Annotated in this window: 48 protein-coding genes (2 of these 48 only partly in view); 26 read left to right on the forward strand and 22 right to left on the reverse strand. The window is 73.1% G+C overall.

The window, feature by feature from the left end:
* Nucleotides 1–445: the 3' portion of a hypothetical protein gene (locus AB0M43_RS03415; protein ID WP_363720718.1), read on the forward strand. Its footprint begins 56 nt before the window's first position; the window shows 445 of its 501 coding nt (coding positions 57–501); its start codon lies off the left edge, out of view; its stop codon occupies nt 443–445.
* Here AB0M43_RS03415 and AB0M43_RS03420 read toward each other — a convergent pair.
* From AB0M43_RS03420 to AB0M43_RS03430, 3 genes are all read right to left on the reverse strand, one after another.
* On the reverse strand, nt 393–1,715 hold the full coding sequence (locus tag AB0M43_RS03420; protein WP_363720720.1) for a HAMP domain-containing sensor histidine kinase: 1,323 nt from the start codon (nt 1,713–1,715) through the stop codon (nt 393–395). The genes AB0M43_RS03415 and AB0M43_RS03420 overlap by 53 nt on opposite strands.
* Entirely contained in the window at nt 1,712–2,380 is a 669-nt protein-coding gene (locus tag AB0M43_RS03425; protein ID WP_363720722.1) for a response regulator transcription factor, read from the reverse strand. The genes AB0M43_RS03420 and AB0M43_RS03425 overlap by 4 nt, the downstream gene beginning before the upstream one ends.
* 82 nt (nt 2,381–2,462) lie before the next feature.
* A complete protein-coding gene (locus AB0M43_RS03430) occupies nt 2,463–3,509 on the reverse strand; it encodes an NAD(P)-dependent alcohol dehydrogenase (protein WP_363720723.1) in 1,047 nt (348 codons plus the stop codon).
* 130 nt (nt 3,510–3,639) lie between these two features.
* On the opposite strand from AB0M43_RS03430, the gene AB0M43_RS03435 reads away from it, so the two are divergent.
* Complete coding sequence (locus AB0M43_RS03435) at nt 3,640–4,521, forward strand: helix-turn-helix transcriptional regulator (protein WP_363720725.1); 882 nt, start codon at nt 3,640–3,642, stop codon at nt 4,519–4,521.
* Here AB0M43_RS03435 and AB0M43_RS03440 read toward each other — a convergent pair.
* A complete protein-coding gene (locus AB0M43_RS03440) occupies nt 4,502–6,412 on the reverse strand; it encodes a carbohydrate binding domain-containing protein (protein ID WP_363720726.1) in 1,911 nt (636 codons plus the stop codon). The genes AB0M43_RS03435 and AB0M43_RS03440 overlap by 20 nt on opposite strands.
* A gap of 105 nt (nt 6,413–6,517) precedes the next feature.
* Nucleotides 6,518–8,431 carry a DUF2264 domain-containing protein gene (locus tag AB0M43_RS03445; RefSeq protein ID WP_363720728.1) on the reverse strand — a complete coding sequence of 638 codons (1,914 nt, stop codon included), beginning with the start codon at nt 8,429–8,431 and terminating at the stop codon, nt 6,518–6,520.
* A 107-nt stretch (nt 8,432–8,538) separates the two neighbouring features.
* Here AB0M43_RS03445 and AB0M43_RS03450 point away from each other — a divergent pair, with 107 nt between their 5' ends.
* Entirely contained in the window at nt 8,539–9,591 is a 1,053-nt protein-coding gene (locus AB0M43_RS03450) for a LacI family DNA-binding transcriptional regulator (RefSeq protein WP_363720730.1), read from the forward strand.
* 168 nt (nt 9,592–9,759) lie between these two features.
* On the opposite strand, the gene AB0M43_RS03455 is transcribed toward AB0M43_RS03450, so the two are convergent.
* The 3 genes from AB0M43_RS03455 to AB0M43_RS03465 are packed head-to-tail and all read right to left on the reverse strand — an operon-like array spanning nt 9,760 to nt 13,233.
* A complete protein-coding gene (locus AB0M43_RS03455) occupies nt 9,760–11,376 on the reverse strand; it encodes an extracellular solute-binding protein (RefSeq protein WP_363720732.1) in 1,617 nt (538 codons plus the stop codon).
* Nucleotides 11,377–11,413: 37 nt separating this feature from the next.
* On the reverse strand, nt 11,414–12,295 hold the full coding sequence (locus AB0M43_RS03460) for a carbohydrate ABC transporter permease (protein ID WP_363720733.1): 882 nt from the start codon (nt 12,293–12,295) through the stop codon (nt 11,414–11,416).
* Nucleotides 12,292–13,233 (reverse strand): ABC transporter permease subunit, encoded by a 942-nt coding sequence (locus tag AB0M43_RS03465; RefSeq protein ID WP_363720735.1) that lies wholly within the window; start codon nt 13,231–13,233, stop codon nt 12,292–12,294. Before AB0M43_RS03465 ends, AB0M43_RS03460 begins: the two co-directional genes overlap by 4 nt.
* Nucleotides 13,234–13,474: 241 nt before the next feature.
* Between AB0M43_RS03465 and AB0M43_RS03470 the strand changes: the two genes are divergently transcribed.
* Nucleotides 13,475–14,602 (forward strand): hydroxyacid dehydrogenase, encoded by a 1,128-nt coding sequence (locus tag AB0M43_RS03470; protein ID WP_363720737.1) that lies wholly within the window; start codon nt 13,475–13,477, stop codon nt 14,600–14,602.
* Nucleotides 14,603–14,807: 205 nt separating this feature from the next.
* Nucleotides 14,808–15,443: a DUF4241 domain-containing protein gene (locus AB0M43_RS03475; RefSeq protein WP_363720738.1), complete on the forward strand. Its 636-nt coding sequence runs from the start codon at nt 14,808–14,810 to the stop codon at nt 15,441–15,443.
* 151 nt (nt 15,444–15,594) lie between these two features.
* Here the strand turns inward: AB0M43_RS03475 and AB0M43_RS03480 are convergent, their stop codons facing one another.
* The 3 genes from AB0M43_RS03480 to AB0M43_RS03490 all read right to left on the reverse strand — a co-directional run bounded on the left by AB0M43_RS03480 (nt 15,595) and on the right by AB0M43_RS03490 (nt 18,343).
* Complete coding sequence (locus AB0M43_RS03480) at nt 15,595–16,494, reverse strand: hypothetical protein (RefSeq protein ID WP_363720739.1); 900 nt, start codon at nt 16,492–16,494, stop codon at nt 15,595–15,597.
* Nucleotides 16,495–16,818 (reverse strand): PadR family transcriptional regulator, encoded by a 324-nt coding sequence (locus AB0M43_RS03485; protein ID WP_363720740.1) that lies wholly within the window; start codon nt 16,816–16,818, stop codon nt 16,495–16,497. It abuts the gene before it with no gap.
* 538 nt (nt 16,819–17,356) lie between these two features.
* Nucleotides 17,357–18,343: a LacI family DNA-binding transcriptional regulator gene (locus AB0M43_RS03490; protein ID WP_363720741.1), complete on the reverse strand. Its 987-nt coding sequence runs from the start codon at nt 18,341–18,343 to the stop codon at nt 17,357–17,359.
* A 22-nt stretch (nt 18,344–18,365) separates the two neighbouring features.
* Between AB0M43_RS03490 and AB0M43_RS03495 the strand changes: the two genes are divergently transcribed.
* From AB0M43_RS03495 to AB0M43_RS03555, 13 genes are all read left to right on the forward strand, one after another.
* Complete coding sequence (locus AB0M43_RS03495) at nt 18,366–19,109, forward strand: TIM barrel protein (RefSeq protein WP_363720742.1); 744 nt, start codon at nt 18,366–18,368, stop codon at nt 19,107–19,109.
* Nucleotides 19,110–19,179: 70 nt separating this feature from the next.
* Nucleotides 19,180–20,319 (forward strand): Gfo/Idh/MocA family oxidoreductase, encoded by a 1,140-nt coding sequence (locus AB0M43_RS03500; RefSeq protein WP_363720743.1) that lies wholly within the window; start codon nt 19,180–19,182, stop codon nt 20,317–20,319.
* 113 nt (nt 20,320–20,432) lie between these two features.
* Entirely contained in the window at nt 20,433–21,590 is a 1,158-nt protein-coding gene (locus AB0M43_RS03505) for a dihydrodipicolinate synthase family protein (RefSeq protein ID WP_363720956.1), read from the forward strand.
* A complete protein-coding gene (locus AB0M43_RS03510) occupies nt 21,578–22,405 on the forward strand; it encodes a sugar phosphate isomerase/epimerase family protein (RefSeq protein ID WP_363720744.1) in 828 nt (275 codons plus the stop codon). Before AB0M43_RS03505 ends, AB0M43_RS03510 begins: the two co-directional genes overlap by 13 nt.
* A 35-nt stretch (nt 22,406–22,440) precedes the next feature.
* Nucleotides 22,441–25,242: a polysaccharide lyase family 8 super-sandwich domain-containing protein gene (locus tag AB0M43_RS03515; RefSeq protein WP_363720745.1), complete on the forward strand. Its 2,802-nt coding sequence runs from the start codon at nt 22,441–22,443 to the stop codon at nt 25,240–25,242.
* A 233-nt stretch (nt 25,243–25,475) separates the two neighbouring features.
* Nucleotides 25,476–29,816 (forward strand): amino acid adenylation domain-containing protein, encoded by a 4,341-nt coding sequence (locus AB0M43_RS03520; protein WP_363720746.1) that lies wholly within the window; start codon nt 25,476–25,478, stop codon nt 29,814–29,816.
* Nucleotides 29,813–30,058, forward strand: coding sequence for an acyl carrier protein (locus tag AB0M43_RS03525; RefSeq protein WP_363720747.1), 246 nt, complete (start codon nt 29,813–29,815; stop codon nt 30,056–30,058). The genes AB0M43_RS03520 and AB0M43_RS03525 overlap by 4 nt, the downstream gene beginning before the upstream one ends.
* Nucleotides 30,059–30,069: 11 nt before the next feature.
* Nucleotides 30,070–30,819: an alpha/beta fold hydrolase gene (locus tag AB0M43_RS03530; protein WP_363720748.1), complete on the forward strand. Its 750-nt coding sequence runs from the start codon at nt 30,070–30,072 to the stop codon at nt 30,817–30,819.
* Complete coding sequence (locus tag AB0M43_RS03535) at nt 30,820–31,437, forward strand: LysE family translocator (RefSeq protein ID WP_363720750.1); 618 nt, start codon at nt 30,820–30,822, stop codon at nt 31,435–31,437.
* Between the two features lie 164 nt (nt 31,438–31,601).
* Nucleotides 31,602–31,958, forward strand: coding sequence for a hypothetical protein (locus AB0M43_RS03540; RefSeq protein ID WP_363720752.1), 357 nt, complete (start codon nt 31,602–31,604; stop codon nt 31,956–31,958).
* A gap of 157 nt (nt 31,959–32,115) precedes the next feature.
* Nucleotides 32,116–32,949 (forward strand): serine protease, encoded by an 834-nt coding sequence (locus tag AB0M43_RS03545; protein ID WP_363720753.1) that lies wholly within the window; start codon nt 32,116–32,118, stop codon nt 32,947–32,949.
* 392 nt (nt 32,950–33,341) lie between these two features.
* Nucleotides 33,342–33,923, forward strand: coding sequence for a TIGR03086 family metal-binding protein (locus AB0M43_RS03550; RefSeq protein ID WP_363720754.1), 582 nt, complete (start codon nt 33,342–33,344; stop codon nt 33,921–33,923).
* Between the two features lie 145 nt (nt 33,924–34,068).
* Complete coding sequence (locus tag AB0M43_RS03555) at nt 34,069–35,010, forward strand: hypothetical protein (RefSeq protein ID WP_363720756.1); 942 nt, start codon at nt 34,069–34,071, stop codon at nt 35,008–35,010.
* A gap of 40 nt (nt 35,011–35,050) precedes the next feature.
* Here AB0M43_RS03555 and AB0M43_RS03560 read toward each other — a convergent pair whose 3' ends face one another.
* Nucleotides 35,051–37,342: a S8 family serine peptidase gene (locus tag AB0M43_RS03560; RefSeq protein ID WP_363720758.1), complete on the reverse strand. Its 2,292-nt coding sequence runs from the start codon at nt 37,340–37,342 to the stop codon at nt 35,051–35,053.
* Nucleotides 37,343–37,491: 149 nt separating this feature from the next.
* Nucleotides 37,492–38,454: a helix-turn-helix domain-containing protein gene (locus AB0M43_RS03565; protein WP_363720760.1), complete on the reverse strand. Its 963-nt coding sequence runs from the start codon at nt 38,452–38,454 to the stop codon at nt 37,492–37,494.
* Nucleotides 38,455–38,595: 141 nt separating this feature from the next.
* Between AB0M43_RS03565 and AB0M43_RS03570 the strand changes: the two genes are divergently transcribed.
* A complete protein-coding gene (locus AB0M43_RS03570) occupies nt 38,596–40,620 on the forward strand; it encodes a M4 family metallopeptidase (protein ID WP_363720762.1) in 2,025 nt (674 codons plus the stop codon).
* 145 nt (nt 40,621–40,765) lie between these two features.
* Here the strand turns inward: AB0M43_RS03570 and AB0M43_RS03575 are convergent, their stop codons facing one another.
* The gene (locus AB0M43_RS03575) at nt 40,766–41,410 is read right to left on the reverse strand and encodes an NAD(P)-binding domain-containing protein (protein ID WP_363720763.1); all 645 of its coding nucleotides are present in this window, start codon (nt 41,408–41,410) and stop codon (nt 40,766–40,768) included.
* 119 nt (nt 41,411–41,529) lie between these two features.
* Nucleotides 41,530–42,354 carry an inositol monophosphatase gene (locus AB0M43_RS03580; protein WP_363720765.1) on the reverse strand — a complete coding sequence of 275 codons (825 nt, stop codon included), beginning with the start codon at nt 42,352–42,354 and terminating at the stop codon, nt 41,530–41,532.
* A 171-nt stretch (nt 42,355–42,525) separates the two neighbouring features.
* On the opposite strand from AB0M43_RS03580, the gene AB0M43_RS03585 reads away from it, so the two are divergent.
* On the forward strand, nt 42,526–43,548 hold the full coding sequence (locus AB0M43_RS03585) for an Lrp/AsnC family transcriptional regulator (RefSeq protein WP_363720767.1): 1,023 nt from the start codon (nt 42,526–42,528) through the stop codon (nt 43,546–43,548).
* A gap of 53 nt (nt 43,549–43,601) precedes the next feature.
* Here AB0M43_RS03585 and AB0M43_RS03590 read toward each other — a convergent pair whose 3' ends face one another.
* On the reverse strand, nt 43,602–44,882 hold the full coding sequence (locus AB0M43_RS03590; RefSeq protein ID WP_363720769.1) for a hypothetical protein: 1,281 nt from the start codon (nt 44,880–44,882) through the stop codon (nt 43,602–43,604).
* The gene (locus AB0M43_RS03595) at nt 44,879–46,402 is read right to left on the reverse strand and encodes an alkaline phosphatase D family protein (protein WP_363720771.1); all 1,524 of its coding nucleotides are present in this window, start codon (nt 46,400–46,402) and stop codon (nt 44,879–44,881) included. Before AB0M43_RS03595 ends, AB0M43_RS03590 begins: the two co-directional genes overlap by 4 nt.
* Before the next feature lie 251 nt (nt 46,403–46,653).
* Between AB0M43_RS03595 and AB0M43_RS03600 the strand changes: the two genes are divergently transcribed.
* Together AB0M43_RS03600 and AB0M43_RS03605 are read left to right on the forward strand one after the other, a co-directional pair.
* Nucleotides 46,654–46,947 carry a hypothetical protein gene (locus AB0M43_RS03600; protein ID WP_363720772.1) on the forward strand — a complete coding sequence of 98 codons (294 nt, stop codon included), beginning with the start codon at nt 46,654–46,656 and terminating at the stop codon, nt 46,945–46,947.
* A 30-nt stretch (nt 46,948–46,977) separates the two neighbouring features.
* Complete coding sequence (locus AB0M43_RS03605; protein ID WP_363720774.1) at nt 46,978–47,412, forward strand: hypothetical protein; 435 nt, start codon at nt 46,978–46,980, stop codon at nt 47,410–47,412.
* 176 nt (nt 47,413–47,588) lie between these two features.
* Here the strand turns inward: AB0M43_RS03605 and AB0M43_RS03610 are convergent, their stop codons facing one another.
* Nucleotides 47,589–48,458 carry an alpha/beta fold hydrolase gene (locus tag AB0M43_RS03610; protein ID WP_363720776.1) on the reverse strand — a complete coding sequence of 290 codons (870 nt, stop codon included), beginning with the start codon at nt 48,456–48,458 and terminating at the stop codon, nt 47,589–47,591.
* Between the two features lie 35 nt (nt 48,459–48,493).
* Here AB0M43_RS03610 and AB0M43_RS03615 point away from each other — a divergent pair, with 35 nt between their 5' ends.
* The gene (locus tag AB0M43_RS03615) at nt 48,494–49,093 is read left to right on the forward strand and encodes a TetR/AcrR family transcriptional regulator (protein ID WP_363720778.1); all 600 of its coding nucleotides are present in this window, start codon (nt 48,494–48,496) and stop codon (nt 49,091–49,093) included.
* Nucleotides 49,094–49,145: 52 nt separating this feature from the next.
* Here the strand turns inward: AB0M43_RS03615 and AB0M43_RS03620 are convergent, their stop codons facing one another.
* Nucleotides 49,146–49,913: an antibiotic biosynthesis monooxygenase gene (locus tag AB0M43_RS03620; RefSeq protein WP_363720780.1), complete on the reverse strand. Its 768-nt coding sequence runs from the start codon at nt 49,911–49,913 to the stop codon at nt 49,146–49,148.
* Nucleotides 49,914–50,314: 401 nt separating this feature from the next.
* On the opposite strand from AB0M43_RS03620, the gene AB0M43_RS03625 reads away from it, so the two are divergent.
* The gene (locus tag AB0M43_RS03625; protein ID WP_363720782.1) at nt 50,315–52,210 is read left to right on the forward strand and encodes a M4 family metallopeptidase; all 1,896 of its coding nucleotides are present in this window, start codon (nt 50,315–50,317) and stop codon (nt 52,208–52,210) included.
* 116 nt (nt 52,211–52,326) lie between these two features.
* On the opposite strand, the gene AB0M43_RS03630 is transcribed toward AB0M43_RS03625, so the two are convergent.
* Nucleotides 52,327–53,553, reverse strand: a complete 1,227-nt coding sequence (locus AB0M43_RS03630) for an MFS transporter (protein WP_363720784.1) — start codon at nt 53,551–53,553, stop codon at nt 52,327–52,329.
* 361 nt (nt 53,554–53,914) lie between these two features.
* Between AB0M43_RS03630 and AB0M43_RS03635 the strand changes: the two genes are divergently transcribed.
* Entirely contained in the window at nt 53,915–54,682 is a 768-nt protein-coding gene (locus AB0M43_RS03635) for a papain-like cysteine protease family protein (protein WP_363720786.1), read from the forward strand.
* Nucleotides 54,682–55,353 carry a hypothetical protein gene (locus AB0M43_RS03640; RefSeq protein ID WP_363720788.1) on the forward strand — a complete coding sequence of 224 codons (672 nt, stop codon included), beginning with the start codon at nt 54,682–54,684 and terminating at the stop codon, nt 55,351–55,353. The genes AB0M43_RS03635 and AB0M43_RS03640 overlap by 1 nt, the downstream gene beginning before the upstream one ends.
* Before the next feature lie 116 nt (nt 55,354–55,469).
* Here AB0M43_RS03640 and AB0M43_RS03645 read toward each other — a convergent pair whose 3' ends face one another.
* Together AB0M43_RS03645 and AB0M43_RS03650 are read right to left on the reverse strand one after the other, a co-directional pair.
* Entirely contained in the window at nt 55,470–56,276 is an 807-nt protein-coding gene (locus AB0M43_RS03645) for a helix-turn-helix domain-containing protein (protein WP_363720790.1), read from the reverse strand.
* A 135-nt stretch (nt 56,277–56,411) separates the two neighbouring features.
* Nucleotides 56,412–57,671: the 3' portion of a M4 family metallopeptidase gene (locus AB0M43_RS03650; protein ID WP_363720791.1), read on the reverse strand. It continues 972 nt past the right edge of the window; only the last 1,260 of its 2,232 coding nucleotides appear in the window; its start codon lies off the right edge, out of view; the stop codon is at nt 56,412–56,414.

The following is a 57,671-nucleotide window of genomic DNA, read 5'->3' on the forward strand; positions in this document are numbered from 1 at the left end:
GTCCGGCTGCACCGGGACGGCCGAGCCCCCGGTGACCCCGTCGGCGGGGCCCACCCACGGCCGGCTGCCCGACGCCGGCCTGTTCGCGGTCGACTCGCGGATCCTCGGGCCGATGGTGATCGACGGCCAGGGGTACGTGCTGTACCGGTTCGAGCACGACAGCTCGGCCCCGTCCCGCTCGACCTGCGTCAACGAGTGCTCGGCCCGGTTCACCCCCGTCCTCGTGCACGGCGAGCTGCGGGTGGTCGGGATCGACCGCCAGCTGGTCGGCAACGTGGCCCGCGAGGACGGCTCCGTCCAGCTCACCCTCGGCGGCTGGCCGCTGTACGGCTACAGCGGCGACCGGATGCCGGGCGACACCAACGGCCAGGACCACGCCGCCGGGTGGTGGGTCATCGCCCCCAACGGCGGGCGGGCCGCACGGCCGGGCGGTCAGGGAGGCTGAGCACCGCGCTGGTGCCGCCGCCGGGGCGCGCCTTGAGCCGCAGGCTGCCGCCGTGCAGTTCGGCCACCCACTGCGCGATGGCCAGGCCCAGCCCGATGCCGTCGGTCGAGCCGGTCCGGAACCGCCGGGTCCGGGCGTCCAGCGCCCAGTCGGGTACCCCGGTGCCACTGTCCTCGACGGTCACGGTCGCCTCCGTGACGAGCAGGCGGATCCGGGCCGGTTCGGCGCCGCGCCGGCCGTGCCGCACCGCGTTGCGGGCCAGGTTCTGGATGGCGATCCGGACCAGGGTCGGGTCGCCGTAGAGCACCGTGGGCTCGACCTCCACGGTCAGGACGTGCGGGGCCGGCACCGCCTCGGCGACGGCCTCCTCCGCGAGCTGGTCGAGCCGGAACGGCTGGCGTTCCAGGGCGCGCAGGCCGGCGACCACCCGGGCCCGGGTGAGCAGCGCCTCCACGGAGTCGGTGAGCCGTTCGGTGGACCGCAGCACCTGGCGGAGCGCGTCGGACTGCTGTTCGGGGTTCTTCAGCGCGGCCTCGGACAGGGCGCGCATCACCGTGAGCGGGGTCCGCAGCTCGTGGGCCGCGTCGGCCAGGAAGTGCTCCTGCTGCCCGACGGCCTCGGCGGCCGGCCGGGTGCCGCGCCGGGCCAGCAGGTAGCCCCCGCCGCCGGCCAGGGTCATGAAGATCGCGCCCCCGGCGACGAGGGCGAGGGCGAGCCGCTGGTGGGCGAGCTGGCCGGGGCGCGGGTCGGCGATCGCGACCACGGTCCCGGCGACCGCGCCCGTCACCCCGTGCGCGAACGGCACGGCCAGCAGCTGCACGTGGTGGCCGGTGGCGTCGGTGGCCGTCGCGGCGAGCTGGTTGCCGGTCCGCCACACGTCGCGGGCCGGTTGCAGCAGCGCCGGGGTGGGCATGGTCAGCCGGCCCGACGGGTGCGCGAAGACGAGGTTCACGTCGGTGCGGCTGGCCTCGAACACGTACACGGCGGTGGGGCCCTGGGCCGTGGGGTCGGTGAACAGGCTGTCCAGGCGGAGCGCGCCGGAGTCGTAGGACAGCAGGGCCACGGCGGTGCCGGCGACCCGGCGCAGTTCGGCGGTGGCGACCTCGCTGCGCTGTTCGGAGTCCACGACCAGGGCGACCGCGCCCATGCCGGCGAGCCCGGCGACGTTGAGGACGAGCAGCAGGACGGTCAGCCGGACCCGGAGCGAGACGAGCCGGGCCGCGGTCTGCAGGTGCACCTGCGGCCGGGCGGCGCGCGGACGGCGCTTCACATCGACGGGTGCCGCAGACCGTAGCCCGCGCCCCGGACGGTGGCGATCGCCAGCGGTTCGCCGAGCTTGCGGCGCAGCTGGGCGATGATGACGTCGACGACGTTGGAGGCCGGGTCGGCCACCTCGTCCCAGCAGTGCTCGATGAGCTCGGCCCTGCTGACCACGGACGGGTGCCGGGCGAGCAGGGTCTCCAGGACCGCGAACTCCTTCGGCGTCAGGATGAGCAGGATGCCGGCCCTGCGGACCTCGCGCCGGGCGGCGTCGACCTCGATGTCGCCGACCCGCATCACGGGCGGGAGCATGCTGCCCTGCCGGCGGCACAGCGCGCGGACCCGCAGCACGAGTTCGGCGGAGGAGAACGGCTTGGCCACGTAGTCGTCGGCCCCGGACTCGAAGCCGGCCACCCGGTCGTGCACGTCGGCCAGGGCGGTGAGCATCAGGGCGGGCACGGTCAGGCCGGCCTGGCGGCGGCGGTAGAGCTGGTCGGCCGAGTCGCCCTCGGGGAGCATCCGGTCGAGAACCAGGCAGTCGTACTCGTTCACGGACAGGCTGAGGTCGGCCTGGCTCCAGTCCGCCGCCTGGTCGACGGCGAAACCGGCCGATCTCAGGGCGGCGACGACCACGCCCCGAACGTCCGAGTCGTCCTCGACGACGAGCACCCGCATGCACGGCAGGGTACAACGTCGGGCCGGATCGTGGCGGGGGAACGGTGCGGCGGCGGGGGCCCGGGCGGCCCCCGCCGGCTCCCTAGCGGGCGAGCGTGGAGATGTCGATCACGAACCGGTAGCGCACGTCGCTGGCCTGCACCCGGGCGTAGGCCTCGTTGATCTGGTCGGCCGCGATGACCTCGATCTCGGCCCCGAGCCCGTGCGCGGCGCAGAAGTCGAGCATCTCCTGGGTCTCGGCGATCCCCCCGATCATCGAACCGGCGAGGGTCTTGCGCCCGCCGATCAGCGCGAACATCTGCACCGGGCTCGGGTCCTCGGGCGCGCCCACGTTGACGAGGGTGCCGTCGGTGGCGAGCAGGCCGAGGTAGGAGTTGAGGTCGATGTTCGCCGACACGGTGTTCACGATCAGGTCGAACGTGCCGGCCAGCTCCACGAACGTCGAAGGGTCGCCGGTGGCGTGGAAGTGGTCCGCGCCGAGCTTGAGCCCGTCGGCCTGCTTGGCGAGCGACTGGCTGAGCACGGTGACCTCCGCGCCGAGGGCGTGCGCGATCTTGACGCCCATGTGCCCGAGCCCGCCGAGGCCGACGATCGCGACCCGCTTGCCGGGGCCGGCGTTCCAGTGCTTCAGCGGGGAGTACAGGGTGATGCCGGCGCACAGCAGCGGGGCCGCCTCGTCGAGCCCGACGCCCTCGGGGATGCCGAGCACGTAGTTCTCGTCGACGACGATGTGCGTGCTGTACCCGCCGTAGGTGACGTCCCCGTCGCGGTCGTGGCCGTTGTACGTGCCGGTCATGCCGGCCGTGCAGTACTGCTCCAGGCCCGCCTCGCAGTTGGCGCATTCCCGGCACGAGTCGACGAAGCAGCCGACGCCGACCCGGTCGCCGACCGCGTACCGGGTGACCCCGGGGCCGACCTCGGTGACGATGCCGGCGATCTCGTGACCGGGCACAATCGGGAAGATCGCGGTGCCCCAGTCCTCGTTGACCTGGTGGATGTCGGAGTGGCAGATGCCGGCGTAGGCGATCTCGATCAGCACGTCGTGCTCACGGACCGCGCGGCGCGGGATCGTGGTGAGCTCCAGCGGGGCCTTGGCCGAGGGCGCGGCGTAGGCAGAGACGTTCGCCATGTGAGGCTCTCCTTGTCACGTGTTTGTCCTGACCAGTGTCGCCGGGTCCGCGCCGGTTACCCAGACCACCCGTTTTGGTACCACTGGCAGGGACAGGATCCGGGCCCCGTCGGCCTTGCATACTGGGACGATGGGCCTGCACACCGAACTCAGCGACTTCCTCCGCTCCCGCCGCGCCCGATTGAGCCCGGAAGAGGCTGGTCTGCACCAGTACGGTGGCCGGCGTCGGGTTCCGGGGCTGCGCCGCGAGGAACTGGCCCAGCTCGCCGGCGTCAGCGTCGCGTACTACACCCGACTGGAGCAGGGCAACGGCCAGAACGTGTCCGTGGAGATCCTCGACGCCGTGGCCCGGGCGTTGCGGCTCGACGAGGCGGAGCGGGCGCACCTGCTGCACCTGGCCCGGCCCGACCGGCGGGCGGCGGCGCGCCCGGTCCGGCCGCAGCGGGTCCGGCCCCAGTTGCAGCAGCTCATCGACGCGATGGACGGGGTGCCCGCCTACATCACGGGCCGGCGCACCGACGTGCTCGGCTGGAACCGGCTGGCCCGGGCGCTGCTGGTCGACTTCCCGGCCCTGCCGCCGGCCGAGCGGAACATGGCCCGGTTCGTGTTCCTGGACCCGAACGCCCGGGAGCTGTTCGTCGACTGGGCCGGCAAGGCGCGCGACACGGTCAACTACCTGCGGTTCGACGCGGGGCGGTACCCGTGCGACGAGCGGTTGTGCACGCTGGTCGGCGAGCTGTCGGTGCGCAGCGAGGACTTCCGGCAACTGTGGGCCGCGTACGGGGTGCAGGACAAGACGTTCGGGACGAAGGAGTTCCAGCACCCGGTCGTGGGGCCGATGACGCTGGCGTACGAGATCTTCCCGGTGCCCGGCGAGCAGTACCTGATCACGTTCCACGCGGAGCCGGGTACGGCGTCGGCGGAGGCGTTGCGGCTGCTCGCCAGCTGGGGCCCCGCCGAGGCGGAGCCGGTCGGCGAGCAGCCGCGCGCGGTCAGGTCGCCACGAGGGTGAGGTCGTCGCAGTAGCCGTAGCCGGTGCCGACCCGGGCGTAGCAGTAGACGACCGCCGTGGTGTTCGTCGCGCCGGTGGAGAACGCGACACCGCCGGACGCCCAGGACGTGGTGGTGAAGGCGGGCGCGCGGGTCTCGGTACCCCCGTAGGACTTCACGCCGATCACGACCTGGGTGCCGGTCGCCGACACCTTGCCCCACCCTGCGAGGGTGTAGGTCCGGTTGGGTTGCACCGTGACCACCTGCTCGACGGAGCCGGGGTAGGCGCCGACCCGCGCGCCGGAGGTGCCCGAGTGCGCGGCCGGGTCGAGCTGGCCCCGGTTGTAGACCGTCCAGGGGGCCAGGGTGCCGGCCTCGAAGCCGCCGTTGGCGAGCAGGTTCGCGCAGGTCGTCGGCGAGGCTTGATGCGCGCCGATGTCGGGCCGGCAGTCGGTCGGGACCGCGCCGCCGAAGTAGTCCCGGCCGCCGTTGCCCGCGACGACCGTGCCCGCGCCCCGGGCCGGTGAGCCGGTGCCGAGCTTCAGGCCGTCCGGCCCGGTGCCGGGTGCGACCAGCTTCGGGTCCGCCGTGATCTTCGTGGCGTCGGCCGGTTCGCTCGCCGGGTGGTTGCCGGAGAACACAGTGCTCTTCCACGTGTACGCCGACGACGCCGAACTCCCGTAACCGCCCGAGCCGAGGTTGGACACGATGTTGTTGGTGAACGCGACCTTCGTGTTCCCGGAGTCCTGCACGATCGCGGTGCTCGACCCGGCCGGCAGGAGGAACGTGTTGTTGTGGATCTGGGCGTTCTTCTCCCCCACCGCGTACAGGATCCGCGACTTGTCGGCCACGCTCAGGTTGTACCGGACCACGGTGCCCGTCGAGCTCGACCCGGCCCCGCACGCCCCGCAGAACAGCATGAAGCCGCCCTCGTTGTCGTGGCTGTAGTTGTACTGGAAGAGCGCGTTCAGGTTGCCGTAGTCCGAGTCGAAGGCCGTGCCGTCGTTGGTGCCCGGCTGGCGGCGCACGTGGTGCACCTCGTTGAACTGGAACGTCGGGTAGTCGCTGTTGATGGTCCACAGGCCGGCGTTGTTGCCGGGCGAGCGCATCGCGATGTCGTAGGCCAGGTTGCGCTGCACCAGTCCGTGGTCGGAGACCCGGAGCACGACCCCGTCGCCGCCGATGTCGTGCAGCACGTTGTCCTGGAACACGACCCGGGTGTTGGCCACCCAGTTCTGCTTCGTGCCGCAGCCGTCCCCGGTGCCGTACGTCGGCCGGCACATCCAGGTCGACCGGGTGGTCAGGCCCTCGCGGTCGACGTGGAAGATCTCGGAGTTCTGGACGAGTACGTCGTCGAAGTTCGTCGGCGTGGTCGTGCCCGTGACCCGGAACTGGATCCCGTTGCTCGCCTTGTCGTCGTTGCCGCGCACGTGGTGCACGTACACGTCGTCGACCACGTAGTGGTGCCCGGTGCCGTAGTCGGTCAGCTCGACGAGGAGGCCGTTGCGCTCGGCGGCGGTCGGGGCGTCGTTGGTGAGTTCCAGATCCCTGATCTCCCAGTACTGCTGGTTGCGCAGGTAGAACGCGGCGTACGCGGTGCCGGCCGCCGCGACGACCGGGCGGGCCGTGCCGGTGCCGTACGCGGCCACGGTGATCGGCGCGGCGGCCGTACCGGAGCCGAGCGGGTGCAGCTGCCCGGTACACGTCACGCCCCGGCGGAGCACGAGGGTGTCGCCGGGGGCGAAGGTGCGGGCGTTGACCGTGGCCAGGTCGCGCCAGGGGCTCGCGGCGCTGCCGTCGCCGGCGGCGGTGGCCGAGCAGTCGAGGTGGTAGGTCGCGGGGGCCGCCGCCTGGGCGGCCGCCGGGGTGAGCAGGGTGGTGGTGAGGGCCAGCACGGCGAGGAGGGGTCTCATGTGCGCTCCTTCGGGGTCGGGGGAACGGGGTCGGCCGGGCACGACGTCGGACCCGGCGGGTCGCGCGGTCCAGGTACGCCACCGGGCCTGGTCCCGGGCGGACGGCTATGCCGTGGCCGGCAGGTCGAACAGGGCCGCCAGGTCGACGGTCCGGGTGCGGCCCGACGGGAACGCCACGGTCACGACCGTGCCGGTCACCGTGGCGGTCGCCGGCGCGGTGGGCGCGAACCCGAGCTGGTGGTCCGCGACGAACACGCCCCCGCCGACCACCTCGCCGGTCAGGTACGGCGCGGCGGCCTCCGGACCGAGCGCGCTGTCCCCGTCCTGCCGGACCGTGCCGGCCCGGGTCCAGCCGTGCAGGGGCGCCACGGCGCTGACCAGGCCGTCGGCGGCGCGGACCGCCCCGTCGCCGGCCGTCACGTCGTCCCCGGCGACGGCATGCCCGCCCTCGCGGACCCCGAACGTGCCGCGCGCGGTCACCCAGTGGCAGCGCACCTCGTGGCCGGCGTCGACCACGGAGGCGGTCACGACCCGGGCGTCCCACGGCGTGCCGTCCCGGGTCGGGACGTGCCAGGAGGCGGCCAGGTCGCCGTCGACCAGGTGGCCCAGGATCGGGCCGCGCCGGCTCGCCCGGCCGTCCCGGAGCAGCGCGAGGTGCCCGTCGACCGCGTCGTCGAAGGCGGCCCCGGTGCCGGGGGCGGTGTGGGTGGAGTAGCCGAACTTGGCGTAGTGCGGGTCGTCGGGGTCTCCGCCGCCGGGGTTCCAGGCGTCGGAGGCGTGGTCGCTGCCGTGGTTGACGAGGCGGACCACCCCGTCGCCGGCCCCGTGCAGCAGCCAGCCGGCGGCCGGCAGCGGGTGGGTGAACGACGCTTCGTCCGGGGCGGGCTCCACAGCCGTCCACACAGGATGGTCCTCCGGGAGTCCGAGCCCGGCGAAGCCCATGGCGGCGAAGTACGGCGAACCGGGGCCGCTGTACGGCTGGGTCAGGGGCAGGTGGTCGGCCGCGCCCCAGCCGAGCGACACCGGCCGGTCGACGCCGACGCCCCGGGTGACGAAGTACCGCAGCAGGCCGCTGGCGATCCGGCGGGTCTCCCCCGGCGCGAGCGGGGACACCCCCTCGGACTCCGCGAGCCACAGGGCGGCCAGGGACGCCGTGCGGTAGGTGAGCGAGCGGCCCTGGTGCAGCATGCGGCCGTCGGGGGCGAAGGTGCGGGCGTAGTCGGCGACGAAGGAGCGCAGCCGCTCCCGCCACGCGCGTAGCTCGTCCGGGGTGCCGCGTTCGGCGTACCACGCGCCGAGGAACGGGTGGATCGCCCAGCCGAGGTAGTGGTCGAAGTTGCGGCCGGGGCCGTCTCGGTACCAGCCGTCGCCCAGGTGGTAGCCCTCGATCACGGCGACGCCCTCGGCGCCCCGGCAGCCGGTGACGTCCGCGCCCACCGAGCTGAGGAACGCCTCGCAGGCGGCGGGGAACAACTGCCAGTTGTTGGGCCACACCGGCAGCCGGGCGTGGTGGCCGAGCCAGTCGACCAGGCGTTCGCGGGTCGCGGCGTCGAGGAGGTCCCAGATCCGGCCCCGGCCGGCCCGCAGCGCCAGCGCCAGGTTCGCGGCCTCCACGGTGGGCTGGCCGGAGCCGACCATCGGGGTACGGCACGGGTCCGCGCGCGGCCAGGCGCCGGCGACCCCGGCGGTGACGCCCTCGGCGTACCAGCCGGCGAGGTCGTGCGGGTCGTCGCCCCCGGCGATCCGGTGCGCGGCGAGCAGCATGCTGCGGGCGAACCCCTCCAGGCCGTCGCTGCGCGCCCCGGAGCCGCTGGTCCGGCCGGGGATGTCGAAGAGGGCCCGGTCGGGGCTGGCGTACCGGCGCAGGTGCAGCAGCCAGTGGTCGGCGACGGCCTCCCAGTGCCCGCGCCCCCACCCGGTGTGCGGGGACAGCCGGAGGTCCCGGGCGGGCAACCGGAGCCCGGGGGCGGCCGGTCCGGGGGCTGGGGAGTGGCGTCCCGGTGACAGTGGCGAGTGCATGCGGAAAGCGTTTACCAATCGACGGGTACCTGTCAAGAGGGTGTTCTCGACCGTGACCGGGGATGTACTACTCTGCAGGGAAAACGTTTACAGAAACAGAGGGCCCGATGACCCGCAAGCGCAACGCCCCCGGCGGCCGGGCCACGATCCGCGACGTCGCCGAGCGAGCCGGGGTCTCCGTCGCCACCGTCTCCCGGGTCCTCGCCGGCACCTACCCGGTCGCGCCCGCCACCCGGGCCAAGGTCACCAGGGCCGTCGCCGCCCTGGACTACGTGGTCAACGCGCACGCCCGCGCCCTGTCCGGCCAGAGCGCCAAGACGGTCGCGATCCTGATCAGCACCGTCGACGCGGCGTTCTACGCGAAGATCGCCCAGGGCGTGGAGGACCAGGCCGCCGCCGAGGGCCGGCTGTGCCTGGTGTGCACGACGGGCGGCGACCCGGACCGGGAGATGGCCGTCCTGAAGCTGCTCCGCGAACAGCACGCCGACGCGGTGATCCTGGTCGGCGCGGTCGTCGAGAACGAGGAGTACCGGCGGCGGATGGCGCAGGTCGCGCAGTCCCTGCACGCGTCCGGCTCCCGCCTCGTCCTCGTCGGCCGGCCGTCCCTGGGCCCCGACGTGCCGGCCGTGACCGTGGAGTACGACAACACCGCCGGGGCGTACGCGCTGACCAGCCACCTCCTGTCCCAGGGCCACGAACGCATCCTCTACCTGGGCGGCGCGCCCGGGCACAGCACCGCCGAGGAACGGATCGCCGGCTACCGCCGGGCCCTCGCCGAGCACGGGGTCCCGGCCGACCCGGAGTTGCAGGTGCTCGGCATGTTCGGCCGCCCGTTCGGGTACGACGCGATGCGCCGCCTCCTCGCCGCCGGCCCGCCCGCGTTCACGGCGGTGTTCGGCTCCGACGACCTGGTGGCGGCCGGCGCGGTGCAGGCCCTGCGCGAGGCGGGGCTGTCGGTGCCCGGGGACATGTCGGTGGTCGGCTACAACGACATCTCCCCCGCACTGGACCTCCAGCTGACCACCGTGCACATCCCCAGCGAGGAACTGGGCCGCACCGCCGTCCGGCTCGCGCTGCACTCCCGCGACCTGACCCCGCACGTCGTGCTCGGCACGCACGTCGTGATCCGCGAGTCGGTCCGGTCCCGCCGCCGCGCCTGACCGACGACGGGCCGGGCGGGCCGGCGCGCCACGCGGCGACGGGACCGGACCGGCCGCGCGCCCGGGCGGCCACCCGGGCGTCGGGACCGGCCGGACGGCCACCATGAACCGGCGGGACCGGGCCGCGACCGGCCCCGGGGGTCCCGGGTACCGGCCGTCGGGGACCTGTCAGGCGGCGGCGTGCTCCGTCGAGTACTCCTCGGCGGCCTTCGCTCCGCCCTTGCCCTTCCAGTCCTTCAGGATCGCGTCCCACTCCGACAGGGACTTGCGGCCGAACAGCACCGCCGCGAGCCCGTCGCCGATCACCTTGTCGAGCTGCGCGCCGCTGGCCGACCACGTCCCGGACCGCAGCCCGTTGGACGGGTCCGCGACGCTGCGCGGCAGGGTGTCGCTCTCCCACTGGTGCAGCCGGCGGGTCGCGTCGGGCATACCCGGGAAGTAGATGACCTGCGGGGCGGCGGCGACGTACTTGAACGGCAGCGTCGTGTTGTTCTCCACCTTGGCCAGGTCCGTGAGCGCGATCCCGCCGTCGGCGCCCCGGGTGAAGTGCGCGCCCTCGACCCCGAAGTTCGCCAGCTCGTACTCCTTCGAGCCGAACGGCGAGGCCAGGTAGTCGCACACCCGCAGCAGCAGCTTGAGCCGGTCGGCGGACGCCTTCTTGAACACGGTGTACCCGAACCGGCCGTTGCCCTGCCACGGGGTGGCGTTCTTCGCGTACGGCAGCGCGAAGTCGAACGTGAAGTCCTTCACCTTGGTCGTGGTCGCCTGGTACGCGCCGAACCCGTCGGTCATCGAGGCGACCGTCTGGTTGTAGAACAGCGACTTCATGTCCACGGCGCTGGTGGTCAGCGAGTCCGGGTAGTACGGCAGCTTGGTCATGAACTCGAGGGCCTTGCGGAACTGCTCCGTCTCGTACGTGGAGACGAACTGGCCGTTCTCCACCTTCCACAGGTTGGGCGCGCCGAACGAACCGGCGTGGTAGGCGGCCGTGTTCGGTCCGGTGAAGTTGCTGGCCGACGCCCCGATCCCCCACTTCTTGTTGCCGGTGTAGCCCTTCATGGCGGCGAGGAAACCGTCGGCGTCCCAGTCGCGGGGCACGCCGGCCTTCTCCAGCGCGGACCGGTTCAGGATCAGGCTGTTGCCGGGCATCGGGCGCTCGGTCGGGACGCCGTACAGCTTGCCGCCGATCCGGCCCATGCCCTTCCACGAGTACCCGGGGATGTTGGCCAGGTTCGGGTACGCCTTCACGTTGTCCCCGCCGATCAGGTCGGACAGGTCCGCGCACTGGCTGAGGATGAAGTCCTGCTCGCGGGACAGGTAGTAGCCCGCGCCGAACATGATGATGTCGGGCAGGTCCCCGGACGCCATCACGGTGGCCATCTTCTTCTGGAACTCCGCGTCGGGCACCATGACGAGCTTCAGGTTGACGCCGAGCGCCTTGTTCAGCGCGGCCCAGAGCTGGTTCTGCTCGACGGGCTTCGGCGGCGTGCCGTAGGTGATCACCATGGCGGTCACGTCGGAGCCGTCGCCCGGCTTGTCCTTGACGGCCTGGGCGAGGTTGGCCGGGTAGTTCAGGTAGCCGGGCTGCACACCGGTCTTCGCGTCGCCGGCCAGGTCGGGCTTCGGCCCGGCGAACGGCACGTACGTCGGCCACGGGGTGAGGTTCTTGCCCGAGTTGCCGACCGCGCCCTTGGCGGAGCCGCCGTCGCAGGCGGTCAGCGCCGGGCCCGCGGTCACGGCCAGCGCCCCGGCGCCGATCATCTTGAGGAGGGACCTGCGGTCCATGGAAGTTCCTTTCCGAGCCTGTGAGGGGGGTACGGCGTCACGCCTTGACGGCGCCGGTCAGGACGCCCTTGACGAAGTAGCGCTGGACGAACGGGTAGAGGCACACGATCGGCAGGGTGGCCAGGACGACGACGGCCATCTGGATCGACTGCGGGGCGTTGGCGCTGGCGGACTCGCTGACACTGGAGTCGGCGAGCTGCGCGCCCTGGGTGACGTACTGGCGCAGCACCGTGCCGATCGGCCACTTCGACTGGTCGTTGAAGTAGATGATCGCCTCGAAGAACCGGTTCCAGTACGCGACGGCGTAGAACAGGCCGATCACGGCCACCACCGCCTTGGACAGCGGCAGGACGACCCGGAGGAGGATCCGGAACTCCCCCGCGCCGTCGATCCGGGCCGCCTCCAGGAGTTCGGTGGGCACCGACTGGAAGAAGCCGCGCATCACGACCAGGTTGAACACGTTGACGAGGAACGGCAGCACGAGCGCCGAGTACGTGTCGAACAGGCCCGTGCCGCGCACGATCAGGAACAGCGGGATCATGCTCGGCGGGAACAGGAAGGTGAACATGACGAGCAGCAGGATCGGCCTGCCGCCGAACAGCTGAGGGCGGGCCAGCCCGTACGCGAGGCCGATCGTGGCGACCAGGCTCAGGGCGGTGCCGAGGATCGTGACCCCGGCGCTGACCAGCAGGGCCTTGGTGACGATGCCGCCGCCGAGGATCTCGGTGTAGGCGTCCAGGGACAGGTCCGACGGCCAGATCACGTAGCCGCCGTTGGCCGTGACCAGTTCCGGGGAGCTGACGCTGGTCGCGACGACCGTCCACAGGGGGAAGACGACGAGCAGCGTGACGACGGTCAGGGCGACGCCCTTGGCCACCCGTACCGCGATGGTGGGTCGTCCCTGCCAGGCGGGTCTCATCGGGCGTACACCCCCTGCTCTCCGAGTCGGTGCGCGATCCGGTTCGCGGTGTAGATCAACGCGAGTCCGACCACGCCCTTGAACAGCCCGGCCGCGGCGGCCAGGCCCCAGTTGCCGTTCGCGAAGCCCGAGTAGTAGACGAAGGTGTCGAGCACCTCGCCGACCTCGGGACCCACGGCGTCGCGCTGCAGGAAGAACTGCTCGAACCCGATCGAGAGGAACTCCCCCAGCCGCAGGATCAGCAGCAGCACGATCACCGGGCGGATCGCCGGCAGGGTGACGTGCCAGAGGCGGCGGCCGTAGCCGGCCCCGTCCAGCGCGGCCGCCTCGTACTGCTGCTCGTCGACCTGGGACAGCGCGGCCAGGAAGATGATCGTGCCGAAGCCCGACTCCTTCCAGATCACCTGCGCGACGACCAGCGGCTTGTACATGTCCGGGTTGCCGATGACGTCCACCGTGGTCAGGCCGTGGTCGCCCAGGAAACCGTTGAGCACCCCCGTACCGCCCAGGATCTGCTGGAACAGCGCGATCACGATCACCCACGAGATGAAGTGCGGCAGGTAGACCACGCTCTGCACGAACTTCCGCAGGAACGTGCCCGTCAGGCTGTGCAGGAGCAGGGCCAGCGCGAGGGGTACCGGGAAGTAGAAGACCAGCTGGAGCGCCGCGATCAGCACGGTGTTCAGCGTGGCGTTCCAGAAGGCCGGGTCGCCGAACATCGCGGCGAAGTTCGCGGCGCCCACCCAGGCGCTGTCGCCGATCCCCAGGTAGGGCACGTAGTCCTGGAAGGCGATCACGTTGCCGAACAGCGCGCCGTAGTGGAACACGAGGAAGTACGCCACGCCCGGCACCATCAGGGCCAGGAGCAGCGCGTCCCGCCGCAGCCGACGGCGCCTGTTCGGCGGGCGGTGCGTCGGTGGCGGGCTGGTCACGGTCACGCTCTGTCCTCTCGGTCACGGGTTTTCGCTGGGGTGTGTGGCGTGACACTAAAACGGTTACTACCTCAGGTCAAGAGGGTGTCCAGCGGATGACCTCGCGCTACTTTTGCCGGATTTGTTAGCTGTTTTGCGATTGGAATACGCTTTCCTGCTCGTGATGTGGACCACTTGCGCCCGTGCCTTCGGGCGGCTTACGGTGCTGATTCAGTAATCGTTTACTACCGCCGAACCCGGGGGAACCATGTCCGACCGACCCGCCGTCGTGCTCGCCCTACCGCCGCGGCTCACCGACGACCTGCTGCCGGCCGACCTCTGGGCCCGACTGCGCGCGGCGGCCGACGTCGACCCCACGGTCAACCTCCAGGTCTCCCCCGACCCCGCCGCGCTCGCCCGGGCCGAGGTCCTGCTCACCGGCTGGGGCAGCCCGGTGCTGGACGCGGAGTTCCTGGCCCGCGCGCCGGCACTGCGGGCCGTGGTGCACGCCGCCGGCTCGGTCAAGGGGCACGTCACCCCCGCCGTGTACGCCGCCGGGATCGCCGTCACCTCCGCCGCCGACGCGAACGCCCGACCGGTCGCCGAGTACACCCTGGCGGCCCTGATCCTGTCCGCGAAGCGGGCCTTCGGGGCGTCGCACGCCCTGCGGACCAGCCACGACGGGCACCGGCACGCGCCCGGCGCGGCCAGCGGGCTGACCGGCGGGGTCGTGGGGGTGGTGGGGGCGTCCCGGATCGGGCGGCTCGTGATCGACATGCTCGCCGACTACGACGTGGAGGTGCTGGTCGCCGATCCGTACGCGGATCCGGCGGAGTTCGGGGGTGTCCGGGGCGCGGCGGGCGGCGCGGGCGTCCCTGGCGTGGCCGGCACCGGGGGCGCGACGCGGGACACCTCGGGGTGCGGTTGTGGCTGCCGGTGCGGCGGACCGGGCGGAACCAGGCCCGCGGGGCGGGGCCGGGCGACCCTCGTGGACCTGGACACGCTGTGCCGGCGGGCCGACATCGTCACCGTGCACGCGCCGGACCTGCCCGAGACCCGGCACCTGCTCGACGCGCGCCGGCTCGGCCTGCTCCGGGACGGGGCCGTCGTGATCAACACGGCGCGCGGGGCGCTCGTCGACACCGCCGCGCTGACCCGGGAGTGCGCGGTCGGGCGGCTGGACGCGGTCCTCGACGTGACCGATCCCGAGCCGCTGCCCTTGGACCATCCGCTGCTGAGGCTGCCGAATGTGCTGGTCACACCCCATATCGCGGGGGTACGCGGACGGGAACTGCGACTGCTCGGCGGGTACGCGGTGGCGGAGATCGAGCGGTTCGCGGCGGGGCTGCCGCTGCGGGGGGCAGTGCGGTTCGGGGATCTGGCGCGGATCGCCTGAGTCACCAAGCACAGCGCCACGGCCAGGCCCGGCGCCACGTATTGGCCCGTCCTGCACCACGGCCCTGCCCGGCACCGGGGATCGGCACCTGCCAGGCGCTGCTGTCGCGTGGGGTGGCGGGCCGGCCCCGGCGCCGGGGGCCGGGAGCTGTCCACACTGGCCCTGGGCGTGGGTCGTGTCGTACCCCGGCGCTATCGTGCCGGGCATGTCTTCACGCCCAGACCTGCCGGCCCTGCTCGCCGGCTCCGGAAACAGCACCCACGACGGCGTCACCCTCACCCTGCGCGCCGAGCCCGTCGGAGAGCTGGTGATGCCCTCCGGCGAACTGGTCGCCGGCGACCCGTTCATGCTGGACTACGCCGACGGATTCACCGTGACCGTCCCACCGGGCAGCTACCCGGTCCGGGCGACCGTCGCCGACCTGGTGAACCAGCGCGGCCCACAGTCCCGGACCGCGGCACTGTGCCTCCTGGTCCGCGCGGAGGAGGTCACCTCCTGGGAACCGGCGACCTGGGCCGACGACACCGACCCCGACTCCGACGGGGCCGGCAGTTTCCTGGTCGACGCCGGCTCCGGCTGCCTGCTGGACCGGGTCGCGGCCGAGCACTACCTCGACGTGGGGTACGACGCCTTCGACGAGGTGCTGTCCAACCCTCGGCAGGAACCCGTGCCGGGGCTGGTGGTCACGCCGATCGAGCCGGAGTCGGGCGCCAACCTGGTCGCCGTCGAGTCGGGCTGGGGCGACGGCCGGTACCGGACCTGGATCGGGCGGACGGCGGCCGGCGAGGTCGCGGCGTTCGTCACGGACTTCGGAATCTGGCCGGTGCCGGACCGGAACTGAGCCACCGGCCCGGCCGCCCGGCCAGGTTGGGAAGCCGCCCGGCAAGATTGGGAAGCCGCCCGGCCAGGTAGGGAAACTGCCGGCCCGGCCACCGGGGCCAGGTGGGAAAGCTGTCAGCCTGGCCCGCCACGGCCTGCTCTCGGGCTGGACCTCACGGTGCGAACGGCCGGGCAGTCGAGCTGCCGCCGGATCCCTGGCGCGCCATGCGCCGACCCGTGACCAGTAGGTCGACGAGACTCACCGCGACGATGACGGCGACCGCGGACTTGGCGGTGCGGTCCGCCGCGGGACTCTGGTAGACCGGCCCGGCGAACAGCACCGCGGTCAGTACGGCGCAGAAGCAGAGGCCCAGGACGACCTCGACCTTGCGGGTCGCGGGGCGCCACCTGCCATGGATGGTGACCACGAGGTGGTGCGCGAGGCTGGCGACGATCAGTGCCAGTACGAGCGGGCCGGGGAAGCGGGCGAAGTCAGGGTCGAAGGTGAGGGCCCGCACGGCCTCCGGCGCGGCCCTGCCACCGGTCAGCTTCTCCAGCAGCCAGGCCGCGTTGACCAGCACGACCGTGCCGGCGACGAAGAAGACGAAGGCGGCGATCCGCCCGGGCCGGCTGACGGTGCCGGTGGCCGACGCGCGGGGCCGCCACAGGAAACGCTCGGGCCACCGGCGGCGCGTCCAGCCGGCGATGCCGAAGGCCGCCACGAGGAAGCCGGGCCACCAGAGCGCCTGGATCCCGTACGCCTGGTACCAGTGCACCGGGTCGTCCGCGGCGGCCGCCCCGAACAGCCAGACCACCAGGACGCCGATGACGCTCAGCCGCACGAAGCGGCGCGTGTCGCCCTGGTCGATGACGGTCAGCGGCTGCCCGTACCGCGCGGCCACCTCGGCGGGGCGGCCGAAGGCCCGCAGCCTGGCCAACGGGTCGTCGCTGCCGGCCAGTTCCTCGCGGAGCAGCGCCCCGAGTTCCAGCGCCACGTCCGCGCGCTGCCCGCGGGGCAGCAACCTCGCCACGTCGGCGACATACGCGTCGACTAGTTCCTCGGTGGTCAGCATCTACTCGTCACCTTCCATGAGCCGGTCCATAGCCTCGTTCAGCCCGCGCCACGAGCCCCGCAGCCGCGCGTACAGCTCCGTGCCCTCGGGGCTCCGTTGGTAGTAGCGCCGAGGCTGCCCGTCGGTGCGCCACTGGCTGCTCAGCACTCCCTGGCTCTCCAGCCGGCGCAGCAGCGGGTAGAGCGTGCCCTCCTCGATCGGGAATCCCTTGCCGGCCAGCGTCTGCCGCAGTTCGTAGCCGTAGCGGAACTCGCCCAGCTGCGAGAGCACCGCCAACACGACCACACCGCGGCGTAGCTCCAGTTCCAGCTTGTCGCTAACCATGCACCGCACAGTACTGTGTGCCGCACAGTCCTGTCCACCACGGGATTGTTTCCACGCTCCCCGAAGACGACAGGGCGGGGTGCGGGCGCGACTGGGCGAACCGGGCCGCAGGTAGGCGGGCCGCAGGAAGCCAGGCTGTGGGTAGGCGGCCCGTGGGTAGGAAGGTCGTGGGTAGGCGGGTCGCCGGTAGCCAGGCTGTGGGTAGGCGGGCCGGCGGGCCGTGGGCGGCCGGGCGCGGACGGTGTGGCTAGGGCGACGATGCCGCCCCGGGAGCGCGGCGACCACCGGACCGCCGTGTCGTCAGCGGTGGGCGGCGGCGCTCAGCCAGGCCCGAGTCGCCATGCCCACAAGCCCAGGACGCCGCGCACGCAAGGGGCGGCGCGCACACAAGGCCAGGACGGCACACACGCAAGGCCAGGGTGCAGCGCACGCAAGGCCAGGACGCCGCACAAGCAAGGCCGAGGTGCCGCGCCCACAAGTCCCGGACCCCGTGCCCGCAAGGCCGGAGCAGCACACCCGTACCCCCAATGACGGGGTTTCAGGGTTGGTGGGTGCTGGCCCGGACGATCAGCTCGGCCGGGACGCCCACCGTGCTCGCCGCACCGCCCTCCGCGAGCGCCAACTCCAGCGCCCGGGCACCCATCTCCGCCAGCGGCAGCCGGACCGTGGTCAGCGCCGGGAACAGGTCCCGCACCACGGGCACGTCGTCGAAGCCGGCGACCGCCACGTCCTCGGGGATCCGCAGCCCGCGTTCGCGCAGTCCGGCGCAGAACCCGGTCGCCATCACGTCGGAGGTGACGAACGCGGCCGTGGTGTCGGCCGGGATCTCCAACGCGGCCCGGTACCCGCCGTCGCGGCTGAACTCGGCCCGCACCAGGGTGCTCTCCGGGTGCCCGAGTCCCTCGCGGAAGCCGTCGATCCGGTCCCGGACGGTGCGCAGCCGGTCCGGGCCGGCGACGATCGCCACCCGGTCGTGGCCGCGCAGGAAGGTGCCGAGGGCGAGCGCGCCGCCCCGGTTGTCGGGCACCACGGTGTCGCCCGGCAGGCCCGGCTGGCCGACGCACACCATCCGGCCGCCGGCCGCGACGAACTGGCCGATCGCGTCGGCGAGCCGTTTCTCGGCGGCCCGGTCGGTGGTGCGGCTGCCGACCAGGATCGCGGCGCGGGCCCGCTCGCCGCGCAGCGCCGCCAGGTGGGTGACGGCCGCGTCCGGGTCCGCGCCGGTGCTGCCGATCACGACCCGCAGGTTGTGCGGCTCGGCGGCGGACAGCACCCCGGAGGCGATGCCCGAGAAGTACGGGTCGGCGATGTCGTGCAGGAGCAACCCCACCAGCGCGGTACTGCGCCGGGCCAGCGCCTGGGCCTGCGCGTTCGCCGAGTAGTGCAGCGACCGGGCGGCACTGAGCACCCGGGCGTGCAGCTCGGGCGAGACCTTGCGGTCGGAGCCGTTGAGCACCCGGGACGCCGTGGCCAACGAGACGCCCGCGGCGCTCGCGACGTCGTGCAGAGTGGGCTGGCGGGTCACCGGGCTACGTTAGCCTGTGCCGATGATCAACCTCCTGGGCTTGTCCACCCTCGGTTGTCCGGGGCTTCCGCTGGCCGACGTCGCGGCGCTGGCCCGCCGGTACGGGATCGGGGCCGTCGAGCTGCGGTGCGCGCCGTCGGAGCCCGTGCACACCGGCATCCCGGCGGCGGACCGCGCGGCGGCGCTGGCGGACCTCGACGGGCTGGCGGTGACGGGGCTGGCGACGTACATCCGGCTGTCCGACGGCATCGACGGGCTGGCGGAGCACGTCCAGCTGGCCCGGGACCTCGGGGCGCCCACGCTGCGGCTGTTCCCGGGGTCGGGGCCGGTCGGGCCGATCGTGGAGCGGCTCGGGGCGGCGGTCGGACTGGCCGCCGGATCCGGGGTGCGGCTGCTGGTGGAGACGCACGACGAGTACCTGACCGGGGCGTCGCTCGCGCCGGTGCTCGCGGCGGTGCCCGGGGTCGGCGCGATCTGGGACGCGCTGCACACCTGGCGGGCCGGGGAGTCCCCCGCCGAGGCGGCCGCCGCGCTGGCGCCGTGGCTGGCGGAGGTGCAGCTCAAGGACGCGGCCTCGCCGACCGAGCGCCGGCCGCTGGTGCCCGGGACCGGGGCGGTGCCGCTGGTGGAGACGCTCGCGGCGGCCCGGGCGGTCGGGTACTCGGGCGTGGTCGTCCTGGAACACGAGACGCCGTGGTACCCGGACGCGGAGCCGTTCGAGGCGGCGGTGGCGGGGTTCGTGGACCTGGTGCGCGCCGCCGGCTGAGCCCGCCCCTTGCCGTTCGTTCGGAAAGCGCTTACCGTCATCTTGGAAAGCGCTTACCGAAGGGACGGGCATGGAACGCAGGTCGATCGGCATCGTGATGAACGGCGTCACCGGCCGGATGGGGTACCGCCAGCACCTCGTCCGGTCGATCCTCGCCATCCGGGAGGCCGGCGGACTCCCCGCCGCCGACGGCAGCCGGATCTGGCCCGAGCCGATCCTCGTCGGGCGCAACGGGGCCAAACTCGCGGAGCTGGCGGCGCGGCACGGGCTGACGGAGTACACCACCGACCTCGACGCGGCCCTCGCCCGCGACGACGTGGAGATCTACTTCGACGCCCAGGTCACGCCGCTGCGCGAGGACGCCATCCGACGCGCCCTCGCCGCCGGCAGGCACGTGTACACCGAGAAGCCGCTCGCCGGGACCGTGGCCGCGAGCCTCGACCTGGCCCGGGCAGCAGCGCACGTCAAGACGGGGGTCGTGCAGGACAAGCTGTTCCTGCCGGGACTGCGCAAACTCCAGCGGCTGGTCGACGGGGACTTCTTCGGCCGGATCCTCAGCGTGCGCGGCGAGTTCGGCTACTGGGTGTTCGAGGGCGACTGGCAGCCCGCCCAGCGGCCCAGCTGGAACTACCGGGCCGAGGACGGCGGCGGGATCGTCGTGGACATGTTCCCGCACTGGCACTACGTGCTGGAGCAGCTGTTCGCCCCGGTCCGGGCCGTCACCGCGCACATCAGCACGCACATCCCGGAACGGGTCGACGACAACGGCCCGTACAAGGCCACCGCCGACGACGCGGCCTACGGCATCTTCGAGCTCGACGGCGGGATCGTCGCCCAGATCAACTCCTCGTGGACGACCCGGGTGTTCCGCGACGAACTGGTGGAGTTCCAGGTGGACGGCACGCACGGCAGCGCCGTCGCCGGCCTGCGCGGCTGCCGGATCCAGTCCCGCGCGGGCACGCCGAAGCCGGTGTGGAACCCGGACCTGCCGGTCACGGAGAGCTTCCGGGACCAGTGGCAGACCGTGCCCGACAACGAGGAGTTCGACAACGGGTTCAAGGTGCAGTGGGAGCACTTCCTCCGGCACGTCGTCGAGGACACCCCGTTCCCGTGGGACTTCATGGCCGGAGTGCGCGGGGTGCAGCTCGCCGAGCTGGGGCTGCGGTCGGCGCGCGAGGGCCGCCGGGTCGAGATCCCGGAGCTGTCGTGACGCCCCGCACCACCGCCGGGGGCACCGGCCTGCGGGCCCCGTCGACGGGCGGCCTCTTCCCGCTCACCGGTTCCGTCGAGTGGCCACACCGCGAACCCTCGACGACACGTGAGGTGTACGCCGCCGCGCACGTCGTCGCCGACCCCGCCGCCGAGAACGTCCCCGGCACGCCCGCCGTCCTCGACTGGGACGCCACCCTGGAATTCCGCCACCACCTGTGGTCCTACGGGTTCGGGGTCGCCGAGGCCATGGACACCGCCCAGCGCGGCATGGGCCTGGACTACCCCGCGACCAGGGAACTCGTCCGGCGCGCCGCCGCCGAGGCCCGCGCGGTCGGCGGCCGGATCGTCGCGGGGGTGGCGACCGACCAGCTGGCGGTGTCCCCCGAGGCACTCCGGGAGGCCAACGACCGGCTCGGCGGGACGGTCCCGGGCCGCCGGGTGGGGACCGACCGCCGGACCGGCCCCGGCGCCCGGGTGCTCGGGGTCGCGCACCTCGACCTGATCGGCCGGGCCTACGCCGAGCAGCTCGCCGACGTGCAGGACGCCGGGGCCACCCCGGTCCTGATGTGCAGCCGGCACCTGGCGGCCGTCGCGCGCGGCCCGGAGGACTACCTGGCCGTGTACTCCGACCTGCTCCGCCAGGCCTCCGGCCCCGTGGTGCTGCACTGGCTCGGGGACATGTTCGACCCCGCCCTCGCCGGGTACTGGGGCTCGGCGGACCTCGACGCGGCCACCGAGACGGTGCTCGCCCTGATCCGCGGGTACCCGGACAAGGTCGACGGCGTCAAGGTGTCCCTGCTCGACGCGGACCGCGAGGTCGCCCTGCGCCGCGCGCTCCCCGCCGGCGTCCGGCTGTACACCGGGGACGACTTCCACTACCCGGAGCTGATCCGGGGCGACGGGCACGGGCACTCCGACGCACTGCTCGGCGTCTTCGCGACGATCGCCCCGGCGGCGGCGTCGGCCCTGGCGGCGCTCGACGCCGGGGACACGGCGGAGTACGACCGGATCCTCGCGCCGACCGTGCCCCTCGCCCGGCACCTGTTCGGCCCGCCCACGTACTTCTACAAGACCGGCATCGTGTTCCTCGCCTGGCTCGCCGGGCACCAGTCGCACTTCACGATGGTCGGCGGCCTCCAGTCGGGCCGGTCGGCGGCGCACCTGGCGGAGCTGGTCGGGCTGGCCGACGCGGCGGGGCTGCTGCCGGACCCGGAGCTGGCCGAGCGCCGGGCCCGGGCGTTCTTCGAGGTGCACGGGTGGACCACGTGACCGGCCTCGAACGGTTCTCCCTCAACTCGGCCACCACCAAGCACTGGCCCCTGCCGGAGCTCGTCGCCGGCTGCGTCGAGGCCGGCGTGGGCCTGGTCGGGCTGTGGCGGGAGAACCTCGACGCCCTGGGCCCGGACCGGACCGCCGCCCTGGTCCGCGACGCCGGCCTGCGGGTGACGAGCCTGTGCCGGGGCGGCTTCTTCACGTCCCCGGACTGGTTCGACGACAACCGGCGCGCGATCGACGAGGCCGCCACGCTCGGCGCGCCCGAACTCGTCCTGGTCAGCGGCGGCCTGCCCCCGGGCTCGCGGGACCTCGACGGGGCCCGGGAGCAGATCGCCGCCGCGATCGGCACGCTCGTCCCGCACGCGCTCGCCGCCGGGGTCCGGCTCGCGATCGAGCCGCTGCACCCGATGTTCGCGTCCGACCGGTGTGCCGTGTCCACCCTGGGCCAGGCCCTGGACCTCGCCGAGCGGTACCCGGTGGCGGCGGTCGGGGTGGTCGTGGACACGTACCACGTGTGGTGGGATCCGGACGTGTGGCGGCAGATCGCGCGGGCCGGGGAGCGGATCGCCTGCTTCCAGCTCGCCGACTGGATCACCCCGCTGCCGGCGGGCGTCCTGCTGGGCCGGGGGCTGCCCGGCGAGGGCTGTGTCGAGCTGGGCCGGTTCGCGGCGGCCGTCGACGCGGCCGGCTACACCGGGCCCGTGGAGGTGGAGGTCTTCCACGAGGCCGTCTGGAACCGCCCGGGCCGGGAGGTGCTGGCGGACGCGGTCCGCGGGTACCGGGCCGCGCTGGGAGCCTCCGTGCACTGACCGACCTGTTCCGTTCCCACCCCTCGGGAGTCGACATGAGACGCAGGATAGGTACCACCCTCGCCCTGGTTCTGGCCGCCACGCTGCTGCCCTCCCCCGCGTCGGCGTCCCCGGACACCGACGCGATGCGGACCCGCTGGACGTTCCTGGCGACCGGCGGGAACGCCCCCGCCAGTGCCGCCCGGACGGCCGCCGTCGCCGCGCTCGACGTCGAGGCCCAGGGCTACCTGGACACCCTCGACCTCGGCGCGGCCACCCCGTGGCCCGACCTGGCCGGTACGGCGACCGCCGACATGACGGGCACGGCGCGCCGGGCGTGGACCATCGCCTGCGACTACGCGACCCCGGGCGCGCGGCACCACGGCGACCCGGCCGTCCGGGACCAGGTGAACGCGACCGTGCGGTGGCTGCTGGACAACCGGTACAACCCGGCGCGGACCGAGGGGTTCAACTGGTGGGACTGGGAGATCGGGACGCCGAACCTGCTCCTGGACACCCTGCTGCTCACCGACGCCACGGGTGCCCTGCGGACCGACGGGCTGGCGGCGGTGGCGCACTTCGTGCCCGACCCGACGAAGCGCACGCTCAACGGGGTGGTGGAGACGGGCGCGAACCGGGTCGACAAGGCGTACGTGACGGTCCGCCGGGGCGTGCTCGCCGGCGACGGGGCGACGATCGCGCGGGGCCGCGACGCGCTGACCGCCGTGTTCGACCCGGTGACCGCCGGGGACGGGTTCTACGCGGACGGCTCGTTCGTGCAGCACGGCTACTTCGCGTACACGGGCTCCTACGGGCTCGTGCTGCTCGGCGGGATCGCGCGGGCGCTGTACCTGCTGGACGGCTCCCCGTGGGCCGTCACCGCGCCGGGCCGGGCGAACGTGGCCCGGTGGATCTTCGACGCCTACGAGCCGGTGGTGTTCCGGGGCCAGGTGTTCGCGGACGTGCGCGGCCGGGCGATCGCGCGGTCGTACCGCAGCGACGACCACGACGCGGGCGCGGACCTGGCGGCGGCGGTCGCGCTGGTGGCCCCGACGACGGGGGCGGCCGACCGGGCCCGGATGGCCGGCATGGTCGCCGAGTGGCTGGCGGCGGACACCCTCGGCGGCGGCCTGAAGGCCCGGATGACGGTGCCGGAGGTGGTGTGGGCGGAGGCGCTGGTCGCGGGGGCGGTCCGGCGCGGGGACCTGGCGGCGCTGAAGGTGTACGGCTCGATGGACCGGCTGGCCTACCACCGGCCCGGGTACGCGTGGACCGTGTCCGCCCGCAGCAGCCGGATCGGCGCGTACGAGGCGGGCAACGGGGAGAACCTGCGCGGCTGGTACACCGGGGACGGCATGACGGCGCTGTACAACGGGGACCTGGCCCAGTTCTCGGACGGCTACTGGCCGACGGTCGACCCGTACCGACTGCCCGGCACGACCACGGCGACGAGGGCGACGTACCCGCGCAGCGACACCGACCGCGCGTTCGCCGGCTACCGGCAGCCCGACCCGTGGGTGGGCGGCGCCGCGCTGGACGCCACGGCGGGCGCGTACGGGATGCGGTTCTCCTCGGAGAAGGACCCGGCGGCGGCCACGGGCAACACGCTGACCGGCCGCAAGTCCTGGTTCATGGTCGGTGACGTCCTGGTGGCGCTGGGTTCCGACATCTCCGCGACGAACGTGGCCGCGCAGACGACCGTGGAGAACCGCAAGGTCCCGGCGGCCGGCGCGACGGTCACCGTGGACGGCGTGGCCCGCACCTCGAAGGGCTGGTCGCAGGACCTGATCGGCGCGCGCTGGGCGCACGTCGACGGGGTCGGCGGCTACGTCTTCCCGGCCGGCGGCACCCTGAAGGGGCTGGGCGAGACCCGGACCGGGGACTGGGCGGACATCGGGGCGGGCGCGCCGGAGAGCGTGACCCGGGAGTACGCGACGCTGTGGTTCGAGCACGGGACCAACCCGACGGCGCAGAAGTACGCCTATGTCCAGTTGCCGAACGCCTCCGTCGCCGCGACGGCCGCGTTCGCCGCGCGGCCCACGGTGGCGGTGGGCGACAACTCCCCGACCGTGCAGTCGGTGACCGGCGGCGGGGTGACGGCGGCGAACTTCTGGTCCTGCGCCTCGACCCTCGGCCAGCTCCGGGCGCACGGGCCGGCGTCGGTGGTGACCCGCACGGCCGGCTCCGCGGTGTCGGTGGCCGTCGGCGACCCGACCCAGAAGCAGGACTCCGTGCTCGTGGAACTCGCGCGCGCCGGCACGGTGACCAGCAAGGATCCCCGGATCGCCGTCCTGTCCACCAGCCCGACCATCAAGCTCCAGGTCAGCACCCGGGGGCTGGCGGGCGCGGCGGTGCGCGCGTCGTTCACGGTCGACGGGACCACGCCCGCGCTGTCCACGTCGTGCGCCCTGGCGCCGACCGCCGACGCCTACGTCCGGGGCGGGAGCTACGCCACCCAGAACCTCAACGGCCAGGGGCTCGTGGTCAAGCAGGCCCCCGGGGCCTACGACCGGGTGGGCTACCTGAGCTTCGACGTGCCGGCCGGCCGCACCGCCGCCACGCTCTGGGTGCACGGCCAGGTCGCCGACTCCGGCGGCACGAGCACCACGGTCACCGCCCACGGGGTCGCGGGCACCTGGTCGGAGACCGCCGTCACGTACGACACCCGGCCGGCGACCGGGGCGGTGGCGGGCTCGGGGACGGTGGCCGGCACCGGCTGGTACCCGATCGACGTCTCTTCGTGGGTACTGGGCCGGAGCGGCCGGATCTCGGTGGCCCTGCACGGGTCGGCGCTCGCCGTGGTCCTCGCCGACCGGGAGTCCGCGACCGGCCTGTCCCCGTACCTCGCCGTGTCCTGAGGCCTTCTCCTCCGGTGCGCTTTCGGCACACAACGGACGAGGTCAGAGCGCCTGGACGGTCCACAGCGGACCGTCCGGGCGACTGAGCACGCTGGGAGAAGCCTCCCGGGGTTACCGCTGATATTCCTTAGCTCTGCCGCCTCTCCGCCCATGGAGGTGGCTTGACTGGACAAGGCTGGTAATCACATATATGTACACCGACGGTGGCAGTGGCACGACCGGGGGGTGCGCACGTGGCGAACACGGCTGACGACTCCTTTCCGCTGACAGAGATCCAGTACGCCTACTGGGTCGGCCGGGGCCCGAACTTCGTCCTCGGCAACGTCGCCCCGCACGCCTACTTCGAACTCGACGGCAAACGCCTCGACCCCGACCTGCTGACCGACGCGTGGCGGCGGCTCGTCCAACGGCACGACATGCTCCGCGCGGTGGTCGGCGACGACGGCCGCCAGCGGGTCCTCGCCGACGTGCCGCCGTACGAGATCGCGTGCGTGGACCTGCGCGACGCCGAACCGTCCGAGGTGGACGACGCGCTCGCCGGGATCCGCGCGGAGCTGTCGCACCACGTGTACCCGGCGACGACCTGGCCGCTGTTCGGGCTCCGGCTGACCCGGCTGCCCGACCACGACCGGCTGCACATCAGCCTCGACCTGCTGATGGTGGACCTGGCGAGCGTCGCGGTGCTGTTCCACGAGTGGGCGCTGCTCTGCCAGCACCCGGAGACCGTGCTGCCCCCGATCGACACGTCGTTCCGGGAGTACGTGGAGGCGCTGGAGGAGGCGCACACCGGCCCGCGCTACCTGAAGGCCCTGGAGTACTGGCAGGGCCGCGCCGACACCCTCGCCCCGCCGCCCGACCTGCCGCTGGCCCGCTCCCCCGCGAGCGTGCGCAAACCCGTGTTCACCCACCGGGAGTACCGGTTGCGGCCCGACCTGTGGCAGGTGTTCGCCGACCGGGCCCGGGACCGGGGGCTGACCCCGACGGCCGTGCTGGCCACCGCGTTCGGCGAGGTGCTGGCCACGTGGAGCGGCACGGAGCGCTTCACCCTGAACCTGACCCTGTTCAACCGGCTGCCGCTGGTGCTCACCGACGACGGGAACGGCCACAGGATGGCGCACCCGCACCTGCGGAGCGTCGTCGGCGACTTCACCTCCATCTGCCTGCTGGAGCTCGACACCGGCGGCGGGGTCGGGTTCGCGGACAAGGTCGGCCGGACCCAGCGGCAGTTGCAGCAGGACCTGCGGCACCGGTACGCCAGCGCGCTGCACACCCTGCGCGAGCGCCGCCGGCGCGGGTTGCAGACCGGCTTCGAGACCGTCCCCGTCGTGTTCACCAGCGGGCTGGGCACGGTCGCGGACCTCAGCGGGCCCCGGGAGTACTTCGGCGACATCGGGTACCGGGTCAGCCAGACCCCCCAGGTGTGGCTCGACCACCAGGTGGTGGACGTGACCGGCACCCTGGAGCTGTCCTGGGACGCGATCGAGGAGCTGTTCCCGGCCGGGATGCTCGACGACATGTTCGGCGCGTACACGGCGCTGGTCGAGCGGCTGGCCACCGACGCCGACGCCTGGGACACCGACGTCGTGCTGCCGCTGCCGGCGGAGCAGGAGACGGCGCGCCGGCTCGCCAACGACACGGCGGGTCCGCTGCCGGCCGGCCTGCTGCACGAACCGTTCCTGGCCCAGGTCCCGCTCCGGCCCGACCAGCCGGCGGTGATCAGCGCGGCGGGCACGCTCACGTACGCCGAGCTGGCGGAGCGCTCCGGTGCCCTCGCCGGCGCCCTGGGGGCCACGGGGACCGACGCGCTGGTGGGCGTGGTCGCCGACAAGGGCGCGGACCAGGTGGTGGCCGCCTACGGCATCCTGCGGGCCGGCGGCGCGTACCTGCCGGTGGCCGCGAACCTGCCGACCCTGCGCCAGCGGCAGCTCCTCACCGACGGGCGGGCCGCCGCGATCGTGTCGGGGGCGACCGCCCGGCCGCAGCGCTGGCCCGACGGGGTGCGGCGCCTGGACCTGGCCGCGCTGCCACCCGGAGCCCCGGTCGCCGACGCCGGCCCCGCGCGACCGGACGACCTCGCCTACGTGATCTACACGTCCGGCTCCACCGGTACCCCCAAAGGTGTGATGATCGAGCACCGCTCGGCGCTGAACACCGTCGTGGACATCAACGACCGCTACCGGGTCACGCCCGAGGACCGGGTCTTCGGCCTGGCCGAGCTCGGCTTCGACCTGTCGGTGTACGACCTGTTCGGCACCCTGGCGGCCGGCGCGACCCTGGTGCTGCCCGACGGGGACAAGCTCAACGACCCCGCGCACTGGGCGAAGCTGATGACGGAGCACCGGGTCAGCGTGTGGAACTCGGTACCGGCCCAGATGCTGATGCTCGTCGAACACCTGGAGGCCGGCGCGGAGGTGCCGCCGGCCCTGCGGGTGGTCATGCTCAGCGGCGACTGGATCCCGGTGGACCTGCCCGACCGGATCGCCGACCTGTGGCCCGACGCGACGGTGTACAGCCTGGGCGGGGCGACGGAGGCCTCGATCTGGTCGATCGCGCACCCGGCCGCCGAGGTGGACCCGGACGCGCCGAGCGTCCCGTACGGCACGCCGCTGCGCAACCAGCGGTTCCACGTCCTCGACGCGCGGCTGCGGCCGAGCCCGGTGTGGGTGACCGGCGAGCTGTACATCGAGGGCGACGGGCTGGCCCGGGGCTACTGGGGCGACCCGGACAAGACGGCGGCGAGCTTCCCGACCCATCCGGTGACCGGCGCGCGGCTGTACCGGACGGGCGACTACGGCCGGTACCTGCCCGACGGCACGCTCCAGTTCCTCGGCCGCCGCGACGGCCAGATCAAGATCAACGGGTACCGGGTGGAGCTCGGCGAGGTCGAGGCCGTCCTCCGCCAGCACCCCGGCGTCGAACAGTCCGTGGCGGTGGCGGTCACCGGCGACGGCCCGGCCCGCCTGGTGGGCTACGTCGTGCCGACCGACCCGCCGGACCCGACCCTGTTCGGCACGGAGACCGCCGACCGGGCGGGCAACGACGCGCTGTGGCGGCGGCTCACCGGGGTCGCGGCCAGCGCCCCGGAGGAGGACACCGCCGTGCTGCTCGACGCGTGGCGCCGGCTCGACGACGTGCACGCGGCGGCCGTCGGCACGGCGTTCCGCGCCCTGGGCATGCCGCACCTGCCCGGCAGGGTGTTCGACCCCCGGCACATCGCGCGGGGCGCGGGCGTCGCGGGCCGCTACGACCGCTGGCTGGGCCGGGCGACGGCCGTGCTCACCGCCCGGGGCTTCCTGCGGCCCGCCCCGGACGGGGTGGTGGTCGCCCGCGAACTGCCGGCGGCGATCCCCGACCCCGTGGCCCGGTCCGTGCGGGCCGGCCTGGGGACGCTGGGCGTGCCCGACGACCTGACCGACTGGCTGCTGTCCCTCGCCGGGAACGTGGCCGGGGTGCTCCGCGAGGACCTGCACTCCGCGCAGCTGTACACCAACGACCGCACCACCGAGGTGTACGCCCGGCTGTTCGACCCCACCTACCGGATCGCGGCGGCGGCGGTCGCCGAGCTGGTCGCGCACCGGCCCGCCGACCGGCCGCTGCGGATCCTGGAGGTCGGCGCGGGCTACGGCTCGCTGACCGGCCACCTGCTGCCGCTGCTGCCCCCGGACACCACCGAGTACGTGTTCACCGACATCTCGACGTACTTCCTCGGCGCGGCCCGCACCCGGTTCGCCGCGCACCCGTTCGTCCGCTACGAGCTGTACGACCTGGACCGCACCCCGGGCGCGCAGGGCTTCGACGGCCGGGAGTTCGACCTGGTCGTCGCCGCGAGCGTGCTGCACGACGCGAAGGACGTCGACCGCACCCTGCGGAAGCTGTCCGGCGTGCTCGCCCCCGACGCGGTGCTGCTCCTGGTCGAGCAGACCACGTTCCACCCCTGGTTCGACCTGACCATGGGCCTGCAACAGGGCTTCGACGGGTACGAGGACACCACGCTGCGCGGCGCGCACCCGCTCCTGGACCGCCGCCAGTGGGGCACGGCCCTGACCACGGCCGGCTACACCGCCCCCACGGTGCTGTCCACCGGCGGCCCGGCGGCCGTGGGCTTCGACGTGATCGTGGCCCGGGGGCCGGCCGAACGGTGCCGGTTCGAGCCCGAGGCGCTGCGGGCGTTCGTCGGCGAACGGCTGCCGAAGCACATGGTGCCCTCGCGGATCCACACCCTCGACGCGGTACCGCTCAGCGACACCGGCAAGGTCGACCGCCGGGCGCTCGCCCAGGCGGGGGCCCGCACGGCCGCCCGGGGCCGGCCCGCGAAACCGCCCACGACGGAACGCCAGCACGCGCTGGTCGACATCTGGCGGGAGACCCTGGGCCTGGCGGAGCTCGATCTGGCCGACGACTTCCTGGAGGCCGGCGGCGACTCGTTGCAGGCGGCCCGGCTGGTCGCGGCGATCGGGACCCGGTTCGGGGTGGCCGTGCCCGTCGCGGTGATCCTGGAGTACCCGACCGTCGAGGCCCTCGACGGCTACCTCACCGACCTGATCGGCCCGTCCGGAACCGGGGAGACGTCATGACCGAGCAGGCGATCCGGGACTGGCTGGTCGGCTTCGTCGCCGAACTGCTGGCCATCGAGCCGGCCGAGGTGGACCCGGCCGCGACCATGGAGGCGCTGGGGGTGGACTCGGCGACCACCCTGGTCCTGGCCAGCGACCTGGGCGAGCTGCTCGGGCGGACGATCCCGCCCACGGAGCTGCTCGACCACCCGACCCTCGCGGCGCTGGCCGGGCACCTGGCCCGCCAGCCGAGCGCGGTGTAGGGGGCCGGCGGGTGGACACGCTCCACACTCCGCGCTGGCTGGTCCGCGCGATCGCCCGGCCCACCCCGGCCGTCCGGTTGTACTGCTTCCCGCACGGCGGCGGCTCGATCGCCGAGTACGTCCGGTGGGCCGCGGACCTGCCCGGCGTGGAGCTGTGGGGCGTACAGCTGCCCGGTCGCGGCAGTAGGCTGCGGGAACGGCCGTTCACCCGGATGGAGCCTCTCGTGCGAGCACTGCTGGCGGAGAACACGTTCGCGGCGCCGTTCGCCTTCTTCGGGCACAGCATGGGCAGCCTGGTCGCGTACGAGGTGGCCCGGGCGCTGCGGGACGCGGGCCTGCCGCTGCCGGAGCGGCTGTTCGTCTCCGCGTACCCGGCTCCGCACCTGCCCCGTCGCGAGCCGGCGGTGCACCACCTGCCCGACGCCGAACTCCTCGCCGAGGTCGAACGCCGGCACGGCGGCGTGCCGGCCGAGGCCCTGGCCGACCCCGAACTCACCCGCATGATCGCCGCCTGCCTGCGGGCCGACTACGAACTGGTCGACTCCTACGAGCACCGCCCCGCCCCGGCGCTGCCGGTCCCGCTGACCGTGCTCGGCGGGCGCGAGGACCACGTGACCGAGGAGGAGCTGACCGCCTGGGCGGAGCACAGCACCCGGCCGCTGGCGTCCCGGCGGTTCGCGGGCGGGCACTTCTACCACCGCGAGCACCGCCGGCCGCTGCTGCGCACCATCAACGCCACGTTCCGACAGCCGGGGGTCTGAGTGCTCGTCTTCGCGTTCGCCGCCCTGGTCCTGATCGCCATCCCCGGTCCGGACCAGGCGCTGATCACCCGCAACGCCCTCACCGGCGGCCGGACGGCGGGCCTGCTGACCATGGTCGGCGGGGTCACCGGCATCTCCGTGCACGCCACGGCGGCGGCGTTCGGGGTCTCCGGGCTGCTGATGGCCTCCGCCGAGGCGTTCACCGTGCTGAAGCTGATCGGCACGGTGTACCTGCTGTGGATGGGCGTCCAGACCCTGCTGTCGGCCCGGAAACGGAGCGCGGCGGCGGACGAGGAGGCCACCCAGCCGGCCGGGTCCCCGTGGCGGTACCTGCGGCACGGGTTCCTGTCGAACTCGCTGAACCCGAAGGTGGCGCTGTTCTTCATCACCCTGTTGCCGCAGTTCTTCCCCACCGACGGCGGCGGCCTCGGGTACGCGCTGCTGCTGTCCCTGGTCTTCGCGTGCATCTACCTGCTGTGGTTCAGCCTGTACGTGCTGCTCGTCGACCGGGCCGGGGCGTTGCTGCGCCGGCCGAGGGTGCGGGCCCAGATCGAGCGGGTCACCGGCGTGCTCCTGGTCGGGTTCGCGATCCGGTTGGCTTTGCAGAGCCGGAACTAGGGGGTACCGGGGCGGGCCGGCCCGCCTCTGAGCGGGTTCTGAGTGGACTCCCAGTGGCCTCTGCCAGTCTCCTCGCGCCGGGGAAGCTCCTCCGGCTCCCGCTGGAACGACGACCCGCCGACCGCCCGTGGCGGTTCCCGTTCCTCCAGGTAAGGAGAACGCCCATGTCGCGTACCACCCGACCGGCCGCGCTGGCCGCCGCACTCGTCCTCGCCGCCACCGGTGTGGCCGTCGCCGTCGCCTCCCCCGCGCAGGCCCGGCCCTACTGCTCCTCCACGTTCTCCATCACCCCCGCGTCCGGCACCCTGCACGTCGACTCGCAGACCACGTGCCCCAACGGCGAGGAGGACACGGCGTACGTCCGGATCCAGCGGTGGGATCCCGCCAACGGGGGGTGGACCGTGGTGGCCTCCGGTTACGGCACCGCGGACTACACCTGCTCCGGCGGTGCCACGTACCTCTACGCCGCCCACGGCGGGTACTGGGCGGAGCGGGCCCAGGGCTACTACTCCTGCGGCTGACGGTGTCCGGGCCCGGGTGGCGAGGGGCCGCCCGGGCCCGCCGCGCCGGACGGATCCGGCGGGGCGCTCCGTCCATGAGGGTCCGAACAGTTCCCCGTCGGGGCTTCTCACCGAGTATCGTCCGTTATCGTCGTACCCCTCGATGTTAGGAACCACTGTGAACAGACGTCTGATCGGCGCCCTCCTGTCCACTGTCACCGGTGCCGCGATGGTCGCCACCATGGCCACGCCCGCCGCCGCCGCGCCCCGGGTCCAGGCCGTCACCTTCGCCGGCACGGTCGCGCTCAGCAACTGCTCGGGCTCCGTCGTGCGCCCGCCGAACGCGCTGTCGACCGACCCGGCCCTCGTGCTGTCCAACGGGCACTGCCTGGAGACCGGCATGCCCGGGGCCGGCCAGGTCGTGCTGAACCGGTCCTCCACCCGCACGTTCCAGCTGCTCAACGCCGCCGGTACCGGCACGGTGGGCACGATCCGGGCGACGAAGATCGCGTACGGCACGATGACCGACACCGACATCTCCCTCTACCAGGTCAGCCAGACCTACGCGCAGATCCAGAGCGCGTACGGGATCCGGGCGCTCGACCTGGTGGCCACCCACCCGGTGCAGGGCACGGCGATCTCCGTGGTCTCCGGGTACTGGAAGAAGAAGTACAACTGCAACATCGACGGTTTCGCGTACCGGTTGAAGGAGGCGAGCTGGACGTTCAAGGACTCGATCCGGTACACGTCGCCGTGCAACGTCATCGGCGGCACCTCGGGTTCGCCGATCGTGGACGTGGCCACCGGCAGGGTCGTCGGGGTCAACAACACCATCAACGAGAGCGGCGGCCGGTGCACGCTGAACAACCCGTGCGAGGTGGACCAGGGCGGCAACGTGACGGTGCGCCGGGGGATCGGGTACGGCCAGGAGACGTACACCATCGTGGCGTGCCTCGGGGCCGGTAACCAGATCGACCTGAACCGGGCGGGCTGCACGCTGCCGAAGCCGTAACGGGGAGCCGGTGGGGCGGGCGGTCGTCCGCCCCACCGGCGTCACCGGTCCGGTCCGGCGCGGATCACACCGCGGTCACCGGGGCGGGGCACCGGCGGCGCACGCACAGCGGTCGCGGGCCGGCGTTGGCGTCGCCGCCTTCCCGGCACTGGCCGTCACGGCCCGGCGTGGGCACCACGGCCCGGCGTGGGCGTCAGCGCCCGGCGTGGGCGCCACCGCCGCCTTTCCGGCACCGCCCGTCACGGCCCGGCGACCGTCCGGCAGCGAATCCGCACCACCGACCACTATGGACTCCAGGACGCCCCATCCGCGCCCGGACAGCCCATTGACAGGCGTGCGCGCGCCAGCGAGGCTCAACTTCGTTGATCTTGAAACGTCACGGAGGAGCCCGCATGACCCAGCACGCCCTGATCGTCGACGCGCACCAGGCCCTGCGCACGACCGTCTCCGCAGTGGACCCCGCCGACTGGGCCCTGCGCACCCCGTGCTCCGAGTGGAACGTCACCCAGGTGCTCCAGCACGCGGCGGGCGACCAGTGGGCCTACGCGGCGGCGATCACCGGCGGCCCAGGCCCGGCCGAGGACCCGTTCGCGCCGTCGGGCAGGCTGCGGGACGCGCCGCTGATCGTGCTGGACCTGGCCCTGGACGCCACGGCCGGCGCCTGGGCCACGGTGGCCGTCGACGCCCGGGACGTGCCGAACCCGCTGCCGCACGGCCCGATGTCGGCCGTGCTCGCGTCCGGGGCGTGCGCCCTCGACGCGGCCGTGCACGCGTGGGACATCGCGGTCGCCACCGGCCAGCCGTCGCCGCTCACGCCCGAGCTGGCCGAGGGGCTGCTGCCGGTCGCGCGGGCGCTGTGCGAGCCGCTGCGCCAGTGGGGCGCGTTCGGGCCGGTCGTGCCGGCCGAGCCCGGGGACGACGAGGCTGCCACCCTGCTGCGCTACCTGGGCCGCGATCCGCACTGGAAGGCCTGACCGCACCGCTCCGGGCCCGACCGACCCGACAGTGGCGACCGGGCCCGGCGGCGGTGTCCGGTCGGGGACGTTGTCCGGTTCCGGAAGGATCGCAGCCTTCGATCAAGGTCGATACTCCGAGGGGTACCCGACGGGAGGCCCCACCGTGACCCCACCGAACCGCACCCTCGACCGGGAACTGGCGCAGGTCATGCGCACCGGCCCGTTCTCGGTGGCCCTGCACCTGGCCATCGAGTCACGCGGCTGGACCCTCGAACGCGTCCAGCGCGGCCTGCTCGGCCACGGCGTCGGCCTGAGCCTGAGCACCCTGAGCTACTGGCGGCGCGGCCGCAGCCGGCCCGAACGTCCCGAGTCGCTGCGCGCCGTGCACCTGATCGAACGCCTGCTGGACCTGCCCGAGGGTTCCCTGACGGGCCTGCTGGACGGGCGGTCGCGTCCGCTGCGGCCGGGCCGGTCGCCGCAGCCGAGCCTGGACCCGGAGCGGCTGTGGTCCGCGCCGGCCGGCCTGGCCCGGACGTTCGGGCAGCTCACGGCGCCGCCGCAGGACCATCTGCTCCGGGTCAGCGTGCACGAGGAGCTGGAGGTCGGCCCGGACCGGCACCTGCGGGTGATGCGGACCCGGCTGGTCCTGCTGGCGCTCGCCGACCGGCTCTCGCACTGCCGCGTCGTGTACTGGGCGGAGGTCCCCGGCACCGAGCCGCCCTCGATCGGCGCGACCCGGTTCTGCCGCCCGGGCCGGATCCGCACCGACCTGGACAGCGGGTTCAGCGTGACCGAGCTGGTGCTGGACCGGATGTTGCAGCGCGGCGAGTACGCGGCCCTGGAGTACGAGGTGCTGCCCGGGCCGACGGCGGAGATCATCGACGAGTTCACCCGGCGCAGCGCGGTGCCGATCCGGGAGTACGCGCTGTCGGTGTGCTTCGACCCGGCCGCGTTGCCCGCCCGGTGCGTGCGGCTGGACCGGCGGACGGCCGACGGGCCCACCACGGACGGGGAGGAGCTGTGGCTGGGCGCCTCCGGTACCGCGCAGCTGGTGGTCATCGACGCCCCTCCGGGTCAGGTCGGGATGCGCTGGGAGTGGGAGTGACGGGGGCCCGGCCCGTGGAGGTGGCCGGGCCCCCGCCCGTTCAGGACAGGGTCACGTCGTCGAACTTCGCGACCCCGTGCGCGCTGGTGTTGGTCATGGTCAGCGTCAGGGTGTAGCTCTTCCCGGCGGTGACCCCGGCGTTACCGGGGAACCAGAAACCCCCGTTCATGCAGGCCAGCTGGGTGATGGTCCGGCTGGCCCCGGTGGCGGTGTCGACCAGGGTGGCCGTGGCCATCTCGAGGGCGAACGGGTCGCAGTTGGACGTCAGCACGTACACGGACAGCTGGCTCCTGCCCGCCGGTACCGTGAACGTCTGGCTGATCGAGGAGACCCCGGTGCCGCCGCCGACGGAGGCCGCGTAGGCCCCGGTGCGCCCGCCACCGACCACCGAGGTGGTGCCGGTGCCGGTCCAGCCGCTCAGCGAACCGGACTCGAAGCCGCCGTTGGTGACGCCGTCGCCCGGGCCGGGGCCCGTGTTCTTGACGTTGAGCACGAACGTGGTGTCATGGGTGGCGGAGGCGGCCCGCCCGGTGACGGTGATCGAGTACGAGCCGGTCGCGGCCGCGCTCGTGGTGGCCAGGGTCAGCTTCGAGGTGTTGCCGGCGGTGACGGAGTCCGGCGCGAAGGTCGCGGTCACGCCCGAGGGCAGGCCGGCCGCGGACAGGGCGACGGTCTCCGCCGAGCCCCCGGTGACGGCGGTGGAGACCGTGCTGGTCGCGGACTCGCCGTTGCGGACCGTGGCGGTGGCCGGCGACAGGGAGAGCGAGAAGTCGTTGCCGCCGCCGGTGCCGCGCACCGTGAGGGTGTAGGTCGCGGTGTGCGTCGCCGACGCCGCCTTGCCCTGCACGGTCACGGTGTAGGTGCCGGACTTGGTGTCGGCCGTGGTGGACAGGGTGAGCTTGGACGTGCCGCCCGCCGTCACCGAGGTGGGGTCGAACGCGCCGGTGGCGCCGGTCGGCAGGCCGGAGGCGGTCAGCGCGACCGTCTCGGCGGAGCCGGTCACGACGGCCGTGGACACCGTGGTGGTCAGGGCCGACCCCGCGTCCACGGAGCCCGAGGTCGGGTTCACCGCGATCGAGAAGTCGTTGGTGGGCTGCGGGTTCCCGCCGCCGAAGTCCTTCGTGTACAGCAGCAGGTTCGGCGAGCCGGTACCCGCGTTCTTGATCTTGCCGGGGGTGGCGGCGTTCAGGACCGCCGCGTGCACCTCGGCCGGGGCCGCCGTCTTGTGGTTCTGCAGGTACAGCGCCGCGCCGCCGGCCACGTGCGGGGACGCCATCGACGTACCCGTCATGTTCGCGTAGGCGGTGTTGGAAGTGATCCCGGCCGAGTAGATGTTCTCCCCCGGCGCGAACAGGTCCAGGCACTTGCCGTAGTTCGAGGTGCCGCTGCGGTTGTCGGTGGAGTTGCTGTTGCCGACGTTGAGGGTCTCCTTGACCGTGCCGCCGGGGCCGAACGAGCAGCCGTCGGAGCCGTTGTTGCCGGCCGCCGCGACGTAGGTGAAGCCGGCCGCGATGGAGTTCTGCAACGCCTGGTCGCCGATGTGCGCGTCGTCGAAGCCGAAGCTCATGTTGACGACGGCGGGCTTGACGCCGTTCTGGGTGATCCAGTCGAAGCCCTTGATCGCGGCGGAGTCCGGTCCGGTGTTGCCGCAGTTGACGCCGAGCGCGCGGACCGCGACCAGCTTGACCTTCTTGGCCACGCCGACGGTCTTGCCGCCGATGGTGCCGGACACGTGCGTGCCGTGCCCGAAACAGTCGTTGCCGTTCTGGCCGTCCTCGATGAAGTCGGCCCCGACGCTGGCCCGGCCCTCGAACTCCTGGTGACCGATCTTGATCCCGGAGTCGATGACGTAGGCGGTGACGCCCTCGCCGGTACCCGCGTAGGTGAAGCTCTTGTCGAGGGGCAGGTCCTTCTGGTCGATCCGGTCCAGGCCGTAGCTGGGCGGGTTGGTCTGGGTGTCCAGCAGCCGGGCGGTGCCGTCCTGGGCGACCTGGGCCACCTGCGGGTCCGCCGCGAGCCGGCGCGCCTGCCGCTCGGTCATGTTCTTCACGGAGAACCCGTGCAGGGCGGCGGTGTAGGTGAACCCGAGCGTGCCCTGGTACTTCGTCGCGAGCGCCCCGGCCGTGGCCTCGATGGCCCGCGGCGCGGCCGACCGCAGCGCGCTCTCCTTGAGAACGATGACGTAGCTGCCCGGGATCGGCTGGGACGCGCCGTGCCGGACCACGCCCTCGGCGGGGGCGGCCGAGGACGCCTGTGCGCCGACCGCGAGGGTGGCGACGGTCAGGCCGAGCGCTGCGAACAGCGCCCGGCGGGTGGTCTGTCGTGGTGTCAAGGTGCCCTCCGGCGGAGTGCGCCGGCAGCGCGAAGCGGCCGACTGAGGGGTGAAGTGTCCGAATCACACCACCAGCCCCGAGCCGTGCGGAAGACGGTTACAAGCAGCACCGGGCAGCGGGTCGAAACCCGCTGTGAAAGCCTCGAAACCTACAACCAGCCGCGCCGGGACGCCTGGAGCGCCGCCTGGAACCGGGTCTCCACGCCCAGGTGCGCCATCAGGAGGGTGATCCGGCGGGTGACGGTGCGTTCGGTGACCCCGAGCGCGCGGGCCACCGCCCGGTCCTTCATGCCCGCGGCGAGCATGGCGAGCATCGCCCGGTCCCGGGGGCCGGGGCCCTCGTCGCGTTCCCGGCCCGCGAGCGGGGTGGCCCGCTCCCAGAGCAGGTCGAAACACATGATCAGGGTACTGAGCAGCGGCGACGGGTGCACCAGGATCCGGGTGTGGGTGTCGGTCGCGCCCAGGGTGAGCGGGATCAGGGCGACCCGGCGGTCCACGATGGTCATCTTCAGCTCGACGTCGGGCAGGGCGCGGGCGTCCTCCCCGGCGGCGATGCAGTCGAGGACGTCGCGCATCTTCTCGGGCTCGTGCAGCACCGGCGCGTGGTAGATCGCCCGGTAGGACACCCCGCGGCGCATCACCTGGCGCTGCTCCTCGTTGTCCTGGGGCTGGCCGAGCAGGTACGGCGGGCAGTCCACGATCGCCACCTCCCGTTCCGCGCCGAGCTGAAGCCGGGCGATCTGGTGCAGCACCGCCTGGTCGCCCTCGATCACCTCGACGAGCCCGCCCGGGCCGCCGGCGGGGGCCAGCGCCATCTGCCGGGTGAGGTCGCGGGCGGCGGCCCGGAGCCGTTCGAGACCCTCCTGGCGGCGGAACGCGAGGGCGTCGATGGCCAGGTCGGGCGGCGCGGGCACGTACCGGGCGAGGTCGCCGGCCAGCCGGGTGACGAGGCCGTGCTCGGTGAGGGTCTCCAGGGTGCGGCCGACCCGGGACTCGGTGAGGTCCAGCGCGGCGGCCAGCTCGGGCACGCTGCCGCGCGGGGCGGCGAGAAGTCGCAGGTAGACGGCGCTGTCGACCTCGCCGAGGCCGACCGGTCCGAGTAGGGGCTCCATGACCCATCGACGCTACTCCATCGAGCGGCCGGTTTCCGACGTTGTCCGGGATCGGAAGGGCGTGGGAGCGCGGTCCGGGCCTACGGTGCGAAACACCGCGTCCGGTACGCGGTTCCCCTCACCACCCCTTGGAGGCACCTGGTGAACAGATCCCTGGCCGCTGGCGGAGCGGCCCTCCTGCTGGCCGGTCTGGCCGTCGGCACGGCCGCGATGGCGCAGGCCACGCCCGACATCCCCAGCCGCGCCGACGCCGTCGCCCGGGCCGACTCGGCGCTCGCCGGGCACCGGTCGGCGGCGCTGGCGTCGACCGCCGACACGTTCAGCGTGTACCGCACCATCGTGGACCCGACCGGCGCGTCGCACGTCCGCTACACCCGCACCCACCAGGGCCTGCGGGTGTACGGCGGCGACCTCGTCGTGCACAACGGCCCCGGCGGCGCCTTCGCCGGGGTGTCCAACGCCCTCGCCGCGCCCCTGACGCTGTCCACCACCCCGACCGTGCCGGCGGCGAGCGCCGAGCGGGCGGCGGCGGCCGGCTTCGCGGGCCGGGTCAGCACGGTCGGGGCGTCGGAACTGCTCGTGGACGCCAGCGGGGAACGGGCCCGGCTCGCCTGGGAGACCGTGGTCCGGGGCACGGCGCCCGACGGCCAGACGCCGAGCGTGTCGCACGTGCTCACCGACGCCGGGACCGGCGCGCGGATCGGGGCGTTCGACGAGATCGAGCACGCGGCGGGTACCGGCAAGGGCGTCTACGTCGGCACGGTCCCCGTGGACACCACCGGCTCCGGCAGCTCGTACCAGTTGAAGGATCCGGTGCGGGGCAACGGGTACACCTGCGACATGGCGCGCGGCACGGGCAGCTGTTCGACGTACACCGACGCGGACAACGCGTGGGGCGACGGCAACCCGGGCACCAGCCAGTCGGCGGCGGTCGACGCGCACTACGGCGCGGCGGTCACCTACGACTACTTCAAGTCCGTGCACGGCCGCAACGGGATCTTCGGCGACGGGCGGGGCGTGCCGAGCCGGGTGCACTACGGCAACGCGTACAAGAACGCGTTCTGGGACGGCTCGCAGATGACGTACGGCGACGGGGCCGGCAACACCCACCCCTTCACCGAGCTGGACATCTCCGGGCACGAGATGGCGCACGGCGTCACGGAGAACGTGGTGTCCGGCGGCCTGACCTACTCCGGGGAGTCCGGCGGCCTGAACGAGGCCACCTCCGACATCTTCGGCACCATGGTCGAGTTCTACGCCGCCAACTCCTCCGACACCCCGGACTACCTGATCGGGGAGAAGATCGACTACTTCGGCAACGGGCGGCCGCTGCGCTACATGGACGACCCGTCGAAGGACGGCAACTCCGACAAGTGCTGGTCGACGGGTACGGGCGGCAAGGACGTGCACTACTCGTCCGGTGTCGCGAACCACTTCTTCTACCTGCTCGCGGTCGGTTCGGGCTCCTCGGAGTGGGGCAACAGCCCGACGTGCGACAGCTCGACGCTGACCGGGATCGGCAACGCGAAGGCCGAGAAGATCTGGTTCCGGGCGCTCGACGTGTACTTCACGTCCACCACCAAGTACGTCGCCTCCGGGACCAACGACGCGCGCAACTACACCCTGTCCGCGGCGAAGGACCTGTACGGGAACTGCTCGGCGGAGTACCAGGCCGTGCAGAAGGCGTGGAAGGCCGTGAACGTGGCCGGCGAGGACACGACGTGCACCAACACGCCGGGCCCGACGGGCAGCCCGACCGCCAGCCCCACCGTGGGCCCGACGACCAGCCCGACCGCGACGCCGACCAGCACGCCGTCGTGCCCGCCGGTGACCAACGCGACCGATGTGCAGATCCCCGACGCGGGGGCGGCCGTCGACAGCACCGTGACCGTCACGGGTTGTGTGCGCAACGCCTCGGCCAGCACGAAGGTGGAGGTGCACGTGAAGCACACCTGGCGGGGTGACCTGAGCATCGATCTGGTCGCTCCGGACGGCACCGTCTACTCGCTGAAGAAGGCCGAGATCACCGACTCGGTGGCGAATGTGGACACGACCTACACCGTGGACGCCTCGTCGGAGGCCGCCGGTGGGGCCTGGAAGCTGCGGGTGCGGGACAACTTCGGGTACGACACGGGGTTTGTCGACAGTTGGACGTTGACTGTCTGATCGGGATCGTGGTGGGCGGTCACACCCCGCCCACCACTGGTCTCGCCGTGCCGGCCGGGGTCGGCGGTGGGGCGCCGTGGCCGGTTCGTCGGAAGAGAGAAGGGCCTTTGACTCTCTTCCAACGAACCGGCCACGGCTTCTCGGGTTACGCGCTGTGGTCTATTCCCAGGGCGAAGGCTCGGGCGTTCAGGGCTCGGAAGAGGGGGCCGATCAGGAGGGCGAAGGCCTCGGGGGCACGGGCCGTGGTGATGTCGCCCAGGTCGATGATGCGGTCGGGGTGCCAGCCCAGGTCGGTGAGCAGGGCTGTGGTCGTGGATTTGGCGGTCGGGTCGTCGCCGGACAGGAACACCGTGCCGGGGGTGGTGAGGGTGGCGGGGGCGGCCATCACGGAGTAGACCATCGTGTTGAGGGTCTTCACGACGTGGGTCGTGGGCAGGGCGTGCTGGAGTTCCTCGGCGAGGCTGCCGTCGGGGTAGCACAGGGTGCCGGGCATGCCGTCGGGTCCGCGTTCGGTGGCATTGGCGACATCGATCAGTACCTTTTTCTCCAGGTACGTGGTGAGGCCGCGCAGCACGTCCACCGAGACGTCGCCGGGGAGGGCGTTCACGATGACCTCGGCGGCTTCGGTGGCCTCGGCGTGGGTGGCCACCGCGACGGACGTGTCCGCCCAGGCGGCCGCCTCGCGGGTCGGGTCGAGGGTGCCGATCGTGACGGTGTGGCCGGCGGCGGCGAGTCCGGTGGCGAGGACGCGGCCGACCCGGCCGGAGCCGAGAATGGCGATGCTGGTCATGGGGTCTCCCTGGTGGGGTGGTGGGTGGCGGTTCGCTTCATGGTGGGTGGCCCGACCGGTCGGCCGGAGACCAGTCGGTCGGAGGCCGGCTGGTCGGAGGCCGGCTGGTCGGAGGCCGGCTAGGCCGACGTGGTCGGCGGGGCGTCCACGGTGGACAGGAGCGAGACGAAGCCCTGGTGCAGGCCGGGGGCGGTGGCCAGGAAGCTGTCGGAGCGGTCGGTCCACGGGCGGCCCGCGGTGTCGGTGACGGTGCCGCCGGCCTCGCGGACCAGCAGCGCGCCGGTGAGCAGGTCGCGGGTCCGGCCGTAGAGCCAGAAGGCGTCCAGGCGGCCGGCCGCGACATCCGCCACCTGCACGGACGTGGGGCCGAGGTTGCGGACCACGAGCACGTGCGGGGCGACGGCGGCCAGGGACAGGCCCGCGCGCCGGGTGGACTCCGGGTCCCCGGCCGGGTCGGAGCCCAGGCTGGTGGCCGACAGCGCCGCGCCGGGCTCCGTCTTGGCCGAGGGGGCGCCGTCCACCGTCGCGCCGTGTCCGGCGACGGCCGTGTACGTCCGGCCCAGCGGGGGCGCGTGCACCACGGCGAGGACCGGGACGCCGTCGCGGACCAGGGCGACGCTGACGCTCCAGTACGGCAGGCCGTGGGTGTAGTGCACCACGCCGTCGACCGGGTCGACCACCCAGAACTCCCCCGGCGGCAGCGGGGCGGTGCCGAACTCGTCACCGTCCCAGCCTGCGGTCGGGCGCAGCCGGGTCAGTTCGCGGCGCAGGTGCTCCTCGACCGGGGTGTCGAGGGCGGCGAAACCGGCGATGATCCCGTCGCGGGTGGCCGGGGAGCGCAGGTCCGGGCTGAAATTGCTGGTCAGGTGGGTGGCGGCGGTGGTGACGGCGTCGACGACGTGCGGCAGTAGTACCAGCAGATCGGCGTTTGTTCTCGTGTCCACGGGGTGTCTCCTCTGTTGTGCCGGGGGTCTCGTCGTTCGCTGCCCTGGGTGGGCCGTCGTCGGTTGCGGCGTTGGGACAGGTGTAGCAGGCAGGTGCTCGGATAGAGTCCCAGTGAAGGCTGAAGTGAGCGCTTCTGGACAAGTTCTGCGATGGATTGACTGGGTGGCGACATGGAGCTGGACGAGGTGGATCGGCGGATCGTGTGCGCGCTACAGGTCGACGGGCGGGCGCCGGCCGGCCGGATCGGCGAGGTGCTGGGGGTGTCCGCGCGGACCGTCGTGCGCCGCCTGGCCCGGCTCGAAGGGGCGGGCGTGCTGCGGGTGGTCCGGGTGCCGGAGGTCAGCGCCTATCCGGACGGGGCGCTCGTGCTGCGGGTCCGGGTGCTGCGGGGTCGCACCGACGTGCTCGCCGACGCGCTCGCCCGGCGCGAGGACGTGCCGTTCGTGGATGTCACCCTGGGCGGGGAGGAGGTCGTCGCGCTCGCGGTGACGGGCCCGGACGCCCGCGACCGCCTGCTGTACGAGCAGCTCCCCGCCACCTCCGCCGTCACGGCCACCACCGCCCAGGCCGTGCTGCACGTGTTCGCCGACGCGGCGCACTGGCGGGCCGGCTGGCTGACCGCCGACGAGATCCGGGCACTGGAACCTCGGCCGTCGAGCGGGCCGCTGGCGGGCTCGTCCGCGCTGCCGCCCGGAGCCGTCGGATCCGGTCAGGGCGAGGCGTCCGAGGCGGAACCGTTCGGGCCGCTCGGCGCGCTGGACCGGGCGTTGCTGGAGCGGCTCGCGGTGAACGCCCGGGTCGGGGCGGCCGAAGTGGCGGCGGCGGTCGGCGCGCCCGAGTCGACGGTCCGGCGGCACCTGCACCGGTTGGGGGCGGCCGGCCGGATCCGGACCCACGCGACGATCGACGCCCGGCTGCTCGGCATGACCGTGGACGCGACGCTGTGGATGACCGTGCCACCGGCCCGGCTGCACGAGATCGGCACGGCGCTGGCCGGGCATCCGCACGTGCACGGGGTGCTGGCGACGACCGGGGTGACGAACCTGCTCGCGACGGTGTTCACCCCGGACCTGCCGGCGCTGTACGCGTTCGTGACCCGGGTGCTCGGGCCGCTCGGGGTGCCGGGCGCGGAGACGACGGTGGTGGGCCGCGCGGTGAAGCGCGCGGGCGTCCGGCAGTCCGCCCCGGGCTGAACCGCCGGAGGCACGGATCGGCGCGGGCCCTGGGGCGGGCCCGCGCCGGTCCGTTACCAGGTGCTGTTGACCAGGCCCGTGCCCAGGTAGACCTGGTCGAAGCCGTTGCCGTCCTGGTCGTCGGTGAACGCCACCGTGACCTCGCCCCACGGGGACACCCCGAGCGCCGGTTCGTCCTGCCGGCCCGTCGCGGTCGCGTTCACCCGCAGGGTCGGGAGCCGGCCGGTGACCGTGCCGTCGGGGTTGAAGCCGCGCGCCCACACGTCCGAGCCGTCCACCCAGGACACCACGAGCGCGAGCTGGTCGTCGATGCCGACCCGGGGCGCGGACTGCGGGCCGACCGCCGTGCCGTCGTCGGTGACCGTGCGGTCGGTGGTGGTGCGCGGCGTACCGGCGGCGGTGAAGGAGCGGGTGGCGGCCCGGGCCGTACCCGTGTGGTCGGTCTCCCAGGCGACCGCGAAGTCGCCGTTGAAGTTCGCGGCCACCGTGGCGGCGCGCTGCTGGCCGCCGCCGGACGCGTTGGCCGCCGTCTGGGCGAGTTTGACGCCGCCCGCCGGGGTCAGCAGCTTCAGGCCGATCTGGTAGAAGCCGTTGGCGTCGGTGTCCTCGTCCCAGACCACGATCGCGTTGCCGGCCGCGCCGAGGGCCACGTCGGGCCGGTGGTGCTGGCCGCCGGTCGTGTTGACCTGCGCCTCGTAGGTCTTGACGCTGATCGAGGAGAAGCCCGCCGCGCGGACCGTGGCCTGCGCGCCGGTCTGCACGTCCTCCCAGACCACGGCGAAGCCGGTGCCGTCGGGGTCGGCGGCCACGGCCGGTTCGAACTGCTGGCCGGCCGAGCTGGCGTTGGCCTTGCCGGTGCCGGTGACCGTGCCGGCGGTGGACACGGAGCGGACCGCGATGTTGTAGAAGCCGTTGCCGTCCGGGTCCTCCGACCACACGACGACCGCGGTGCCGTCCTCGTGCAGGGCGACGTCGGGCTGCCAGTGCCGCCAGTTCCCGGTGCCGCCGGTGGAGATCTTCTTCTCGTACAGGGAGACCTCGTCCTTGTACAGCCGGAGGAAGACGTCCGTGTGCACCGGGTCGGTCGGGGTCGCCGTGTCGCGGTCGTCCTCCCAGACGACGGCCGTGTACCCGTTGCGGGTCGCCGACACCGCCGCGTTGTCCTGGTCGCCGGTCGCCACGCTGTTGGCCGTGGACCAGGTGATGTCGGCGGGCGTGGTGCCGGTGGCGGAGGCCGGCGCGCCGGTCAGCAGCAGCCCGGCCGTCACCGCCAGCGGGACGACGGCGGCGCGCAGGGCCCGGCGGAGCGCACGGGCCGCCGGAAGGGCGGTCACGGGTTCACCAGTCCCGGGTTGCCGGCCTCGATGGCGTAGCTCTGGATGGTGCGCACCGGGTAGTCGCGGACGGTCACCTTGTCCACCACCCGGAAGTCGGCGAGCATCCGGGTGGAGTCGACCTGCACCCGGCAGTACCCCCGGAGGTTCTTGAAGAACTTGACGTGCGGGTTGAGGCTCGACAGGCCGGTGTCGGCGGCGTTGCCGTCGCCGGAGGACGTGACCGAGGTGGTGACGAGTTCGGTGCCGACGATCCGGTTCTGCGAGGCGTAGTCGGCCATCAGGTTGCTGGCCCAGGAGCGGTGCACGTCGCCGGTCAGCACGACCGCGCTGCGCACCCCGCGCGCGTCCCAGCCCTGCTGGATCCGGTCGCGGTTGGCCACGTAGCCGTCCCAGGCGTCCATCGAGGTCGCCCCGGCCGCGTCGGCGAGCTTCTGGGCGAAGAACACCTGCTGGCCGAGGATGTCCCAGGTGCCGAGCCGCTGGCCGAGACCGTCGAGCAGCCAGCTCTCCTGCGCGTTGCCGGTCAGGCTGCGGCCCGGCAGCTTCGCGTCGGCGCACACCTTCGTGCCGTCGCCGCAGGCCTGGTCGTCGCGGTACTGCCGGGTGTCCAGCAGGTGGAACGTCGCCAGGCTCCCCCAGCGCAGCCGCCGGTAGAGCTGCATGTTCTCGTTCACGGGTACCGAGGAGGCGCGCAGCGGCATGTGCTCGTAGTACGCCTTGTAGGCCGCCGCCCGGCGCGCCCGGAACCACGCGACGTCCCCTGCGGGAGAGTTGTCGGCCCGCACCAGGTTGGCGTAGTTGTTCTCCACCTCGTGGTCGTCCCAGATCACCAGCCACGGCGCGGCGGCGTGCGCGGCCTGCAGGTCCGGGTCCGTCTTGTACTGCGCGTGCCGCACCCGGTAGTGCGCCAGCGACGTGATCTCACTCGTCGGGGCGTGCTTGCGGACGGCCGTGGTCGAGGCGGTGCCCTCGTACAGGTAGTCGCCCAGGTGCAGGACGACGTCGGGGCGCTCCTCGGCCATCCGCCGGTACGCGGTGAAGTAGCCCGACTCGTAGTGCGAGCACGACGCGAACAGCATCGTGAACGGGGTGAGCGCGCCCGGGGCGGGGGCGGTGCGGGTCCGGCCGACCGGGGACAGGTAGCCGGCGGCGCGGAACCGGTAGTAGTACTCCGCGCCGGGCTGCAGACCGGACACCTCCACGTGCACGGTGTGCGCGGACGCGGACGCGGCGGTGGCGGTGCCGGTCCGGACGAGCTGGGTGAAGTACTGGTCGGTGGCCACCTGCCACTCGACGGACACGGAAGCGGTGGACATCCCGCCCTGGCCGTCGGCGTTCAGGGGCGACGGGGCGAGCCGGGTCCACAGCACCACGCCGTCCGGGAGCGGGTCGCCCGACGCGACGCCGAGCGTGAACGGGTAGCCGAGGGCAGCGCCGGCGGCGGTCGAGGTCAGGAGGGTGGCGCCGGCACCGGCGAGTCCACCGAGGATGAACGTTCGTCTATGCAGTGGGGGCATGGGAGTGTTCTACCGGCCACGGTGGGGCCATTGCCAGGGTTGACGCCCAATGTTCCCCTACGCTTGGTGCGCCGGTCGGACACGGACCGCTCCGGGCCGGGCCGGGCCGCCGGGGGCCGGGGGCCGGGCGCTGGGGCCGGGGGCCGGGGGCCGGGCCGGGTGCGAGGGCCCGGCCGGACGGGGTGGCTCCGGGAGGTGGCCGCTTGACGGCAGGGTGGACAATCAGCGGACCGACTGTCCGAGGAGTACCCGTGAAGGCTCGTCTCGTCCTGCTGACCCTGCTGCTCGCCGGTGGCGGCGTCCTGTCGGCCTGCTCCTCGGAGTCGGGCGGCACGATCGTGGAGAAGGAGTACGAGGCGGCGGGCGTCTCGCACGGCACCAAGTGCTCCCGGGTCAACGGCAAGAAGAAGTGCACGTCCACCACGAAGCGCAAGTCCGCGTGCTACGAGATCGACTTCCAGCGCAAGGACGGCTCCGAGGGCGAGGCGTGCGTGACCAAGGACGAGTACGACCGGCTGAATGTCGGCGACACGTACAAGCCCTGACGGCTAGTCTGGTCGGCTATGAGCGGGATCATGACGCGGTGGGTGGTGCTCCTGGAGCACGCCGTCACCGACGGGGACGCGGCCGGCACCGGGATCGACGACGCGACGGTGGAGCGGTGGATCGCCGAGGTCCGCGACGCCTACCTGGAGCAGTGCGCGGCGCTCGGCCGGTTGGTCGCGACGCCCGGCCTGGAGTGGGAGTTCCGGCCCGGGCCCGTGCCGCCCGGCGCGATGCTCGGTCGGCCGGAGGGCGTGGCCGTGTCGGCGAGCGTGAAGGAGTTCCGGCCGAGTTCGTTCACGTTGTCCGTGCGGCTGCGGCCGTGGGGCGGGGACGTGGAGACGCCGGTGAACGCGACCTGCGTGGTGCGGGTGCGCGAGGTTGCGACCGGTGAGGCGCGCGAGCTCGGCGACGGGATCCGCGACGAGCTGATCGGGCTGGAGCAGGGCGCCCGGCACGCGAACTGACGACCCTTCGACGGGTACGGAGGACGCGGGTGTCCGTCGCGCGACCGGGCCGGTGCCGGTCGCCCCGGCTGTCCCGGTGACCGGACGCGCGGCGACCGGGTGGGGGCCGGACCCGAGCCGTCCGGGTGGGGGCCGGACCCGGGCCGTCCGGGTGGGCCGGGGCCGCCGGCCGGGAGTCAGTGCCCCGCCGCCACGTGCTCCAGGATCCGGTCGATGACCAGCTCCCTGCGGTCCAGCTGCAACGCGTGCCCCGCCCCGGCCACCACCTCGACCCGCACCCCGGGCGCGACCCCGGCCAGCCGGGCGGCGACGGCGGCGGACCGGTGCAGCGCGCTGCGCTCCCCCAGCAGCACCGTCGTCGGGACCCGCAGCCCGCGCAGCTCGTCGTCGGTGAACACCGGCGGCAGCGGCATGGCGCGGCGGAACCCGGCGGACGGCAGGGCGAGGCTCATCAGGCCGGTCTCCAGGACGGTGCTGTTGTTCACCAGCCGGGCGAGGGCGGGCCGCAGGGCGCGGGGGGCCAGCCCGGCGAGGCCGCCGGCGATGATCCAGCCGTAGAACCGCGCGCCGATCGGGGCGAGGCCGCCCGGTTCGACGAGGGTCAGGCCGGCGACCCGGGCCGGGGCGTGCAGGGCGAGCTGGGCGGCCGTCCAGCCGCCGTAGGAGCAGCCGACGAGGTGCGCGGCGGGGACGTCCAGGCCGGCGAGGGTCTCGTCGAGCCACCGGGCGAGGTCGCGGCCGTCGGCGAACGGGGCCGTCTGGACGCTCGCGCCGGGCTCGCCCACCGGGTCGACGGCGAGCACGGGGTGGCGGGCGGCGAGGGCGGCCACGTAGCCGTACCAGGACAGGGCGTTGCCGGCCGCGCCGGGGAGCAGCACGATCGGGGTGCCCCCGGTCGGGCCGGCCCGGTAGACCCGGGTGGTGCCGAACGCGGTGGGCACGTCGACCGTGTGCCTCGGCACCGGCCACAGTGTCCCGAAGACCCGGTCGTAGGCGGTGAGGAACCTGGTCCGGGCGGCGTCGTTCCTGAACTGTCCGATTCTCATGATACAGTTGTACCACGAATGGGAAGGTGGACGCGATGCCCCGGGTGGACCACGAGGAACGGCGGACCCAGATCGCCGACGCGCTCCTGCGGATCGCCGACAGCCAGGGGTTGCAGGCGGCGAGCATGCGGGTCGTCGCGGCCGAGGCGGGGGTCTCCCTGCGCCTGGTGCAGTACTACTTCCACACCAAGGAAGAGCTGCTCATGGACGGCCTGGCCCGGCTCGGAGCCCAGTTGCAGGCCCGGATGCTGGCGTGGATCGCGGCGGCCGGCTCCCCGCCGACCCCGCGCGCGACGGTCACCGCCGTCCTGGGCAGCATCCTGCCGACCGACCCGGAGAGCCGGCGGATCACCCGCACCTGGTCGGCGTACTACACGCTGGTGCTCAGCGAGCCGGCCCTCGCCGAGCGGCACGGCACGGCGCACGCGGACCTGCTGGAGTCGTTCCTGGCGAAGCAGATCGCGGCCGCGCGGGAGGCGGGGGACGTGGCCGCCGGGCGGGATCCGGCGGTGGCGGCGGCGGGGCTGCTGGCGATGACGAACGGGCTCGGGTCGAGCGTGCTCGGCGGGCAGCGCACCGGCGAGGCGGCCCTGGCGGTCCTGCACCACCACCTGACAGAGCTGTTCACCCCGTAGAACCCTCCGACGGGTACGGGCGGGGCCCCGTACCCGTCTGACGGGTCTTGATCTAGGGGTTGGGGCGGTAGGGCGGGGCCACTCCCCAGCCCCAGTGCGGCATCGGCGCGTGCAGCGGCGGGCGCGCGCCCGGCTGGGAGTTGGCGAGCGCCAGCCGGGTGCCCCATTCGAGGTAGCTGACGAACGCGGCGCGGAACTCGGGGTCGGCCGGCAGCCCGACCTCGTCGGCGGCGTCGAGGAGCAGGTTGACCCACCGGCGGCGCTGCGGCTCGGCGATGCCCTTCCCGAGGTGCTGGCCGACCATGTGGTGGTAGCCGCCGCGCTCGGCCGAGTACCGCTTCGGGCCGCCGAACACCTCCGCGAGCCACAGCGCGACGTGCGCCGGGTGTCCCGGATCCATCCCGGCGAACAACGGGCCGACGACGTCGTCGGCGAGCACCTTCGCGTAGAAGACGGACGTGAGCCTGTCGAAGGCCTCGGCGCCGCCGGCCCAGTCGTAGAGGCTGGGGACGGCCGCGCCGGCGCCGACGACCGGGGTCCGCCGGTAGTGCCGCATCTCCTCGATGGACCCGACGTAGGGGCGGATCTCGGCGAGGAACGGCGGGAAGTGCGGGCCGCCCCGGAAGCCCTCCAGGTGGGCCTTCTCCGAGGTCCAGGTGATCCGCAGGATGTAGGCGCCCGGGTCCTCCGCGCATTCCGCGAGCTCGAAGTCGAGGCACTCGGGGGCGGCGGCGAGCGGGACGGCGGCGCGGGAGTACGCGGCCTCGAACGGTTCGCGGTCGGGCTCGGCGATCCGGTACCGGACGTATTCGATGATCATGGGGCTCCGTCTGTGCACAGTGGTATCCAAGTAACCCTGTAACTAGGTAACACACGGAGCCGACCACGGCCAGTCGCATCATGATCTTGGCACATCCGGGGTGCCGATCGCCCGGGGGCGATGGATCCGCACCGTCCACAAGGGATGACCTTAAGAATTCCTCAGAAGTATTGACTTTCGAATTCCCTACCTAGAAGGTAGGAGACATGTCCGCACACGTGAAGTTCGCGCCGGTGACTTGTCACGCCGAGCCGCTGTGCGCCGGTAGCCCCTCCTGTTAGGGCCGCCCTCAGCAACACACCCCTGAGTTCCGGCCGTTCCCGGCCGGTCCAGCCGTGCGTCCCCCTGACGCCCGGCCATCCCCCGCTGTCCTGTGACAGCACCCCTCTCGAAGGAGCACGATGAAACGCACCCTCACCGTGGGCGTCGCGGTCGCCGCGTTCGCCCTCGCGTTCGGCGGGGCCCACCCGGCCGCCGCCGCCCCCTCCGGACCGGAGGCCGCCCTGGCCGCCGCGCTCGGCCTGGACTCCCAGGAGAAGCTGGTCGTCCGGGACGCGTTCACGGCGGCCGACGGCAACACGTACGCCCGGTACGACCGCACCTGGGCCGGCCTGCCGGTCCTCGGCGGCGACCTCGTCGTCCAGCGGGGCGCCGACGGCGCGCTCCGGGGCGTGGACGGCAACACCGCACGGGTCCGGCTGTCGGGCACCCGTTCGGCCGTGGCCGCCCCCGCCGGCGCCCGCCAGGTCGTCTGGGCCGGTACCGGTGCACCCGTGCTGGCCTGGGAGGCTGTGACCACCGGCGTGCGCGCCGACGGTACGCCCAGCCGGGTGCACCGGGTCACCGACGCCACCACCGGCGCGGCCCTGACCAGCTGGGACGACATCCGCACCCTGACCGCCGACGGCGTCGTGCCGGCGCGCGGCCAGGCCGGCGGGAAGTCCGGGGTCGCGGTCGCCGGTACCGGGAAGAGCTTCTACAGCGGCACCGTGGCGCTGGAGACGACCCAGTCGGGCGGCACGTACCAGCTGAAGGACCCGACCCGGGGCAACCAGCAGGTCAACAACCTCAACCGCGCCACCTCCGGCGCGGGCACCCTGCTCACCGACGCGGACAACGCGTGGGGCGACGGCACCAACGCCGACGCGGCGACGGCCGGCGTGGACGCGGCGTACGGCGCGGCGCAGACCTGGGACTACTACAAGAACGTGCACGGCCGCAACGGCATCAAGAACAACGGGGTCGGCGCGCTGTCGCGGGTGCACTACGGCAACAACTACGTCAACGCCTTCTGGGACAACGCGGCGTTCCAGATCACCTACGGCGACGGGGCGAGCAACACCCACCCGCTCACCTCGCTGGACGTGGCCGGCCACGAGTTCTCGCACGGCGTGACCAGCGCGACGGCGAACCTGAACTACGCGCAGGAGTCCGGCGGGCTCAACGAGGCCACCAGTGACATCTTCGGCACGGCGGTGGAGTTCAACTCGGCCAACGCCAGCGACGTCGGCGACTACCTCATCGGCGAGAAGATCGACATCTTCGGCAACGGCAAGCCGCTGCGCTACCAGGACAAGCCCTCCAAGGACGGCCAGTCCCCCGACTACTGGGACGCCAACCTGAAGAACCTCGACGTGCACTACTCCTCGGGCGTCGCGAACCACTTCTTCTACCTGCTCGCCGAGGGCTCCGGCCCGAAGGTGATCAACGGGGTCTCCTACGACAGCCCCACGTTCGACAACCAGCCGGTCACCGGGATCGGCCGCGCCAAGGCCGAGAAGATCTGGTTCGCCGCGCTGACCACCAAGTTCACCTCCACCACCGACTACGCCGCCGCCCGGGTGGGCACCCTGGCCGCGACGTCGACCCTGTACGGCGCGACCAGCCCCGAGTACGCCGCCGTGGCGCGGGCCTGGACGGCCGTCAACGTGCAGGGCGCGACCCCGCCCGGCAAGTACTTCGAGAACCTGACCAACGTGAACGTCCCCGACAAGGGCGCGGCGGTGTTCTCGAACATCGCGGTGACCGGGGTCGCAGGCAACGCGCCGGCCACGCTCAAGGTGGGCGTGGACATCAAGCACACCTACCGGGGTGACCTCGTCATCGACCTCGTCGCGCCGGACGGCTCGACGTACCGGCTGAAGGACTCCTCCGGGAGCGACTCGGCGGACAACGTGGTGGCCACGTACACGGTCAACGCGTCCTCCGAGGTCGCGAACGGGACCTGGAAGCTCAAGGTGCAGGACGTCTACGCGGCCGACACGGGCTACATCGACGCCTGGAACCTGACCTTCTAGTCCGACCGGCCGGACGCACCCGGCCGCGCACCACCGCGGGCCCACCGGCCCGGAACGACGGAGGCCCCCCGACGACCAGCGGTCGGGGGGCCTCTCCACGTCAGGTTGCGACCCGGTCAGACCGCCACGGCCTCGGCCGCCTTCGCCGGGGCCACCTCCAGGGTCCGCACCTTCCGCACCGCGAGCATGCCGCCGGTCGCGAGCAGGATCACCGCCGCGCACCCGACCAGGGTCGGCTTGACCCCGATCGCCTGGCTGATCGGGCCGGCCGCCATCTGGCCGATCGGGATGGCGACGAAGGACCCGAGCATGTCGTAGGAGTACACCCGGGCGAGCATCTCCGGGGGTACCTCCTGCTGCATCGAGGTCTCCCACGCCACCGAGAACTGTTCGACGCACACCCCGGCCACGAACCCGGCCACGGCGAGCGCGGGCAGGGTCGGCGCGAACGCCAGCGCGAGGGGCAGCAGGCACAGCGCGCCGACCGCGACCACCCCGAGCCGCAGCAGCCGGCGGACCCGCAACCGCATCGAGACGAGCGCGCCGAGCACCATGCCGGCCGTCTGGATCCCGAGCACCGTGCCCCAGCCGCCGGCCCCGATGGTCTCCTTGGCGATCCCGGGCCCGAGGACGCTCTGGGCGGCGACCTCGGCGGCGTTGAGGAACATGAAGCCGAGCACCACGGCCCACAGCCAGGTCCGCGACGAGAACTCCCGCCAGCCGGACAGCAGCTCGCGCAGCACGCTGTCCCCCATCCCGGACCGGGCCACCGACGGCACCCGCAGCAGCGCGAACAGCACGCCGGACAGCAGGAACGACGCCGCGTCGACCGCCAGGCCCCACCCGGGGCTGGTGGCGGCGATCAGCAGGCCGCCGACCGGCGCGCCGACGATCATCGCCCCGTTGGTGACGAGCCGGCTGAACGCGTTGGCGGCCTGGCGCTCGCCCGCCGGCACGGTCTGGGGCAGGATCGCCGCCGACGCCGGGTACGTGAAGGCGCTGACCGTGCCGTTGACGGCGGCGAGCGCGACCAGGATCGGGATCGTGGCGTGCCCGGTGAGGAACAGCGCGGCGATGGCGCCCTGGCTGATCGCGCTCAGGGTGCTCGAACCGATCAGGATCAGCGAGCGGGGCAGCCGGTCGGCGAGCACCCCGCCGAACAGCAGGAACACGACGTTGGCCACGGACCGGGCGCCGACGACCAGGCCCAGGTCGGTGACGGAGCCGGTGAGGTCGAGGACCGCGAACGCGAGCGCGACGGGCGCGACGGCGCCGCCGAGGGTGCTGGTGAACCGGCCGGCGAGCAGCAGGCGGAACTTCGGGTACCGCAGGGGGGTGGCCACTTCTCTTCTCCGTCACTCGTTACGGGGCGAAGTCGCCCGTGGCCGACGGCGGGCCGGTGCCGGCAGCGCGCTTCCCGGCGTTGGCCTGCCGATTCTGCACAGGACGACAAGGGTAGTCAAAGGGTTTTCCCTAACGGAGAACCCCCTTCTCTCACCCTGGGTAATGGTCACCCTACGTATGGAATGACAAGCTTCTTTATTGATTAACACGTATTGACCATTTCGCGGACTGCTGCCTACTGTTCGACACACGCCACCACTGGACGGGGTGTCACAGTCCCAAGGCCCCGTCCCATGGCAATCACCCCTCCGCGCCCCCTGGCCTCGCTGTGCCGTGGGCGCATTCCGAAAGGACATCTCCATGCGAGACTCCTCCGCCCGTCGACGCGCGGCGGGCCTGCTGGCCAGTGGCCTCGTGGCCATGGCCATGGTCGCCTCGTTCCCGACCGGCGCGTCGGCCGAGCCCACCCCGGCCCCCGGCTCCACTGTGGGCTCCGAGCCCACCGGCGCCGACCCGTGGCCCTGGCCCAACTGGCCCTGGCCCACCGCGAACCCCACCACCGCGGCCCCCAGCCAGACGGCCACCCCCCTGCCGAGCCAGACGTCCTCGCCGCGGCCGACCACGTCGCCGACCACGGCTCCCGGCGGCAACACGAAGCTGAACCTCAAGGAACTGGTGCAGGAGAAGGACCAGTGGTGCTGGGCGGCGACCGGTCTGTCGATCGCGCAGTACCTGGGCAAGGGCGCGAACGTCAGCCAGAACCAGTTCTGCCTGTACGGGCGCGGCCTGTCCGGCGGCACCTGTCCCAACCAGCCGGCCGAGCTGTCGGTCGTGCAGCAGGGCCTGAGCCGGGTCGGCGTCTCCCCCGGCCGCGAGGTCGACGGGGCGATCAGCTTCGCGCAGGTCAAGACCGAGATCAACGGCAACCGCCCGATCGAGACCGGGGTGTACTGGACCTCCGGCGGCGGCCACGCCCGCGTCATCTACGGCTACGACACCGCGAACAGCTCGATCTTCTTCAGCGACCCGTGGGGCTCCAGCCAGCGCTACCAGGAGATGACCTACAACTCCTACGTCTCCAACTCGCAGTTCAAGTGGGGCGGCTCCGTCTACCAGATCGGCGCGTGATGGGTACCCGCAAGCTCCTGATCGGAGCCGGACTGCTCGCGGCCGGAACCGCCGCGGGGGTGTTCATGGTCGTCACCGGGGGGCACGAGTCCCCGGCGCCCGCCCCGAGGTCGGCCTCCGTGGAGCTCGCGGCGGCGGAACAGGCGGCGGCCAGCGACAAGGCCGCCGAGGTGGCGTCGAGGTTCTTCGTGCACGTCGACCAGCGCGCCGACGGCAAGCCCGTCACCGCCGCGCAGGACGACATCACCGCGGAGGCGGCGGCGAAGGCCCCGAAGATCGTCGGACAACCGGTTCCGGTGTACTCGCTGAACCCCGACTTCGTCACCCAGGGCGTCGGCGCCCCGGTCGGCAAGCTGGTGTACCTCGCCGTGGAGACCCGCTCCGCGACCGGGCAGCAGGCCACCCTGCAACTGGTGAAGAACGGCGACACGTACGACGTGCGCGGCGTCGGCGACGGGATCGAGGAGCTGACCTACATCCGGGCGGGCGCGGGCTCCCCGGTGTTCCTCGAACCGCAGCGGCACGCGTACTACAAGGTCACCGACGGGCGGGTGCTGCCCCTCAACGACAGCGCCCGCGAGGCGGTGGGTGAGGGGCTGTCCCTGGCCGAGTACCAGAAGATGGTGCACGACCGCTACGCCAGCCGGATCGACGACAAGCGGCTCGGATAGTACGGACGGTCACGGCGTCGCGGCCCGGGGAGGGGCTGCGGCGCCGCTTCCGTGCGCCCGGGGCACGGCCGGGGGCGGCGCCCGGCCGTGCCCCGGGGTCTGGCCGGCCGGGGCGATCAGAGGCAGGACTCGTAGTCCGCCGCGCGGGACCACAGCGCCTCGAACGCCTCCACCAGGCAGTACCCGAGCGCCGGGTGCTCGATCATGATGGAGGTGCTCGACGCGTACCCCGCGACGGGGTCGAGCAGGGACATCAGCACCTGGGCACCGTCGACGACACACAGCTTCATGGGTACGTCGTCGAGCACCCGGGCCCGCTCACCGGCCGCGATGAACCGGCGCGCGTTGGCCACGTTCGCCGGGTCCGCGAGGGAAGCGCGCTCGTACACGCACCGGGCCTCGCCGCCGCCCCCGACGAGCCGGCGGATGTCGTCGACCCCGGGCGGGTTGATCCCGGTCACGTACGGGAGCTTGGCCAGGGTGAGGATCTGGCGGCGCGCGCCCGCCTGCAACCCGGCGAACCGCTCCACCACCGCCGTCGGGTCGCGGACGACCTCCACGTAGTCGAGCGGGTCGGTCTGGTCCGCGCCCGTGGACCACACCCGGCCGAGCACCTGGCCCAGCTGGTGCGCCTCGTGTTCGAGCTTCGACAGGGAGGCGCGGTGCGCGGACACCAGGTGCTCCAGGGCCACCACCGGGTCGATCGCCGAGTAGTGCACGGTCTGCCCCGGGCGCAACCGGACCAGGCCCCGGTCGGCGAGACTCTCCAGCACGTCGTAGATCCGTTGCCGGGGGATGCCGGCCTCGCGGGCGGCCTCCGTCGGGGTGAACCGGTCGCGGCGGATCAGCGCCAGGTAGACCCGCGCCTCGTACCGGGTCAGGCCCAGCGTGAGGAGCTCGTTCAGCCCCACCTCGTCCCCCATGGTGGCAGCCTACCGAGCGGGGGCGGTGCCGCGTGCGGCCATCCGGCGGGCAGCCCGGGGCCGGCGGATCCGGCGTGCGCACGGGACGGGCCGGCCACCTTGTGAGGCGGCCGGCCCGGTTTCCCCGGAGGGGGCTCAGGAGGTCGTGACGCTCACGTCGTCGACCACGAAGCTCGTCTTGAGCGAGCTGTCCTCGGTCTCGGTGAAGGTGAGAGTCACGGTCTGGCCGGCGTACCCCGACAGGTCGAAGGTGCGCAGGGCGTACCCGGCGGCCTTGTTGACGTTGGAGTAGCTGCCCAGGGTGGTGCTGCCGGCCTTGACGGTGAGCTTGTCGTACACCGTGCTGCCCGACTCCTGGGTGTCGATGTGCAGGTAGAACGTCAGGCTCGCCTTGCAGCCGGCCGGGATCGCGACCTGCTGGGACACGGCCTCGGTGCTCGCGGAGCCGTTGTTGCCCAGCCACGCGATCCTCGTACCGCCGTGCGCCGGCTGGGCCGTGGTCGCGGAGACGACGACGCCGGTGCTGGCGGTCCACGAGGTGGCCCCGGACTCGAAGCCGCCGTTGGCGACGAGCTGCTTCGCGACGCAGGTGCCACCCGGGGTCGGGGACGCGGTCGGGGAGGCGGTGGCGGTCGGCGACGGGGTGGCCGTGCCGCACGCCGGCTCGCCGGTCTGGGCGACGACGCCCACGGCGGTCCACGCGGCCTTGATGGCGGTGCACTCGGCGCCGCCGTACAGGTCGTTGGTGGCCTTCAGGGTCGAGATCCGGGCCTTCGGGTACGTCTCGGTGCTGACCATGTAGCTGGTCAGCGCGCGGTACCAGATCTTGCCGAACTTGTCGTTGCCGATCCCGTTCACCGCGGGGGCGTTGTTGCACACGACGCCGTTGTAGTTGACGCCGTTGACGGTGCGGGCGCCGGAGCCGACGGCCGCGAGGAAGAAGAAGTGGTTGCCGACCCCGGAGGTGAGGTGCGGGTCGTAGGACGTCCCCATCGAGGAGGTCCAGCAGCCCTTGGACGAGCCGTCCTTGGTCGGGTCGTCCATGTAGCGCAGCGGGGTGCCGTCGCCGTTGAGGTCGATCTGCTCGCCGAGCAGGTAGTCGGGGGTGTCGCCCGGGGCGTTGGCGTAGAACTCGACGAGGGTGCCGAAGATGTCGCTGGTGGACTCGTTGAGCCCGCCGGACTCCTTGTAGACCCCGGCGTTCGGGTTGCCGTAGTCGAGCTTGGCCGTCGCGGCCGTCACGCCGTGGCTCATCTCGTGGCCGGCCACGTCGAGCTGGGTCAGGGGCTTGGTGCCGCCCGCGCCGTCGCCGTAGACCATGCAGAAGCAGGAGTCGTACCAGCCGGCGTTGACGTACTTGGTGCCGAAGTGCACGTACGACGTCGCGCCCTTGCC

The sequence above is a fragment of the Longispora sp. NPDC051575 genome, from assembly GCF_040681875.1.
Lineage (GTDB): Bacteria > Actinomycetota > Actinomycetes > Mycobacteriales > Micromonosporaceae > Longispora.

Coding starts and splice junctions, on each gene's coding strand:
- AB0M43_RS03425 (WP_363720722.1), bottom strand. CDS start 2,380: ATGCGGGTGCTCGTCGTCGAGGACGACTCGGACGTTCGGGGCGTGGTC.
- AB0M43_RS03430 (WP_363720723.1), bottom strand. CDS start 3,509: ATGGCGAACGTCTCTGCCTACGCCGCGCCCTCGGCCAAGGCCCCGCTG.
- AB0M43_RS03435 (WP_363720725.1), top strand. CDS start 3,640: ATGGGCCTGCACACCGAACTCAGCGACTTCCTCCGCTCCCGCCGCGCC.
- AB0M43_RS03440 (WP_363720726.1), bottom strand. CDS start 6,412: ATGAGACCCCTCCTCGCCGTGCTGGCCCTCACCACCACCCTGCTCACC.
- AB0M43_RS03445 (WP_363720728.1), bottom strand. CDS start 8,431: ATGCACTCGCCACTGTCACCGGGACGCCACTCCCCAGCCCCCGGACCG.
- AB0M43_RS03450 (WP_363720730.1), top strand. CDS start 8,539: ATGACCCGCAAGCGCAACGCCCCCGGCGGCCGGGCCACGATCCGCGAC.
- AB0M43_RS03455 (WP_363720732.1), bottom strand. CDS start 11,376: ATGGACCGCAGGTCCCTCCTCAAGATGATCGGCGCCGGGGCGCTGGCC.
- AB0M43_RS03460 (WP_363720733.1), bottom strand. CDS start 12,295: ATGAGACCCGCCTGGCAGGGACGACCCACCATCGCGGTACGGGTGGCC.
- AB0M43_RS03470 (WP_363720737.1), top strand. CDS start 13,475: ATGTCCGACCGACCCGCCGTCGTGCTCGCCCTACCGCCGCGGCTCACC.
- AB0M43_RS03475 (WP_363720738.1), top strand. CDS start 14,808: ATGTCTTCACGCCCAGACCTGCCGGCCCTGCTCGCCGGCTCCGGAAAC.
- AB0M43_RS03480 (WP_363720739.1), bottom strand. CDS start 16,494: ATGCTGACCACCGAGGAACTAGTCGACGCGTATGTCGCCGACGTGGCG.
- AB0M43_RS03485 (WP_363720740.1), bottom strand. CDS start 16,818: ATGGTTAGCGACAAGCTGGAACTGGAGCTACGCCGCGGTGTGGTCGTG.
- AB0M43_RS03495 (WP_363720742.1), top strand. CDS start 18,366: ATGATCAACCTCCTGGGCTTGTCCACCCTCGGTTGTCCGGGGCTTCCG.
- AB0M43_RS03500 (WP_363720743.1), top strand. CDS start 19,180: ATGGAACGCAGGTCGATCGGCATCGTGATGAACGGCGTCACCGGCCGG.
- AB0M43_RS03515 (WP_363720745.1), top strand. CDS start 22,441: ATGAGACGCAGGATAGGTACCACCCTCGCCCTGGTTCTGGCCGCCACG.
- AB0M43_RS03525 (WP_363720747.1), top strand. CDS start 29,813: ATGACCGAGCAGGCGATCCGGGACTGGCTGGTCGGCTTCGTCGCCGAA.
- AB0M43_RS03540 (WP_363720752.1), top strand. CDS start 31,602: ATGTCGCGTACCACCCGACCGGCCGCGCTGGCCGCCGCACTCGTCCTC.
- AB0M43_RS03550 (WP_363720754.1), top strand. CDS start 33,342: ATGACCCAGCACGCCCTGATCGTCGACGCGCACCAGGCCCTGCGCACG.
- AB0M43_RS03565 (WP_363720760.1), bottom strand. CDS start 38,454: ATGGAGCCCCTACTCGGACCGGTCGGCCTCGGCGAGGTCGACAGCGCC.
- AB0M43_RS03575 (WP_363720763.1), bottom strand. CDS start 41,410: ATGACCAGCATCGCCATTCTCGGCTCCGGCCGGGTCGGCCGCGTCCTC.
- AB0M43_RS03585 (WP_363720767.1), top strand. CDS start 42,526: ATGGAGCTGGACGAGGTGGATCGGCGGATCGTGTGCGCGCTACAGGTC.
- AB0M43_RS03595 (WP_363720771.1), bottom strand. CDS start 46,402: ATGCCCCCACTGCATAGACGAACGTTCATCCTCGGTGGACTCGCCGGT.
- AB0M43_RS03605 (WP_363720774.1), top strand. CDS start 46,978: ATGACGCGGTGGGTGGTGCTCCTGGAGCACGCCGTCACCGACGGGGAC.
- AB0M43_RS03610 (WP_363720776.1), bottom strand. CDS start 48,458: ATGAGAATCGGACAGTTCAGGAACGACGCCGCCCGGACCAGGTTCCTC.
- AB0M43_RS03615 (WP_363720778.1), top strand. CDS start 48,494: ATGCCCCGGGTGGACCACGAGGAACGGCGGACCCAGATCGCCGACGCG.
- AB0M43_RS03620 (WP_363720780.1), bottom strand. CDS start 49,913: ATGATCATCGAATACGTCCGGTACCGGATCGCCGAGCCCGACCGCGAA.
- AB0M43_RS03625 (WP_363720782.1), top strand. CDS start 50,315: ATGAAACGCACCCTCACCGTGGGCGTCGCGGTCGCCGCGTTCGCCCTC.
- AB0M43_RS03635 (WP_363720786.1), top strand. CDS start 53,915: ATGCGAGACTCCTCCGCCCGTCGACGCGCGGCGGGCCTGCTGGCCAGT.
- AB0M43_RS03640 (WP_363720788.1), top strand. CDS start 54,682: ATGGGTACCCGCAAGCTCCTGATCGGAGCCGGACTGCTCGCGGCCGGA.
- AB0M43_RS03645 (WP_363720790.1), bottom strand. CDS start 56,276: ATGGGGGACGAGGTGGGGCTGAACGAGCTCCTCACGCTGGGCCTGACC.